Origin of the sequence: Caulobacter sp. RHG1, from assembly GCF_013181195.1 — a bacterium.
GTDB lineage: Bacteria > Pseudomonadota > Alphaproteobacteria > Caulobacterales > Caulobacteraceae > Caulobacter.
Genome location: NZ_SMZP01000003.1, coordinates 170984 through 226850 on the forward strand (window position 1 = coordinate 170984; position 55867 = coordinate 226850).

Annotated in this window: 54 protein-coding genes and 1 tRNA gene (2 of these 55 cut by a window edge); 26 read left to right on the forward strand and 29 right to left on the reverse strand. The window is 67.2% G+C overall.

Annotated features, from left to right (window positions below):
* The 3 genes from E1H18_RS08475 to E1H18_RS08485 form a co-directional block, all read right to left on the reverse strand.
* On the reverse strand, window positions 1-15 hold the start of the coding sequence (locus tag E1H18_RS08475; RefSeq protein WP_172266178.1) for a helix-turn-helix domain-containing protein. It extends 1026 nt beyond the left edge of the window; 15 of the gene's 1041 nt are visible here — the first part of the coding sequence; it begins with the start codon at window positions 13-15; the stop codon falls past the left edge of the window.
* Window positions 16-353: 338 nt separating this feature from the next.
* Entirely contained in the window at window positions 354-1397 is a 1044-nt protein-coding gene (locus E1H18_RS08480; protein WP_172266181.1) for a fatty acid desaturase, read from the reverse strand.
* A 112-nt stretch (window positions 1398-1509) separates the two neighbouring features.
* Window positions 1510-2178 carry an OmpA family protein gene (locus E1H18_RS08485; RefSeq protein WP_172266184.1) on the reverse strand — a complete coding sequence of 223 codons (669 nt, stop codon included), beginning with the start codon at window positions 2176-2178 and terminating at the stop codon, window positions 1510-1512.
* 277 nt (window positions 2179-2455) lie between these two features.
* On the opposite strand from E1H18_RS08485, the gene E1H18_RS08490 reads away from it, so the two are divergent.
* Window positions 2456-3391: an isopenicillin N synthase family oxygenase gene (locus E1H18_RS08490; RefSeq protein ID WP_172266187.1), complete on the forward strand. Its 936-nt coding sequence runs from the start codon at window positions 2456-2458 to the stop codon at window positions 3389-3391.
* Window positions 3392-3464: 73 nt separating this feature from the next.
* Here the strand turns inward: E1H18_RS08490 and E1H18_RS08495 are convergent, their stop codons facing one another.
* Entirely contained in the window at window positions 3465-5345 is a 1881-nt protein-coding gene (locus E1H18_RS08495) for a TadE/TadG family type IV pilus assembly protein (protein ID WP_241735960.1), read from the reverse strand.
* Window positions 5346-5438: 93 nt separating this feature from the next.
* On the opposite strand from E1H18_RS08495, the gene trmD reads away from it, so the two are divergent.
* A complete protein-coding gene (gene trmD / locus E1H18_RS08500; RefSeq protein ID WP_172266190.1) occupies window positions 5439-6176 on the forward strand; it encodes a tRNA (guanosine(37)-N1)-methyltransferase TrmD in 738 nt (245 codons plus the stop codon).
* Window positions 6177-6178: 2 nt separating this feature from the next.
* Complete coding sequence (rplS, locus tag E1H18_RS08505; protein WP_194247940.1) at window positions 6179-6583, forward strand: 50S ribosomal protein L19; 405 nt, start codon at window positions 6179-6181, stop codon at window positions 6581-6583.
* Window positions 6584-6664: 81 nt separating this feature from the next.
* Here rplS and E1H18_RS27105 read toward each other — a convergent pair whose 3' ends face one another.
* Window positions 6665-6790 (reverse strand): hypothetical protein, encoded by a 126-nt coding sequence (locus E1H18_RS27105; protein WP_255500921.1) that lies wholly within the window; start codon window positions 6788-6790, stop codon window positions 6665-6667.
* A gap of 92 nt (window positions 6791-6882) precedes the next feature.
* On the opposite strand from E1H18_RS27105, the gene E1H18_RS08510 reads away from it, so the two are divergent.
* A complete protein-coding gene (locus E1H18_RS08510) occupies window positions 6883-7848 on the forward strand; it encodes a LysR substrate-binding domain-containing protein (RefSeq protein WP_172266193.1) in 966 nt (321 codons plus the stop codon).
* Between the two features lie 192 nt (window positions 7849-8040).
* Here E1H18_RS08510 and E1H18_RS08515 read toward each other — a convergent pair whose 3' ends face one another.
* Complete coding sequence (locus tag E1H18_RS08515; protein WP_172266196.1) at window positions 8041-9603, reverse strand: MFS transporter; 1563 nt, start codon at window positions 9601-9603, stop codon at window positions 8041-8043.
* Between the two features lie 124 nt (window positions 9604-9727).
* On the opposite strand from E1H18_RS08515, the gene leuC reads away from it, so the two are divergent.
* The 7 genes from leuC to E1H18_RS08550 all read left to right on the forward strand — a co-directional run bounded on the left by leuC (window position 9728) and on the right by E1H18_RS08550 (window position 17810).
* Window positions 9728-11161 (forward strand): 3-isopropylmalate dehydratase large subunit, encoded by a 1434-nt coding sequence (gene leuC, locus E1H18_RS08520; RefSeq protein ID WP_172267630.1) that lies wholly within the window; start codon window positions 9728-9730, stop codon window positions 11159-11161.
* Complete coding sequence (locus E1H18_RS08525) at window positions 11158-12072, forward strand: hypothetical protein (RefSeq protein WP_172266199.1); 915 nt, start codon at window positions 11158-11160, stop codon at window positions 12070-12072. Before leuC ends, E1H18_RS08525 begins: the two co-directional genes overlap by 4 nt.
* 11 nt (window positions 12073-12083) lie before the next feature.
* Window positions 12084-12692 carry a 3-isopropylmalate dehydratase small subunit gene (leuD, locus tag E1H18_RS08530; RefSeq protein WP_172266202.1) on the forward strand — a complete coding sequence of 203 codons (609 nt, stop codon included), beginning with the start codon at window positions 12084-12086 and terminating at the stop codon, window positions 12690-12692.
* A gap of 147 nt (window positions 12693-12839) precedes the next feature.
* On the forward strand, window positions 12840-13142 hold the full coding sequence (locus E1H18_RS08535; RefSeq protein WP_172266205.1) for a putative quinol monooxygenase: 303 nt from the start codon (window positions 12840-12842) through the stop codon (window positions 13140-13142).
* A 12-nt stretch (window positions 13143-13154) separates the two neighbouring features.
* Window positions 13155-14207, forward strand: a complete 1053-nt coding sequence (gene leuB / locus E1H18_RS08540) for a 3-isopropylmalate dehydrogenase (protein WP_172266208.1) — start codon at window positions 13155-13157, stop codon at window positions 14205-14207.
* A gap of 121 nt (window positions 14208-14328) precedes the next feature.
* Complete coding sequence (locus E1H18_RS08545; RefSeq protein WP_172266211.1) at window positions 14329-16134, forward strand: methyl-accepting chemotaxis protein; 1806 nt, start codon at window positions 14329-14331, stop codon at window positions 16132-16134.
* A gap of 62 nt (window positions 16135-16196) precedes the next feature.
* On the forward strand, window positions 16197-17810 hold the full coding sequence (locus tag E1H18_RS08550) for a long-chain fatty acid--CoA ligase (protein WP_172266214.1): 1614 nt from the start codon (window positions 16197-16199) through the stop codon (window positions 17808-17810).
* 15 nt (window positions 17811-17825) lie between these two features.
* On the opposite strand, the gene E1H18_RS08555 is transcribed toward E1H18_RS08550, so the two are convergent.
* Window positions 17826-18824 carry an aldo/keto reductase gene (locus E1H18_RS08555; protein WP_172266217.1) on the reverse strand — a complete coding sequence of 333 codons (999 nt, stop codon included), beginning with the start codon at window positions 18822-18824 and terminating at the stop codon, window positions 17826-17828.
* Window positions 18825-18919: 95 nt separating this feature from the next.
* Between E1H18_RS08555 and E1H18_RS08560 the strand changes: the two genes are divergently transcribed.
* Window positions 18920-19816 (forward strand): LysR family transcriptional regulator, encoded by an 897-nt coding sequence (locus E1H18_RS08560; protein WP_172266220.1) that lies wholly within the window; start codon window positions 18920-18922, stop codon window positions 19814-19816.
* A gap of 9 nt (window positions 19817-19825) precedes the next feature.
* Here E1H18_RS08560 and E1H18_RS08565 read toward each other — a convergent pair whose 3' ends face one another.
* A complete protein-coding gene (locus E1H18_RS08565; protein WP_172266223.1) occupies window positions 19826-20263 on the reverse strand; it encodes an acyl-CoA thioesterase in 438 nt (145 codons plus the stop codon).
* A 1-nt stretch (window position 20264) separates the two neighbouring features.
* Window positions 20265-20534 (reverse strand): zinc-finger domain-containing protein, encoded by a 270-nt coding sequence (locus tag E1H18_RS08570; protein WP_172266226.1) that lies wholly within the window; start codon window positions 20532-20534, stop codon window positions 20265-20267.
* 150 nt (window positions 20535-20684) lie between these two features.
* Between E1H18_RS08570 and E1H18_RS08575 the strand changes: the two genes are divergently transcribed.
* The 3 genes from E1H18_RS08575 to E1H18_RS08585 all read left to right on the forward strand — a co-directional run bounded on the left by E1H18_RS08575 (window position 20685) and on the right by E1H18_RS08585 (window position 23199).
* Window positions 20685-21647, forward strand: coding sequence for an ABC transporter ATP-binding protein (locus E1H18_RS08575; protein WP_172266229.1), 963 nt, complete (start codon window positions 20685-20687; stop codon window positions 21645-21647).
* An 85-nt stretch (window positions 21648-21732) separates the two neighbouring features.
* A complete protein-coding gene (locus E1H18_RS08580) occupies window positions 21733-23055 on the forward strand; it encodes an NCS2 family permease (RefSeq protein ID WP_172266232.1) in 1323 nt (440 codons plus the stop codon).
* A gap of 67 nt (window positions 23056-23122) precedes the next feature.
* Window positions 23123-23199, forward strand: a tRNA-Arg gene (locus tag E1H18_RS08585).
* Between the two features lie 57 nt (window positions 23200-23256).
* Here the strand turns inward: E1H18_RS08585 and E1H18_RS08590 are convergent.
* Window positions 23257-24426 carry an Sb-PDE family phosphodiesterase gene (locus E1H18_RS08590; protein ID WP_172266235.1) on the reverse strand — a complete coding sequence of 390 codons (1170 nt, stop codon included), beginning with the start codon at window positions 24424-24426 and terminating at the stop codon, window positions 23257-23259.
* A 170-nt stretch (window positions 24427-24596) separates the two neighbouring features.
* On the opposite strand from E1H18_RS08590, the gene E1H18_RS08595 reads away from it, so the two are divergent.
* The 3 genes from E1H18_RS08595 (at window position 24597) to E1H18_RS08605 (ending at window position 29250) form a co-directional block, all read left to right on the forward strand.
* A complete protein-coding gene (locus E1H18_RS08595; protein ID WP_370526461.1) occupies window positions 24597-25775 on the forward strand; it encodes a TetR family transcriptional regulator in 1179 nt (392 codons plus the stop codon).
* 127 nt (window positions 25776-25902) lie between these two features.
* The gene (locus E1H18_RS08600; RefSeq protein ID WP_172266238.1) at window positions 25903-28167 is read left to right on the forward strand and encodes a TonB-dependent receptor; all 2265 of its coding nucleotides are present in this window, start codon (window positions 25903-25905) and stop codon (window positions 28165-28167) included.
* Between the two features lie 9 nt (window positions 28168-28176).
* Window positions 28177-29250 carry a tyrosine-protein phosphatase gene (locus E1H18_RS08605; protein WP_172266241.1) on the forward strand — a complete coding sequence of 358 codons (1074 nt, stop codon included), beginning with the start codon at window positions 28177-28179 and terminating at the stop codon, window positions 29248-29250.
* Between the two features lie 79 nt (window positions 29251-29329).
* Here E1H18_RS08605 and E1H18_RS08610 read toward each other — a convergent pair whose 3' ends face one another.
* The gene (locus E1H18_RS08610; RefSeq protein ID WP_172266244.1) at window positions 29330-29932 is read right to left on the reverse strand and encodes a polysaccharide biosynthesis/export family protein; all 603 of its coding nucleotides are present in this window, start codon (window positions 29930-29932) and stop codon (window positions 29330-29332) included.
* Window positions 29933-30018: 86 nt separating this feature from the next.
* Window positions 30019-30807 (reverse strand): metallophosphoesterase family protein, encoded by a 789-nt coding sequence (locus tag E1H18_RS08615; RefSeq protein ID WP_172266247.1) that lies wholly within the window; start codon window positions 30805-30807, stop codon window positions 30019-30021.
* Between the two features lie 259 nt (window positions 30808-31066).
* Between E1H18_RS08615 and E1H18_RS08620 the strand changes: the two genes are divergently transcribed.
* Complete coding sequence (locus E1H18_RS08620) at window positions 31067-31888, forward strand: transglutaminase-like cysteine peptidase (RefSeq protein WP_172266250.1); 822 nt, start codon at window positions 31067-31069, stop codon at window positions 31886-31888.
* 167 nt (window positions 31889-32055) lie between these two features.
* Here the strand turns inward: E1H18_RS08620 and E1H18_RS08625 are convergent, their stop codons facing one another.
* The gene (locus E1H18_RS08625; RefSeq protein WP_172266253.1) at window positions 32056-32208 is read right to left on the reverse strand and encodes a hypothetical protein; all 153 of its coding nucleotides are present in this window, start codon (window positions 32206-32208) and stop codon (window positions 32056-32058) included.
* A 197-nt stretch (window positions 32209-32405) separates the two neighbouring features.
* Between E1H18_RS08625 and E1H18_RS08630 the strand changes: the two genes are divergently transcribed.
* Complete coding sequence (locus E1H18_RS08630; protein WP_370526462.1) at window positions 32406-33059, forward strand: sugar transferase; 654 nt, start codon at window positions 32406-32408, stop codon at window positions 33057-33059.
* On the opposite strand, the gene E1H18_RS08635 is transcribed toward E1H18_RS08630, so the two are convergent.
* The 11 genes from E1H18_RS08635 to dnaN all read right to left on the reverse strand — a co-directional run bounded on the left by E1H18_RS08635 (window position 33053) and on the right by dnaN (window position 48357).
* Complete coding sequence (locus E1H18_RS08635) at window positions 33053-34879, reverse strand: O-antigen ligase (RefSeq protein WP_241735961.1); 1827 nt, start codon at window positions 34877-34879, stop codon at window positions 33053-33055. The genes E1H18_RS08630 and E1H18_RS08635 overlap by 7 nt on opposite strands.
* Before the next feature lie 97 nt (window positions 34880-34976).
* The gene (locus E1H18_RS08640) at window positions 34977-37196 is read right to left on the reverse strand and encodes a polysaccharide biosynthesis tyrosine autokinase (RefSeq protein WP_172266262.1); all 2220 of its coding nucleotides are present in this window, start codon (window positions 37194-37196) and stop codon (window positions 34977-34979) included.
* 45 nt (window positions 37197-37241) lie between these two features.
* Entirely contained in the window at window positions 37242-38513 is a 1272-nt protein-coding gene (locus E1H18_RS08645; RefSeq protein ID WP_172266265.1) for an outer membrane beta-barrel protein, read from the reverse strand.
* A 74-nt stretch (window positions 38514-38587) separates the two neighbouring features.
* Window positions 38588-39175, reverse strand: coding sequence for a hypothetical protein (locus tag E1H18_RS08650; protein WP_172266268.1), 588 nt, complete (start codon window positions 39173-39175; stop codon window positions 38588-38590).
* Between the two features lie 360 nt (window positions 39176-39535).
* Window positions 39536-40672 carry a cache domain-containing protein gene (locus tag E1H18_RS08655; RefSeq protein ID WP_172266271.1) on the reverse strand — a complete coding sequence of 379 codons (1137 nt, stop codon included), beginning with the start codon at window positions 40670-40672 and terminating at the stop codon, window positions 39536-39538.
* Window positions 40673-40798: 126 nt separating this feature from the next.
* Complete coding sequence (gyrB, locus tag E1H18_RS08660; protein ID WP_172266274.1) at window positions 40799-43261, reverse strand: DNA topoisomerase (ATP-hydrolyzing) subunit B; 2463 nt, start codon at window positions 43259-43261, stop codon at window positions 40799-40801.
* Window positions 43258-44421, reverse strand: coding sequence for a DNA replication/repair protein RecF (gene recF / locus E1H18_RS08665; RefSeq protein WP_172266277.1), 1164 nt, complete (start codon window positions 44419-44421; stop codon window positions 43258-43260). The genes gyrB and recF overlap by 4 nt, the downstream gene beginning before the upstream one ends.
* A gap of 46 nt (window positions 44422-44467) precedes the next feature.
* Entirely contained in the window at window positions 44468-44839 is a 372-nt protein-coding gene (locus E1H18_RS08670; protein WP_172266279.1) for a VOC family protein, read from the reverse strand.
* A gap of 63 nt (window positions 44840-44902) precedes the next feature.
* A complete protein-coding gene (locus E1H18_RS08675) occupies window positions 44903-45190 on the reverse strand; it encodes a helix-turn-helix transcriptional regulator (protein WP_172266282.1) in 288 nt (95 codons plus the stop codon).
* 36 nt (window positions 45191-45226) lie between these two features.
* Entirely contained in the window at window positions 45227-47167 is a 1941-nt protein-coding gene (locus E1H18_RS08680; protein WP_172266285.1) for a S9 family peptidase, read from the reverse strand.
* Between the two features lie 71 nt (window positions 47168-47238).
* On the reverse strand, window positions 47239-48357 hold the full coding sequence (dnaN, locus tag E1H18_RS08685) for a DNA polymerase III subunit beta (RefSeq protein ID WP_172266288.1): 1119 nt from the start codon (window positions 48355-48357) through the stop codon (window positions 47239-47241).
* Window positions 48358-48526: 169 nt separating this feature from the next.
* Between dnaN and E1H18_RS08690 the strand changes: the two genes are divergently transcribed.
* Window positions 48527-48787 (forward strand): DUF2061 domain-containing protein, encoded by a 261-nt coding sequence (locus E1H18_RS08690; RefSeq protein WP_172266291.1) that lies wholly within the window; start codon window positions 48527-48529, stop codon window positions 48785-48787.
* Here the strand turns inward: E1H18_RS08690 and grpE are convergent.
* Together grpE and hrcA are read right to left on the reverse strand one after the other, a co-directional pair.
* The gene (grpE, locus tag E1H18_RS08695) at window positions 48727-49356 is read right to left on the reverse strand and encodes a nucleotide exchange factor GrpE (protein ID WP_172266294.1); all 630 of its coding nucleotides are present in this window, start codon (window positions 49354-49356) and stop codon (window positions 48727-48729) included. The two genes, E1H18_RS08690 and grpE, sit on opposite strands and share 61 nt — an antisense overlap.
* 12 nt (window positions 49357-49368) lie before the next feature.
* Complete coding sequence (hrcA, locus tag E1H18_RS08700; RefSeq protein ID WP_172266297.1) at window positions 49369-50445, reverse strand: heat-inducible transcriptional repressor HrcA; 1077 nt, start codon at window positions 50443-50445, stop codon at window positions 49369-49371.
* 128 nt (window positions 50446-50573) lie between these two features.
* On the opposite strand from hrcA, the gene rph reads away from it, so the two are divergent.
* The 3 genes from rph (at window position 50574) to E1H18_RS08715 (ending at window position 53172) form a co-directional block, all read left to right on the forward strand.
* Window positions 50574-51290 carry a ribonuclease PH gene (gene rph / locus E1H18_RS08705; RefSeq protein ID WP_172266300.1) on the forward strand — a complete coding sequence of 239 codons (717 nt, stop codon included), beginning with the start codon at window positions 50574-50576 and terminating at the stop codon, window positions 51288-51290.
* Between the two features lie 69 nt (window positions 51291-51359).
* A complete protein-coding gene (locus tag E1H18_RS08710) occupies window positions 51360-52337 on the forward strand; it encodes a trypsin-like peptidase domain-containing protein (protein ID WP_172266303.1) in 978 nt (325 codons plus the stop codon).
* Between the two features lies 1 nt (window position 52338).
* Window positions 52339-53172 (forward strand): TIGR02281 family clan AA aspartic protease, encoded by an 834-nt coding sequence (locus E1H18_RS08715; protein WP_172266306.1) that lies wholly within the window; start codon window positions 52339-52341, stop codon window positions 53170-53172.
* Here the strand turns inward: E1H18_RS08715 and E1H18_RS08720 are convergent, their stop codons facing one another.
* The 3 genes from E1H18_RS08720 to E1H18_RS08730 form a co-directional block, all read right to left on the reverse strand.
* Window positions 53173-53415 carry a helix-turn-helix transcriptional regulator gene (locus E1H18_RS08720; protein ID WP_172266309.1) on the reverse strand — a complete coding sequence of 81 codons (243 nt, stop codon included), beginning with the start codon at window positions 53413-53415 and terminating at the stop codon, window positions 53173-53175. It lies immediately after the preceding gene.
* Window positions 53416-53433: 18 nt separating this feature from the next.
* Window positions 53434-53967: a DUF2975 domain-containing protein gene (locus E1H18_RS08725; protein ID WP_172266328.1), complete on the reverse strand. Its 534-nt coding sequence runs from the start codon at window positions 53965-53967 to the stop codon at window positions 53434-53436.
* A gap of 84 nt (window positions 53968-54051) precedes the next feature.
* Window positions 54052-54168, reverse strand: a complete 117-nt coding sequence (locus E1H18_RS08730; RefSeq protein ID WP_172266331.1) for a hypothetical protein — start codon at window positions 54166-54168, stop codon at window positions 54052-54054.
* A gap of 236 nt (window positions 54169-54404) precedes the next feature.
* Here E1H18_RS08730 and rdgB point away from each other — a divergent pair, with 236 nt between their 5' ends.
* Complete coding sequence (rdgB, locus tag E1H18_RS08735; protein WP_172266334.1) at window positions 54405-55007, forward strand: RdgB/HAM1 family non-canonical purine NTP pyrophosphatase; 603 nt, start codon at window positions 54405-54407, stop codon at window positions 55005-55007.
* Window positions 55000-55867: the 5' portion of a radical SAM family heme chaperone HemW gene (hemW, locus tag E1H18_RS08740; protein ID WP_172266337.1), read on the forward strand. 275 nt of this gene lie beyond the right edge of the window; the window shows 868 of its 1143 coding nt (coding positions 1-868); its start codon is at window positions 55000-55002; the stop codon falls past the right edge of the window. The genes rdgB and hemW overlap by 8 nt, the downstream gene beginning before the upstream one ends.

The following is a 55867-nucleotide window of genomic DNA, read 5'->3' on the forward strand; positions in this document are numbered from 1 at the left end:
GTCTGACGACGGCATCAGGATGAACTCGGACCAACGATACGCGAAAGACCAGCCAGACCCTCAAAGGCCGGTGACGTCAATGTCTTGTGATGGTGCGCGCGCGGCGTCTCAGATTCATGACCGGGCGTCTCAAACCCGGCTCAACCCGTTGCTCCGCCTACGGTCGGGCCGTACGCGAACGGGCAGGCGACGAGGTCGACGCGTCATTCCCTTTGCGACGACCAAGCGCCCCGCAGTGAGATCCGCCCGTCCTCGGTGGGGGTTAAATCGGGACGGAGTCGGACCACCGCGCGAAACGACCGCAACTGCCTACGGCGCGGACGCCACCACGTCCGCGTCGTTCTCTTTTGAGATCAGAGAACAGCTTGAGGCTTGCGGCCGGCGCGGCGGAACAGTCCCGCCAGGGCCTCGAACAGCCCCTTCTGCGACGCATGATGGTACAGAGAGTCCGGGCCCAGAGCCTCGGCCAGGCGCGCGTGAGCCTTGCCCAGGTTGTGATAGGGCAGGCGCGGAAGCAGGTGGTGCAGGGCGTGGTAGCGCAGGCCGACCGGGGCCCACAGTTCCGAGGCCAGGTTGGGCGGCGGCACGTTGACCGAGTCGAGGAACTGCTCTTCCAGGGTCATCTTGTCACCCTCGTTGTCCCACAGGTGGGCGGCCAGGGTGCGAGCCTGGTTGACGAAGGTGGCCAGGGCGAAGATCGCGAAGCCGATCAGGAAGACCCGCACCGGCAGCACGCCAGCAAACAGCGCGCCCAGCATCGTCCACGACCACAGCCAGCAGGCGATGTCCTGGACCAGCCAGGCCGTACGGACCTTGTTCATGTCCTCGCGAACGAAGGCGGGATTGATGATCATGGCCGACAGCCGCGTCTTCACGTAGCGGCGCAGCGACGGAATCAGGAACGACAGCGGCGTCAGGATCGCCGAACGGATCAGAGCGCCCAGCGGCGCCAGCAGGGCGACGAACAGGAAGCCGGCCAGCGACAGCGGCGTGAAGCGCGACAGCGGCATGTATTCCGGGTCCAGCGCCGTGCCGTAACGGTCCTTGACGTGGTGGACGTTGTGCACGCCCTCGTACATCAGCGACGGCGTCATCAGCGGCACGCCGACCAGCACGTTCCAGGCGATGCGGAAGCCCGGAACCTCGTCGTCGCGCATGTGGGTCAGTTCGTGGATGAAGACCAGCGCGCGATACAGCGCCAGGATGCTGACCACGCCGGCGATCAGGCCGATCGCCAGGCTGGAGGTCGTGGCCGCCACGGCCAGGCCGCCCCAGGCCAGGACCGACGAGACTGCCAGGTCCGTCCAGTAGATGGCCGGGTTCGGCCGCATCAGGTCGCCTGACACGGCAAAGGCCTGCTTGGTCAGACTGACGCCTTCGCTCGCCAACTTGTTCACTTCGACCTCACGCCGCGCCGCCCGCACCTTAGGGATGACGAATTGGCGACGGCGCGAGGGAAAAGCAACCGTTTGGATCAAGGGCGCGACGATTCCGCGCCCCCAAGAGCCCTTAGGTGAGCGGACGCAGGATGATCTCGACCCGGCGGTTCTGGGCGCGACCGGCGGCGGTGGCGTTGTCGGCGATCGGCTGGCGGATGCCCATGCCGGCCACGAAGACGCGGTCCTGCAGCACGCGGCCAGGACCGGTGAGATAGCCCGCCACCGAGCCCGCGCGACGCTCCGACAGGGCCTGGTTGTAGTCGGCGGCGCCGCTGCTGTCGGCGTGGCCGACGACGTCGATCGTGGTCTGCGGATAGGCGTTCAGAGTGCGCGCCACGTCGTCCAGAACGCGGGTGAACTGCGGCTGCACGTCGGAGCGGTCGACGCCGAACGTCACGTCGCTGGGCATGACCAGCACGATCTGGTCGCCGTTGCGGCGGATCATGACGCCCGAGGTTTCCAGGCTGCGACGCAGGTCGGCCTGCTGGCGGTCCATGTAATTGCCGACGGCGCCGCCCGCGAGCGCGCCGATGCCTGCGCCGATCAGCGCGTTCTTGCGGCCTTGCTCGCCCTTGTTGGTGTTGGTCAGATAGCCCAGCAGCGCGCCGCCCGCCGCGCCGGCCAGCACGCCCGTGCCCGTGTTGTTGCGGACCGGCATGCCGGTATAGGGATCGGTCGTAGAGCAGGCGGCCATGGCCCCCGCGCCGATCAGAACCGCGGTCAAAGCAATCTTGCGCATTCTCGCACCCCTGGACTGTTTGCTGTAAATCAAGGTCAATCGGGCAAACGCCCGACCTATGGTCAAGTTCCAGAACCACGCCCGCACGGTGACGAACAGCCTTCGTTTCGCCAAGCGCCCGGTGTAGTAAGAGGGAACTTACCTATTCAAACGTAGAGCCCTTCCGCTCTGATCGGAACGATCAAGCGGATAAAAAGGGCTCTAAAATCAAACATCTGGAGCATTTTCCGATCCAAGAGGATCGGAAAATGCTCTGGCAGATCCAAGGCCCGCCGACGTGTCCAATTCCGCCATCGATCCGGTCTCCTTCTCACTCTACGCCAAGGACTTCCCGCGCTTCGCCCAGGAGCTGGGCGCCTCGTTCGAACGCTACGGCTTCGCGGTGCTGTCGGACTATGACCTGGATCAGGCCCGCATCGACGCGGCCGTGGATTCCGCCAAGGCCTTCTTTGCTCTGCCGGAGGACACCAAGAAGCAGTACGCCGGGATCAAGGGCGGCGCGCGCGGCTACATCCCGTTCGGGGTCGAGACCGCCAAGGGCGCCACCCACCATGACCTGAAGGAATTCTGGCACATGGGCCGCGACCTGCCGCCCGGCCACCGCTTCCGCGCCACCATGGCCGACAATGTCTGGCCGGCCGAGATTCCGGCCTTCAAGCATAATGTCAGCTGGTTCTACAACGCGCTCGACACCATGGGCGGCAAGGTGCTGGAGGCGATCGCCACCTACCTGAAGCTGGACCGCGACTTCTTCAAGCCGACCGTCGAGAACGGCAACTCGGTGCTGCGCCTGCTGCACTATCCCCCGATCCCCCTGGACGCCACCGGCGTGCGCGCCGGGGCTCACGGCGACATCAACACCATCACCCTGTTGATGGGCGCTGAAGAAGGCGGGCTGGAGCTGCAGGACCGCAACGGCGAGTGGCTGCCGATCAACCCGCCTCCGGGCTGCATCGTCATCAACATCGGCGACATGCTGGAGCGCCTGACCAACCACGTCCTGCCCTCGACCATCCACCGCGTGCAGAACCCGCCGCCCGAGCGTCGCCACATCCCGCGCTACTCGACGCCGTTCTTCCTGCACTTCGCGTCGGACTACGAGATCAAGACGCTGCCCAACTGCGTCACGCCCGAGAACCCGGACCGCTATCCGGAGTCGATCACGGCCGACGAATTCCTCCAGCAGCGCCTGCGCGAGATCAAGCTGGCCTAGGGCCCAGCCTGATCGGGAAACAAAAAAGGGCGACGGCTTCCCGGCCGCCGCCCTTTTCATTTGCAGCCTGCCCCTATTTGGCGATGCGCAGGGCCGAGATCTCCTGAGCGATCGACTTGAAGGCCGTCTTCAGCTCCGAGCCGGTGGCCGGGAAGAAGGAGTACTCGTCCTTGCTGGCGCAGTACTTCAGCATGCTGATGGCGTTGCTGTCGTCCACGTCGAACCCCACCGTGTAGACCCGCAGATCGTACTTGGCGTCCTTCATCTCCTTGCACAGCGCGCGGGCCTGGGCGAAGGGGTCCCCATTGCTGGCGTTGCAGTTGATGTGGTCGCTGTTGGAGCCGCTGCCGCTGCCGGCGTTCTTGGCGATGACGCCATTGCAGTAGGGCGTATTGAACGCGCCGTCGGTCATCAGCACCACGACCTTCATCAGGTCCTTGGTCTTGTAGGCCGCAGGCTTCTGCACGGCGTTGGGCCACAGATAGCTGAAGTTCGGCGACACCATGTACCAGCCCCAGGCCAGACCGATCTGGCCGGCCGTCGAGCCGCCGATGGTCAGCGAGTTGATCTTGGACTTCAGCGCCGTACGGTCCGTCGACAGCGGCATGATCGTGGCCGACGGACAGGGGTTGCCGGTGGCGAGATAGGCGCGGCCGACCAGCGCGCTGCTAGGCGCCGCATCGGTATAGGCCTCGTCGCCGATGCGTTCGCTTACGCAGTTGCTCAAAGGCAAGGTTCGACTACCGCCCGAGGCGTTAGTGAAGGCGTAATTGGCGCAGCCGGGATTGGAGCTGGTGTCGCAGGTCGCCGTGCCGCCGGAGCTGTAGGTCGAGGTCCCGAAGCCAAGATATCCGGAGTCGAACGTCGTCGACGTCAGCTGGATGATCGGCCGAGTCGCGCCGTTCAGCTGGGTCATGCCTTGCATGCCGGCATAGGCGATCAGGTCACCGCTCGTGAACCCATGCGCGCCACTGGTGGTGAGGACGACATCGCAGGTCGACGCCACGCACTCCGTCACCGTCGCGCTGTTGGCGGTATAGTTGCTGTAGTTCTTGGAGTTCACGCCGCTGAGCGTGAACTTCGTGGTCGAGGTCACCGCCGCCACGGTGTAGACGCCGTTGGAGATGTCGGTCATCCCCTTGACCCCGTTGATGTAGATGGGATCGCCAGCCATCAGCCCATGGGCTGCTGACGTCGTAACCTCGGCCAGGTTGGCCTTGGAGATCGCCGAGATTGTACGGGCCGAGCCGGCCGCCCACACCGCGCCGGTGATCGTCCGCACGGGGACGGCCCCCCGCACGGCGTCGGCATAGGTGTCGACATTGACGCTGTTCGAATAGGGAACGATGGCGACCTTGGAATAGAACGGCGTCTGGACGTCCTTGACGATGATGTCCACGAGGTCCGAGGCGCCGGTCTTCAGGTCGGTGATCCGGGAGCCATCCATCGAGCCGGTGATATCGAGCACCACGGCGACCTCGAGATCCTTCGACGAACGCACCACGTCGGCCGTGGCGTTCACCGTGAAGTCCTTGTTGGTCCATAGGTTGGCGATGACCGGCTTCAGGGTCGTGCTGACCGAACCCAGGATGTGGTTGTCGGCCCCGGCCTTGAAGGTGGAGTCGCTGCCGGTCAGGCCCAGGTTCAGGCCGGCGATCTCGGCCACGAAGGCCGCATCGCCCACCTTGTCGAGATCGGCGTCGGTGGTCGCGGTCGAGCGCGCCGCCATCAGGGTGGCCGCATCCAGGGCGTCCTGCATCTGTCGCCGCTGCAGACTGATCCGGCCGAGGTCGACCAAGGCGAAGACCATCACGGCCAGCGGGATGGCCATGAGGGCGAACTGCACCGCGATCGCGCCGCGCTGATCGCCCCGCAGGCGGTCCAGGAAGTCGCCGAGGCGACGGATGAGGCGGGTCGGGGTCGACATGGCGGCAGTCCGGACGAGGATTTTCATGCAAACCTTGCCGCAAGAGGGGTGAACAAGCCGAAAACGCTGTTGCACGAAGCCCCCTTCGACTCTGGGCGCGCCTGCGGCTAAAGAGCGCTGATGCCGTTCACCGCCACCGTCCTGACCATGTTCCCAGACGCCTTTCCCGGCCCGCTCGGCGTGTCGATGATCGGCACCGCCTGGAAGGAACAGGACCTGTGGCGCTTGGAAACGCTGGACATTCGGGCCTTTTCCAAGGATAAGCGCGGCTTCCTCGACGACACCCCTGCGGGTGGCGGCGCGGGAGCCGTGCTCAAAGCGGACGTCATCGCCTCTGCGCTGGATAGCCTGGAGGCCGATGGGCGGCCGCTTTTGTACATGAGCGCCCGGGGCAGGCCCCTGACCCAGGCGCGCGTAAGAGAGTGGTCCAAGGCGCCCGGCATCGTGGTGCTGTGCGGCCGCTTCGAGGGGGTGGATCAGCGGGTGCTCGACGCCCGCGGGTTCGAGGAGATTTCGGTCGGAGACGCGGTTCTCGCCGGTGGCGAGGCGGCGGCGATGGTCGTGATCGAGGCGTGCGTTCGATTGGCCCCGGGTGTGCTGGGGAATATCGAGAGCACGCTGGAAGAAAGCTTCGAGGACGGCCTCCTGGAGCATCCGCAGTACACGCGACCGCGGACATTCGAAGGACAGGATATCCCCGAGGTGCTGCTGTCGGGCGATCACAAGAAGATCGACCAGTGGCGGCGCAGTATGCGTGAAGAGACGACCCGCGAGCGGCGCCCGGATCTCTGGGAAGCCCACCTCGCCAATCAACAGGCAAAAGGCGACCCGAAAACGGGTAAGCCCAAGGAGAAATGATCATGGCGATCAACATCATCGCTCAGCTCGAGCAAGAAGAATCGGCCCGTCTGCTGGCCGTCCGCGCGATCCCGGACTTCCGTCCCGGCGACACCCTGCGCGTCAACGTGAAGATCAAGGAAGGCGAGCGCGAGCGCGTTCAGGCCTACGAAGGCGTCTGCATCGCCCGCGCCGGCACGGGCGTCCACGAGAGCTTCACGGTCCGCAAGATCTCGTTCGGCGAAGGCGTGGAACGTCTGTTCCCGCTGCTCTCGCCGAGCATCGAAAGCATCGAAGTCAAGCGTCGCGGCGTCGTCCGTCGCGCCAAGCTGTACTACCTGCGCGACCGTCGCGGTAAGTCGGCCCGCATCGCCGAGCGCTCGGGCGCTCCGAAGGCCGCTGCTCAGGCGACCTCGTCGGAAGGCTAAGCTCTTCGAGCTGCGAAATGAACGAGGCCCCGGCGGAAACGCCGGGGCCTTTTTCTTTGGCTGGTTGCGTGAAGAGCAAGGCTAGCGCAGCACCAGATAGCGTCGACCGGGCTTGGCCGGCGCGCGCAAGAGCGCCCAAAGCTGCTGCAGCGCCAGCACCCAGCCAAAGCTAACGTCCTTATGGGTCTTGAGCGCTTCGTCCATCATCGCCGTCTTTCCTGGCTGGCAAGCCCCAGGAAATCGGCGTTACGCGGCGCGGTGACAAACTGAGCCTCCTTGGCTATGCATAAACATTACTTATGTCCGACATCCTTGCCCGCCTGCCGCTCAGCGCCATTCGCGTGTTCGAGGCGGCTGCTCGTCTAAAGAGCTTCACCCGCGCGGCCGACGCGTTGGGCGTAACCCAGGCCGCGGTCAGTTTTCAGGTGAAGGCCCTGGAGCAGCGTCTGGGCCAGCCGCTGTTCAACCGCCTGCCGCGCGAAGTGACCCTGACCCCGGCCGGCGAGCGCCTGTCCCGCGCAGCGACCGAAGCGATGTCCCTGTTGCGCGCGGCGGTTTCCAACCTCGTCGAGACCGAGGAGGGCGTGCTGTCGATCACCACGGTCCAGAGCCTGGGCGGCCAATGGCTGGCGCCGCGCCTTGGCGGTTTCCAGATCGCCCATCCGCGCCTGGCCGTGCGGCTGGAGGCCTCCAGCCGCGTCATCGACCTAGCCCGCGAGGGGATCGACATGGCCCTGCGCGGCGGCCACGGGAACTGGCCCGGCATGACCGCGCATTTCCTGATCCCCGCCGTGCAGACGCCGCTGGTCTCGCCCGAGTTCCTGGCCCGGATCGGCGGCCTCTCGAAGCCCGAGGACCTGCTGGAGGTCTCGCGCATCGGCATCGCCCGCGAATGGGACGAGTGGTTCCAGGCCGCCGGCGTCACCGCCAGGCCGCAACAGACGCCGCCGCAGCTGGCCTCCGACGCCCAGGCGCTGGAAGTAGCCAGCGCCCTGGCCAGTCACGGCGCGGCGCTGGGGTCGCCGATCTTCTTCGCGCGCGAGCTGGCTGAGGGGCGGCTGGTCATGCCGTTCGACGTGGTGGCCCGTTACACCGGCGGCTATTGGCTGGCCTATCCCAGCGACCGGGCGCGGGTGCGCAAGATCGCCGCCTTCCGCGACTGGGCGCTGGCCCAGGCCGCCGCCGACCCGCTGATCGCCCATTACGCCGCCGTCGCGCCGCTGGAGGCGCCGACCGCGTCGCCGCTGACCAGGACCCAGGGCTGACCGTCAGTCTGCGTGCGAATGCACAATCATTGACAAAACCACGTTCCGTGAGATGGTGGCTTCACCCCCGGCCCCGGCCGGGCTTCCAGACCGTCTTCTTTCTAGCGGACGGCCCTCTTCGGGCGGAGCCATCGGCCCCCGAAGGCAAAGACGATGCTAGGGCGCGCCAAGAACAGGCGCGCCCTATGTCGTTCAGGACGCCTTCCGCGCGCGCCGCTTGCCGCCGCGCCGGGTCTTCTCGGCGTCGCGCTCGGCCTGGCTCTCGCGGGCCCGGCCCAGACGGCGCTGGACGCGGGCGTCGCGCAGCAGGGCAGCTGGGACATCGGAAAGGAACTTCAGCCCCGCGATCGGCGACAGGTTGCGCACGTCGCGACGAGCCTGGGCGATGACCTCGCCGACCATGGCCTTGCTGTCGACCTCGCCGGCCTCGGTGACCAGCGACAGCCGGTGCAGGGCATAGAGGCCCAGCACGAAGGCGATCAGGAAGTAGAAGTCCCAGTTCGACACCCGCAGCGGCATCAGGGTCAGCACGTCGCCAGGACTGGTCCAGCGCAGCAGGATCTCCAGGCGGCGGGCGGCGAAGAAGTCGGCGAACACCCCGCCCAGCACCGGGGCCAGACCGGCGGCGGCCGAGCTGATCAGGGCGTTGGCGGCGATATAGGCGGTGGCCGAGCCCCGTGGCGACAGCTTCATGGCGATATTGCCCGACGACAGGGTCACACCCGCCGTCGCCAAACCCATCAAGGCGTGCAGCCCGACGAGATAAGCCATGACCCAGACCTTCTCCTGGATCTGCGAGGCGCCGACCATGGCGGCGATGCACAGGATGAACAGCGGCGCGGCCACGGCCAGCACCGACTTGTTGGCGAAACGGTCCGACAGCAGGCCCCAACTGCGCAGGGCCAACACGTTCGTCGCCTGGCTGACCACGCCCAGGATGACGACGAAGGTGATGTCCAGGCCCAGCTGCCTGACGAAGAACACCGTGAAGAACGGCGTCGCCAGGTTCACGGCGAACTGCCAGCTGGCCAGAAACATGATCAGCCGCCGGAAATTCTGGTCCTTCAGCGGCGCCTTCAGCAGTGGCAGCAGCTTCACCCGCTCGGCCGGGGCGGGCATGCGCGGCTCGGGCGTCAGGGCCAGCTCCCGGCAGCTGAGCAGACCCATCACGAAGCCGAACAGATACAGCCCGCCGAACGCCAGCGGCCGCCAGGTCGAGCCCTCCGGCGCGCGGTCCAGGGCGAAGGCGGCGGCCAGGCTGGCGATCAGGGCGACGACCGTGGCGTTGATCGTGCGTCGGGCGAAGACCTGGCCCAGCCGCGTCTCGGGCGCCAGATCACGCACCCAGGCGTTCCAGGCGCAGCCGCCGAACGTGGCGACGCCGCAATAGAAGACCTGCAGGACCACCAGCATCGCCAGGGTCGCGCCGCCCTTGCTGGGCGCGACGGCCAGCACCGCCATGCCGGCCAGGGCGCAGCGGCTGACCAGACTGGCCAGGATGGCGATCCGCTTGCGGGTGCGCAGGTGCTCGACCAGCAGCACGCCCGGCGCCTGCAGCAGCTGGGTCCAGAAGGTGATCGCAGCCAGCAGCCCGATCGTGGTGTTGGAGGCGCCCAGATGCAGGGCGAAGGCGGTGAGGATCACCCCGCTGGTCACGGCCGTGCAGGCGTTGGAGAAGCCGGCCTCGACGACAAGATGCCGCAGGCCGCGCTCGCGGTCCTCGTCCGTCAGTTGCGGCGTCGGGGCAAAAAACATGCGCAACACCAGCTTCAGGGCGCCCGCCAGGGGCAGGATCGAGCGCCACAGGGCGGCCGAACACAGGATTTTGGGCGCTTCCTCGCTTTACGCGCCTCTCGCGAAGGCCTAGATGCGGGGCGCTATGACCCGCTCAGCCAAGACCCTCTACGACAAGATCTGGGACGCACACGTCGTCAACGAACAGGACGGCGAAGCGATCCTCTATATCGACCTGCACCTCATCCACGAGGTGACGACCCCGCAGGCCTTCGCCGGCCTTCGCGCGGCCGGCCGCAAGGTGCGTCGTCCGGACCGCACGCTCGCCGTGGCGGACCACAATATCCCGACCGAGGGCCAGGCCCTGGGCGTCGATGCCGTGGCCGATGAGGAAGCGCGCCTGCAGCTCAAGACCCTGGCTCGCAACGTCGCCGACAACGGCATCGAATTCTTCCCGATGGGCGACATCCGTAACGGGATCGTTCACGTGGTCGGTCCCGAGCAGGGCCGCACCCAGCCGGGCATGACCATCGTCTGCGGCGACAGCCACACCTCGACCCACGGTGCCTTCGGGGCCCTGGCCCACGGCATCGGCACGTCCGAGGTCGAGCACGTGCTGGCCACCCAGACCCTGCGCCAGAAGAAGGCCAGGAACATGCTGGTCCGCGTCGACGGCCAGCTAGGCCCGGGCGTGACGGGCAAGGACATCGCCCTGGCCGTGATCGGCGAGATCGGCACCGCCGGCGGCACCGGCTACGTCATCGAGTTCGCCGGCCAGGCCGTGCGCGAGCTGTCGATGGAGGGCCGCATGACCCTCTGCAACCTGACCATCGAGGGCGGCGCCAAGGCCGGCCTGGTGGCCCCGGACGAGAAGACCTTCGACTACATCCTGGGCAAGCCCGCAGCCCCCAAGGGCGCAGCCTGGGACATGGCCGTCAGCCACTGGAAGACCTTCTTCACCGACGACGACGCCGTCTTCGACCGCACCATCGTCATCGACGGCGCGGCCCTGGTCCCGATGGTCACCTGGGGCACCTCGCCGGAAGACGTCGTGCCGGTGACGGGCAACGTGCCGGACCCGGAAAGCTTCGCCACCCCCGACAAGCGCGCGGCCGCCCACCGGGCGCTGGACTATATGGGCCTGACCGCCGGCCAGCCGATCTCGGACGCCAAGATCGACCGCGTCTTCATCGGCTCGTGCACCAACAGCCGCATCGAGGACATGCGCGCCGCCGCCGCCGTGGTGCAGGAGGCCTTCCTGCACGGCCGCATGGTGGCTCCGCACGTCAAGGCCATGGTCGTGCCAGGCTCGGGCCTGGTCAAGGAACAGGCCGAGTCCGAAGGCCTGGACGCCATCTTCAAGGCCTCGGGCTTCGACTGGCGCGAACCGGGCTGCTCGATGTGCCTGGCCATGAACCCCGACAAGCTGGCCCCCCAGGAGCGCTGCGCCTCGACCAGCAACCGCAACTTCGAGGGCCGCCAGGGCCGCGCCGGCCGCACGCATCTGGTCTCGCCCGCCATGGCGGCCGCGGCGGCGATCGCCGGTCACCTGGTGGACGTGCGGACCCTGCTGTCGTGACCCTGCTGGTCGCCCTGGCCTTGGCGGCGGAGGCCTACTCCGCCCCTCTGGCCCTGCCCAAGGTGGCCAAGGTCGAGATGCGGGTCGAGCGGTCGCGCGAAGACATCCGGGCCGGCAAGACCACCAAGGGCCAGTCGACGGCCGTCTACGACAAGACCATCGAAACGACCGCCGACGGCCATCGGGTCACCTTCAAGCCGGTCTCGGTCACCCAGCCGGACATGGGCTCGCCAACCGATCAGGCCAAGCTGGCGGCGGCGATCGAGCAGGTCAGCCAACAGACTTTTGTCTACACGGCCGACGCCAATCTGCGCCCCGTGGCGGTGGAGGACTGGCCCCAGGTCGTGACCACCATCCGCTCGGCCCTGACCAAGATCGTCGGCGACAAGCCCGAAGGCGCCCAGGCCATCGAGATGGTCACGGCCATGTTCTCGCGCATGACGCCCGAACAGGCCGCCGGCGTCATCCTGCGCGAGGATGGCTTCCTGTCCATGCCGGTCAATCTGCAGTTGGCCGCCGGCCAGTCCAAGACCTGGCAGGAGAACCTGCCCAACCCGATGGGCGGGCCGCCGATCATCGCCGACGGCAAGATCGTCGTGGAGACGATCGACGCGGCGCGCGGCGTGGCCGCGCTGCGCTGGACCCAGGCTCTGGACCCGGCGTCGACCCGCGCCAGCATGACGATCGCGCTCAAGGCCATGGCCGCCCAGCTGGGCAAGACCGACGCGGCCCCGACGATCGAAAAGCTGAAGCTGGAACGCACCAGCAGCTGCCTCTACGAGATCACGCTGAAGACAGGCCTGCCGACCAAGGCCGACTGCAGCTCGCTGATCGCCGGCTCTGACCCGACGTCGGGCCAGACCGCCACCCGCACCGAACGCTGGGTCCTGACCCAGACCCTGAAAAACTGAAGGAGGGCGCCATGAAAGCCTTCACCCGCCTCGACGGCCGCGCCGCTCCGCTGGAGCTGGCCAATATCGACACCGATCAGATCATCCCCAAGCAGTTCCTCAAGACCGTGGAGCGCGAAGGGCTGGCCAAGGGCCTGTTCTACGACTTCCGTTTCGACGCCGACGGCAATCCGATCGACGACTTCGTGCTGAACCGGCCGGAGTACAAGGGCGCGTCCGTGCTGGTCGCCGGCGACAACTTCGGCTGCGGCTCCTCGCGCGAGCACGCCCCGTGGGCGCTGATGGACTTCGGGATCATGTGCGTGATCTCGACCAGCTTCGCCGACATCTTCTTCAACAACTGCTTCAACAACGGCCTGCTGCCGGTGATCGTGAAGCCCGAAGAGCTGGCCGCCCTGATGGACGAGGCCAAGGGCGGCAACCACATGGTCAGCGTCGACCTCGCCACCCAGACCGTGGTCTCGCCGTCGGGCAAGACCTTCACCTTCGAGATCGATCCCGTTCGCAAGGAGAAGATGCTCAAGGGCCTGGACGCCATCGGCGAGACCCTTCAGCACGGCGGCGACATCGACGTCTTTGAAAGCAAGCGCGCCATCAGCCAGCCGTGGATGGAAGCCTGAGCGCAGTGCGTCCTTCGAGGCTCGGCCCAAAGAACAAGAATGGGCCTCGCACTCCAGGATGAGGAATGTTGTAGAACGCTCCTCATCCTGAGGCGCCCGCGGAGCGGGCCTCGAAGGACGCACCGCGCCGCCACCGAGAGGCCCCAGATGACCCTGATCCTCGCCGGCACGATCCGCATCGCGCCCGAACGCCTTGCCGACCTGCGCCCGCACCTGCGCGCCCAGGTCGAGGGGACCCGCGCCGAGCCGGGCTGTCTGGATTACGCCCTGACCGAGGATCCGCTCGATCCCGGCCTGATCCGGGTCTACGAGCACTTCGAGAGCGAGGCGGCGCTGGAGCGCCACCGCGCCACGCCGCACATGGCCGCCTGGCGCGCCGCCTGCGCCGAGCTGGGCGTTCATGGCCGCGACCTGCAGTCCTTCGACATTTCTGATTATCGCAAGATCTAGAGAGAGCCTTCCATGTCCACCCTGCTCCTCCTGCCCGGCGACGGCATCGGTCCTGAAGTCTGCGCCCAGGTGCGCCGCGTGGCCGCCGCCCTCACCCCCGACCTGACGATCGAGGAAGCGCCCTACGGCGGCTCCAGCTATGACGCTCACGGTACGCCGCTGCTGGACGAGGTCCGCGACCAGGCCATCGCTAGCGACGCGGTGCTGATGGGCGCCGTCGGCGGCCCGCAGTGGGCCAACGCCCCGCGCCACCTGCGCCCGGAAGCGGGCCTGCTGAACCTGCGCAAGGCGATGAACGTCTATGCCAACCTGCGCCCGGCCTATTGTTTCGAAGCCCTGGCCGGCGCCTCCAGCCTGAAGCCGGAACTGGTCTCGGGCCTGGACATCATGTTCGTGCGCGAACTGGTCGGCGGCGTCTATTTCGGCCAGCCGCGCGGTATCGAGGACCTGGCCGACGGCCAGAAGCGCGGCTTCGACACCCAGACCTACACCACCAGCGAGATCGAGCGCGCTGGGCGCGTGGCCTTCGAGCTGGCCCGCGGCCGCAAGAACAAGGTCCACTCGGCCGAGAAGTCGAACGTGATGGAGTCAGGTCTTCTATGGAAGCAGGTGATCACCGACCTGCATGCGCGTGAGTATCCGGATGTCGAGCTCGAGCACATCCTGGCCGACAACTGCGCCATGCAGCTGGTCCGCGCGCCCAAGCAGTTCGACGTCATCGTCACCGACAACCTGTTCGGCGACATCCTGTCGGATGCGGCGGCCATGCTGACCGGCTCGCTGGGCATGCTGCCCTCGGCCGCCATCGGCGATCCTGAGAAGCCGGGCCTGTACGAGCCGATCCACGGCTCGGCCCCCGACATCGCCGGCAAGGGTCTGGCCAATCCGCTGGCCGCCATCCTGTCGTTCGAAATGGCCCTGCGCTGGTCGCTGAAGCAACCCGAAGCCGCCGACGCCCTGCTGGCCGCCGTGAAGAAGGCTCTGGACGACGGCGCCCGCACCCGCGACCTGGGCGGAAACCTTGGCACCGCCGAAATGGGCGACGCCGTTATCTCAAACCTCTAAACCCGTATCGAGTACAACGTTGTTAACATAACGTTGTTCGATTGCAACTTCACAATGAGTTCTTAAAAGTTATCCCCGAATTCCTCAGTTCATCTCACATGGCTGTGCAGGATTCGGGGATATGCGTTTTCAGGACCTCAAAATACCAGTGAAGCTGGGGATCGCCTTTTGTGCGCTCATCCTGGCCTCGGCGATCTCGTCGGGCCTCGTGTTCACCAGCCTGCAGAAGATCGACAAGGCTTCGGCCAGCGCCCAGCACACCCTGACCCTGTCCGCCCAGGGCGAGCAGATCATGACCCTGGTCCTGGAGCAGCAGAACGCCCTGCGCGGTTACGTGACCATGGGCGACCCGAAGTTCGCCACGACCTACCAGGAGTCCAAGGCCGAGTTCGACGCCGCGCTCGACGCCTTCGAGAAGAAGACCATCCTCGCCGAGCAGCGTGAACGCATCCAGACGCTGCGCGCGGCCATGGGCGAATGGCGCCAGACGATCGGCGAACCGGTCATGGCCCTGATGGCCAATCCGGAGACCGGTCGCGCCCAGGCGATCGAGCTGACCGGCCGCAAGAGCCTGTCGAAGATCCGCGCCGCCCAGAAGGACCTGATCGAGGCCGCTCGCGCTCGCGTCGCTCAGCGCCAGCAGGAGCGCGAGGACGCCCAGGCCATGGCCAACTGGTCGCTGATGATCGGCGGGGCCGTGTCCCTGGTGATCGCCGCCCTGATGGGCGGACTGCTGTCGCGCACGATCGGCGCGCCGGTCGCCGCCATGACCAAGGCCATGGGCCGTCTGGCCGCCGGCGACAACAATGTCGACGTCCCGGCCATGGGGCGCAAGGACGAGGTCGGCGAGATGGCCGACGCCGTCGCCCACTTCAAGACCGCCGCCATCGAGAAGCTGCGCGTCGAGACCGAAGCCGCCGCCCAGCGCGCCCGCGCCGAAGCCGAACGCGATCAGCACGAACGCGAGAAGGCCGCCGAGGCCGCCGCCGACGCCTTCGCCATGGACAGCCTGGCCCAGGCTCTGGACCACCTGGCCTCGGGCGACCTGACCCACCGCATCACCGCCCCGTTGGCGCCCAAGACCGAGCGCCTGAAGCGCGACTTCAACGCCGCCGCCGACCGTCTGCGCGACGTGCTGCGCGGCATCAACGGCGCCACCGGCGGCATCCACGCCGGCTCGGAAGAGATCGCCCAGGCCTCGGACGACCTGTCGCGCCGCACCGAACAACAGGCCGCCAGCCTGGAAGAGACCGCCGCCGCCCTGGACGAGATCACCGCCACCGTGCGCAAGACCGCCTCGGGCGCCATTGAGGCTTCGCAGGTCGTCGCCCAGGCGCGCGCCGGCGCCGAGCGCTCGGGTCAGATCGTCCAGCAGGCCGTCTCGGCCATGAATGAGATCGAGTCGTCCTCGACCCAGGTCAGCCAGATCATCGGCGTCATCGACGAGATCGCCTTCCAGACCAACCTGCTGGCGCTGAACGCCGGCGTCGAGGCTGCTCGCGCCGGTGAAGCCGGTCGCGGCTTCGCCGTCGTCGCTCAGGAAGTCCGGGCCCTGGCCCAGCGCTCGGCCGAGGCCGCCAAGGAGATCAAGACCCTGATCTCGACCTCGTCGCAGCAGGTCGAGGCCGGCGTCAGCCTGGTGGCCCAGACCGGCCAGGCCCTGCGCGCCATCGTCGACCAGGTCGCCTCGATCGACAGCCTGGTCAAGGAGATCGCCGCCTCGGCCCAGGAACAGTCGACCGGCCTGCATCAGGTCAATGTCGCCGTGAACCAGATGGACCAGGTCGTCCAGCAGAACGCCGCCATGGTCGAGGAAGCCACCGCCGCCACCCACTCGCTGAAAGGCGAGGCCGGCGAGCTGGCCGGACTGGTCGGCCGCTTCCGCACCGAGGAAAGCCGCCCCGGCGTCGCCTCGCGCGCCGCGTAACGCCTTCCACTGACGCCCCTTCCCGATCTAGGCTCCTCCCAACGATAAAAAGGGAGGAGCCGATGATCCCGGGGCTCATGCAGACCACGCCGCTGCTGATCAGCGGCATCCTGACCTATGCCGCCCAGGCCCACGGATCGCGTGAGGTCGTCTCAAAGCGGATCGACGAGCCTCTCTGGCGCTCGGACTATGCAGGCCTGGCCCGCCACGCCGCCCAGGCCGCCCACGCCTTGCGTCGACTTGGCGTCGAGCCCGGCGACCGGGTCACCTCCCTGGCCTGGAACACTCACCGGCATCTGGAGCTGTTCTACGCCGCGCCCGGCATCGGGGCCGTGCTGCACACGGCCAATCCGCGCCTCTCGGATGAGCAGATCGTCTACACGATCAATCATGCCGAAAGCTCGGTGCTGTTCTTCGAGCGCAATTTCGCGGCCCTGGTCGAACGGCTGGCCCCGCAACTGACCACGGTGAAGACCTTCGTCATGCTGTCGGACGCCGAGCGCACGCAAGGCGACGCCTTCAGTTACGAGACCCTGATCGCCGGCGAGCCGGAGACGGTCGACTGGCCGCTCCTCGACGAGAACGCCGGGGCCTTCCTCTGCTACACTTCGGGCACGACGGGCGACCCCAAGGGCGTACTCTATTCGCACCGCGCCGTGGTGCTGCACGCCATGGCGGGCGGCCTCAACAGCGCCTTTGGCTTCACGGCCTTCGACGTGGCCATGCCCTGCTCAAGCCTCTACCACGCCACCGCCTGGGGCGTGCCGTTCAGCGCCCCGCTGTGCGGCGCCAAACTGGTGCTGCCGGCTGACAAGATGGACGGCGCCAGCCTGCACGAGCTTATCGAGACCGAGGGCGTCACCTTCACCGGCGGCGTGCCGACCATCTGGACGATGTACCTGGACTGGCTGGAGAAGACTGGCCGTACGCCCGAGACGCTGAAGCGGGTCGTGATAGGCGGCAGCGCCGTGCCGCGCGCCATGGCCGAGGCGTTCAAGCGCCGCCACGGCGTCCAGGTGCTGCAGATCTGGGGCATGACCGAGACCTGCCCGATCGGCGTCGTCGCCACCCCCACGCCCGCCCTCGCCGCCTTGGGCGAAGAGGCCATGGACGAAGCGATCTGGACCCGCCAGGGCCGGCTGCAGTTCGGCATCGAACTGCGTATCGAGACCGAGGACGGCCAGGAGGCGCCCTGGGACGGCGAGACCTCCGGCGCCCTGCTGGTCCGCGGCCCCTGGGTGGTGCGGCGCTATTTCCGCAAGGACGAGGACGCCGCTCGCGCCGACGGCTGGTTCGACACCGGCGACATCGCCACGCTCGACGCCAACGGCTTCATGCGCATCACCGACCGCCAGAAGGACGTCATCAAGTCGGGCGGCGAGTGGATCAGCTCGATCGACCTGGAAAACGTCGCCGCGGGCTGCCCGGGCGTGAAGGTCGCCGCCGTGGTCGGGGTGCCGCATCCCAAGTGGGAGGAACGCCCCCTGCTGGTCATCGAAGCCCATGACGGCGCCGACGTCAGCAAGGCCGCCGTGCTCGACTACCTGGCGCCCCGCATCGTCAAATGGTGGACGCCCGACGACGTGGTCTTCGCCACCGTGCCGCTGACCGCCACGGGCAAGATCGACAAGAAGGTCCTGCGCGAGGCCTGGCGGGAGCACTTGAGCGGCCTCTAGCGCTCCCGCCGCCCGTCAGCGCTCGCTGTCCAGATGCGCCATCATCGCCTGGGCGTAGCGCGTGCCGGCCACGGCGTCTTGCGGCACGGCGGCCTCGATGGCGGCCAGGTCTTCCGCCGTCAGATCGACGGTCGGCGCCCCCAGGGCCTCGGTCAGGCGATCCCGGCGGCGGGCGCCGATCAGCGGCACGATGTCGTCGCCGCGCGAAGCGACCCAGGCGATGGCGGCCTGGGCCGTCGTCACACCCTTGGCTTCGGCGACGTCGCGCAGGGCCTCGACCAGCTTGAGGTTGGCGTCGAGGTTCTCGCCCTGGAACCTTGGGCTGAAAGCGCGGAAGTCACGGCCCACGCCTTCCGAGCGCTGTTTGCTCCAGTGGCCGCTGATCAAGCCGCGCGACAGCACGCCATAGGCGGTCATGCCGATGCCCAGCTCGCGCAGGGTCGGCAGGATCTCGGCCTCGACGCCGCGCGAGACCAGCGAGTATTCGATCTGCAGGTCGACGATCGGCGCGATCTTGGCGGCGCGACGGATGGTGTCGGCGCCCACTTCCGACAGGCCGATGTGGCGGACATAGCCAGCCTGGACCATCTCGGCGATGGCGCCGATGGTGTCCTCGATCGGCACGTCCGGGTCCAGGCGGGCCGGGCGATAGATGTCGATGTGGTCGACGCCCAGGCGCTTGAGGCTATAGGCCAGGAAGTTCTTGATGGCGCTGGGTCGCCCGTCATAGCCGAGGAAGCCGCCGGCCGGATCGCGCAGGGCGCCGGTCTTGACGCTGATGACCAGCTGGTCGCGTTTGTGGCGCTTCAGCGCCTCGCCGATCAGCATCTCGTTGTGGCCCATGCCGTAGAAATCGCCGGTGTCGATCAGGGTGATCCCCGCCTCGACCGCGGCGTCGAAGGCCGCCAGGCTCTCGGCACGGTCGCTGGGGCCGTACATGTCCGACATGCCCATGCAGCCCAGGCCGAAGGCCGAAACGACGGGTCCGGTCTTGCCCAGTTGATGCGTCTTCATTGGATGTCTCCGTCTCTGGTGCGAAGGGTTATGCGCCCAGGCGCATCGTGCGATAATCCGAGGAAGTTCGCACGACCCGTTTGGATATCCGCACAATGCAGCAGGCCGACTTCGCCGATCTCGACGCCTTCACGGCCGTGGCCCGGGCGCGGGGCTTTCGGGCCGCCGCCGCCCTGCGCAGCGTCTCAGCCTCGTCGCTGAGCGAGGCGGTGCGCCGGCTGGAGACTCGGCTGGGTGTGCGACTGCTGAACCGCACCACGCGCAGCGTCACCCCCACCGAGGCCGGCCAGAAGCTGTTGGACCGGCTCTCCCCCGCCCTGGCCGACGTCGCTCTGGCTCTGGACGAGGTCAACGCCTTCCGCGACAGCCCGACGGGGACTCTGCGGCTCAACGTGCCCGGCATCGTGGCCAAGGCGATCCTGCCGCGCATCCTGCCCCGGTTCCTGGAGCAGCATCCGGGGGTCAGCGTCGAGGTCACAGCCGACGACGCCTTCATCGACGTGCTGGCGGCCGGCTTCGACGCGGGGGTGCGCTACGACGAGAGCCTGGAGAAGGACATGATCGCCGTGCCGCTGGCAGGACCTCAACGGTTCGTGCTGGTCGGCTCGCCAGCCTATTTCGCGACGCACGGCCGGCCCGCTCACCCCCGCGAGGTGCTGGACCACGCCTGCATCCGCCACCGCTTCGCGCACGGCTCGTCGTATCCCTGGGAGTTCGAAAAGGACGGCGAAGCGGTGCGGATCAATCCGCCCGGCCGCCTGACCTCGACTCATATTGACCTGGAGCTGGCGGCCTGCGAGGCGGGCGTGGGCCTGATGGCCACCTTCGAGGACTTCGTCGCGCCGTCGCTGGCGGCGGGCCGGCTGGAGACCGTGCTGGACGACTGGTTGCCGCCGTTCACTGGGCCGTATCTCTACTATGCCAGTCGCCGCCACATGCCCGCGCCGCTGCGGGCGTTCGTGGACTTCGTGAAGGCCGAGCGCCTGGCCTGAAGGACCGGCCTAGAAGACCGGGAGCGGCCGCGGCTTGCGGTCTTCGCCGATGGCCACGAAGGTGAAGACGCCTTCGGTGACCTTGTGAGCCTGCTCGGCGTCGCGGCGGCGGCGCCAGGCCTCGACCTGGACCTTCAGCGACGTGCGGCCGGTGTGGATCACACGCGCGAACAGGCTGACCTCGTCGCCGACGAACACCGGGCTGATGAAGGTCATGCCGTCGACGGCGATCGTCGCGCAGCGGCCGGCGGCGCGGTGGAAGGCGATCGAGGCCGCGGCCAAGTCCATCTGCGAGAGCAGCCAGCCGCCGAAGATGTCGCCTTCGGGGTTGGTGTCGGACGGCATGGCGATGGCGCGCAGCACCGGCGCCTCGTGCGGCCACTCGGCCTTTTCCCACGCCTTGGCGAGGGTCTCGGCCCGCTGGGCCGTCGGAACCGTGTCGCTCAAGCTAGTGACCGCCAGCGCCTTCGTAGACGCCCGGCGCCAGGATCTCGTTCTCGTCGCCCTCGGCCGTGGCGGCCACGAAACGGCGGTCGCAGTACGAGCAGTCGACGAAGCCCGCCGCGCCCATCTCCAGCCACACGCGCGGATGGCCCAGCGCGCCGCCGACGCCGTCGCAGGCGATGCGGTGCGAGCGGACCGAGATCGTTTCCGGCGCGGGGCCGGCGATCGCGGCGATATCCATCGCCGTCGGGGCGGTGGCGGGGGTCTTGGCCATCTTGGGAAGTCCTTGATTTCGGAACGCGGCCTTGGCGCGGGCGCGAACGAGGCATACCTATGCGACGCCGAAAGGCGCCGTCAATCAAAGGGGCGCCCAATAGGCCGTTTCCGCGCCGTCATGTCGCCGTTTGCCCATCTTGGAATGCCCATGGACCTGCCCGCCTACGCCATCGAAGCCGAAGGCCTGTACAAGACCTATGCCGGGACCAAGACCTCGCCGGAGAAGCGGGCGCTGAACGGCATCGACCTGAAGATCCCGCGCGGCTCGATCTTCGGCCTGCTGGGTCCCAACGGCGCGGGCAAGTCGACGTTCATCAACATCCTGGCCGGGCTGGTGCGCAAGAGCTCGGGAACGGTGAAGATCTGGGACCGCGACATCGACCTGCGGCCGCGCGACGCGCGCGCCGCCATCGGCGTAGTGCCGCAGGAACTGGCCGCCGACGTCTTCTTCACCCCGCGCGAGTCGCTGGAGGTGCAGGCCGGCTTCTACGGCGTGCCCAAGAACGAGCGCCGCACCGACGAGCTGCTGAACGCCCTGGGCCTGGGCGACAAGGCCAACGCCTATGTCCGTCAGCTGTCGGGCGGCATGAAGCGCCGCCTGATGGTCGCCAAAGCCATGGTCCACCAGCCTCCGGTGCTGATCCTCGACGAGCCCACCGCCGGCGTCGATGTCGAGCTGCGCCGCCAGCTCTGGCAGTACGTCACGGGCCTGAACGAGCTGGGCGTCACCATCGTCCTAACCACCCACTATCTGGAAGAAGCCCAGGAGCTGTGCGACCAGATCGCCATCGTCAACCGGGGTGAAGTGGTCGCTTGCGAGCCCACCGCGACCCTGCTGAAGCGGATGGACAGCCGCAACGTCGTGGTCACGCCGGAAGACCCCGTCACGACCGCCCCGGCCCTGGCCGGCTTCGACACCAAGCTGCGCAACGGCGGAGCGTTCCAGGTCAGCTATCGCACGGGTCAGTCCAGCGTCGAGCAGGTGCTGGCCGCCGTGCGCGCCAGCGGCGTCCACATCAAGGATATCGCCACCGAGGATCCGGACCTGGAAGACGTCTTCCTGGCCCTGACCTATGGCGACCCGAACGCGGCCGACCCGACCAAAGACTGACGTTCTTTACTTGCTTCCGGAGAGGCCCGCCGCCAACACTCCCGCTTCGCAAAACCTTGGTGGTTTGGGGACGGGGGTCGCGGCGATGGGTTTCCTGGAAAAGCAGTTCGGCCTGGCGGCCCAGGGCACGACGGTGCGCACCGAGGTGCTGGCCGGCTTCACCACCTTCCTGACCATGGCCTATATCGTGATCGTCAACCCGACGATCCTGGGCCAGGCCGGCATGCCCGTGGCCGCCGTGGCCGCGGCCACCTGCCTGGCGGCCGGCCTCGGCAGCATCCTGATGGGGCTGATCGCCAACTACCCGATCGCCCTGGCCCCCGGCATGGGGCTGAACGCCTATTTCACCTACACCGTCGTGATCGGCATGGGCCTGCCCTGGCAGACGGCGCTGGGCTGCGTGTTCCTGTCGGGCATCGCCTTCCTCATCCTGACCGTGGCGGGCATCCGGCAGCTGATCGTCGGCGCCATTCCCCGCCCGCTGTTCTCGGCCATTGCGGCAGGCATCGGCCTCTTCATCGCCTTCATCGGCTTCAAGGAAGCCGGCATCATCGTGCCCAACCCCGCCACTACCGTGGCTCTGGGCGACCTGACCAAGCCGACGGCGGCCCTGGCCATCCTGGGTTTCGTGGTCATGGCGGGCCTGATGGTCTGGCGGGTAAAAGGCGCGATCCTGATCGGCATCCTGGTCGCCGCCGTCGCCGCCTGGGCCCTGGGCCTGGCCAAGTTCACGCCCGGCGACTACGGCTTGGCCGCCCTCTCCGCCACCGCCTTCAAGCTGGACGTTCCCGCCGCCCTGCACCTGAACGGGGCGATGGGGATGGCCTTGGCCGAGGTGGTCTTCGTCTTCCTGTTCGTCGACCTGTTCGACAATGTCGGCACCCTGGTCGCGGTGACCAAGAAGGCCGGCCTCGTCCAGCCCGACGGCACGATCCCGCGCCTGAACCGCATCCTGACCGCCGACAGCATCGCCACCATCGGCGGCTCGCTGGCCGGCACCTCGACCGTGGTCAGCTATATCGAGAGCGCCTCGGGCGTCGCCGCCGGCGGCCGCACCGGCCTGACCGCCATCGTCGTGGGCCTCCTCTTCCTGGCCACCCTGTTCTTCGCGCCCTGGGTCCAGGCCATCCCGGCCGCCGCCACCGCCCCGGCCTTGATCATCGTCGGCTCGATGATGCTGGGCGCCCTGACCGACATCGACTGGGACGATCCCGGCGTGGCCATCCCGGCCTTCCTGACCGTCATCGCCATCCCGTTGACCTTCTCGATCGCCAACGGCCTGGCCTTCGGCATCACCGCCTATGCGGGCCTGGCCCTGCTGCGCGGCCAAGCCAAACCCAAGGACTGGCTGCTCTTCGTCCTGGCTGGCCTGTTCGTGATCCGCTTCGTCTATATGAGCGCCGGCTAGGCGCTCGAAGCCGTTTGCGCCCGCGCCGCCTTTCGGCTAAGAGGCGCTTCCGCTCTCAAGGCGGCATGCACCCGTAGCTCAGCTGGATAGAGTGTCGCCCTCCGAAGGCGAAGGTCACAGGTTCGAATCCTGTCGGGTGCGCCATTCTCGGAAAATCATCACTGAAACCGTCCGGATCTTCCGAGATCCTGGCCTGACGCCTCAACGCAAGGTCAGCGCCAGGTTGGTGCGCGGGTCGATGAAGGCGTTCAGCACCTCTGCTCGCGGCGCGAACCCGGCCATGTCGGCGATGTTGACGAACTGGACCGTCAGCTTGCCGTGCGCTGGAACGGTGACGACCCGCGGCGAGGTCAGCGGCGCGGCGGAGGTGAAGCGCAGCTGCAGCGGCATGAAGGCGTCGTTGGCCAGCTCGATCTCGACGATGTCCTTGGCCAGGAAGCTCTCGGCCCGCTTGCGGCTGGCGATGCGCAGGGCCCCGCCCACGATCTCCGACAGCTCGCGCTCACGGCCGTAGAGACTCTGGCGGAAGATCGCCGCCGTGCGCTTCCGAGCCAGGGCCTCGCGGATGGCCGGCAGCGAACCATCCTTGGCCAGGACCAGGGTGGCGGTGCGGTGCTGGCCCTCCGGGATCTGCGAGTCGACGTCGATGGCGGTATGGACGTCCGAGGCCCCGATCACCGCCAGACCGTTCTTCAGCGCCACGTCGAAGGCGGCGGCCGAGTACTGCAGGCTGTTGGCGATCTCCATGGCGTCCAACAGGCCCTCGCTCAGCAGGGCGCCATGGCCGGCCGGCATCTGGTCGGCGGCGACGCCCTCCAGGCCCGGGAACACCCAGGCGTGGTTCCAGATGATGAAGGCGCCCTGGGCGCGGGCCGCCTTCAACGCTGCGCGCGGATCGCCCTTCATGGTCTCGTCGACCGGCAGGGCGTTGGCGTTCGCCAAGAACAGGGCGTTGAAGTGGCCCCAGGGCAGGTCGCGGGTGATCTCGGTCCCGGGGATGGGCTGGGTGCGCGAACCGATCCGCTTGGCCTCCTCGGCTGCGATCGCGAACGGACGGTTGTGGTCGTCGACGCGGATGTCGGCATTGTAGCGCTGATAGTCGAGGTGGTCGGTCACCGCATAGGCGGCCAGATGGTCCTGCTCGGCCTCCCACAGGCGGAAGGTCGGCCAGACCACCCCGTCGCTGAACGAGGTGTGGGTGTGGGTGTCGATGGCCAGCACCTGTTCGCCCTTGGCCGTAGCCGGGAAGTCGATGCGACGGGCGCCGTCGGCGCGGGTCCAGGTCCGCTCGGGCGCGGTCTGAGCCGCACCCGACTGAGCGGACAGAAGTGCGGCGACCGCGACGGCGGCGGCGAGAGACGCTTTCAGCATGCAGGGGGCCTTTCGCAAGCGGAGCGAGGAAGTCGAGGCGACCCTCTAGCGGCGAAGCATGACGGCAACACGACAGTTGTACGGATTTCATTCGCCGTTTTTAGGGTGGAAATTCATCCTGTACATACTAATGTCCGGCGACTGCCTATTCGCTAGCCCATGGACTTTCCGTGCCTGATCGTCTCGACCTGCGGCCCGTTCTCCATGCGGCCATGACCCTGGTGGCGGCCGATGGCCTCAGGGGCCTGAGCCTGCGGCCGCTGGCCGAACAGCTGGGCCAGACGGTCTCGGCCCTGACCCATCGCTTCGGCCTGAAGGACGAGCTGCTGAACGCCCTGATCGAGGCGGCGATCGCTCAGGACGGCGCGTTCCTGGATCGCTGGCTGGCGCGGATCCAGGCCCTGGAGGTCCGTGACGGCGCGACCATGGCCGAGATCGCCGACGCGGTTCTATGCGATCTGGCCGGCCCCGAGGCCCTGCGCACGCGGTTCTATTGCGAGCTGCTGCAAGGCGTGGTGTCGCGGCCGGAGCTGGCCCCGGCGGTGGCGGCCTGGTCGGCGCGTCGCCTGGACTTCTGGCGCGCGGCGACCGCCAGTCTCGGCCGGGCCGAACTGGACGAGGTGCTGCACGCCTTCAGCATCGGCGACGCGACCTACAGCCTCGCGCTCCATGACGTGGCGGCCTATCGCTGGCTGCGCCGGCTGAACCTGCGCCGACTGTGCTGTGGCCTGATCGCGCGCGATAATACCCAGGACCTTCGGCAGCATCAGGTGTTTCGCGAGGCCCTGGGCGAACTGCTGGAGGATCCCGGCCGGCCGACCCCGCCGCCGTTGACCGAATGGCAGGCCAAGGCCGCGCCGCACATCTCGGCGCTGATCATCGCCGAGGGCGCCGACGCAGTGACCCATCGGGCGATCGCCGCGCGCGCGGGCCTCGCCAACTCGACCCTGGCCTATCACTTTCCGCGCCAGGAGGACCTGCTGCGGGCCGGGGCCGCCGACATGGTCGCGCGCTCACGCCAGGCCACCGCCGCGCCCGCGCGCGAATCCGACTTCCAGCTGACGGCGATCCAGAGCGCCCGCGCCACCTTCGCCCTGGCGCTGATCGCCGCTCGCCTGCCCGGACTGAAGGCCGTAGCGGCCGACCTGCGCGGGCGGCGCGGCGAGAACTATGTCGGCGTGCTGGAGCGCGAGATGGGCGAGCGCGTGTTCGATGTCGTGGCCACCCAGGCCCTGTCGCTGACCGGCATGGGACGGATGATGCTGGACGCCGTCATGGACCCGGCCGTCAGCGACGCCGGCTTCAAGCTCAGCGAGCGCATGCGCGCCGCAGCCCTGGCCGAACGCTGACGAAATTTTCGTACAATCGTACTTTTTAGCCGTTTATACGGATTATTTTTCCGTACACTCGTAACGCAATCGTCGCAAACCACTGATACTGGCTCCGCCCGAGTTCACAACTTCGGGGATTTGGACCATGTCCACGCTTCATCGCCTTCGCGCCGCCCTGCTCGCCGGCGCCGCCCTCAGCGGCCTCTCGTTCGTACAGGCGTACGCCGCCGACGCGCCGCCGGCGCCGACAACCCAGCTGGACGCCATCGTCGTCACCGCCCAGCGCCGCGTCGAGCGCCTGCAGGACGTGCCGGTGTCGATCAATTCGGTCAGCGCCCAGGCGCTGGAGCAGTCCAACTTCCGCTCGGTGACCGATCTGCAGTATCTGGTTCCGGGCGTGCAGTTCGACCCGACCAACGGTTCAGCCTTCCAGATTCGCGGCGTCGGCAGCACCTCGTGGGACTTCTCGAACGAGAAGTCGGTCAGCCTGGTCGTCGACGACGTCGTCATGGACGCCCAGCGCGACAACGGCCTGACCGGCCTGGCCGACATCCAGCAGATCGACGTGCTGATGGGCCCGCAAGGCACGCTGTTCGGCAAGAACGCCACCTCGGGCGTCATCGCCGTGACCACGGCCAAGCCGGTGCTGGGTCAGTTCTCGGCCAAGGGCGACGCCAGCTACGGCGAGCGCGAGGACCGGGCGACCAACCTGGTCGTCAACATCCCACTGGGCGACAAGGTCGCGCTGCGGGTGTCGGGGTTCAGCCAGGGTCAGGACGGCCCCGGCCGCTACACCGTGCTGAACCAGTCGCTGAACGCCTTCAAGGAGCACGGCTATCGCGCCAAGCTGCTGCTGGCGCCCAACGATCGCGTCGAGCTGGTCTACCTGACCGACTACCAGCGCCACTGGGACAACAACAACCGCACCACGGTCTCGGGCGGCTCGGCCTTCTTCACCGCCCTGCAGATCGCCAATGGCGTCACGCCCAGCCTGAAGAACGACGACAACGCCGACGACAAGATGGGCAGCGCCAAGAACACCAGCTGGGGCCACACGCTGCGGGGCCAGGTCCAGGTCGGCCAAGACACCCTGACCTCGATCACCGCCTATCGCGACACCCGCTTCATCGGCGACGGGCCGGGCAACTTCGCGCCAAGCGACCAGTGGGCCTTCAACCCCTTCAATCAGGGCACGCTGAAGACCTGGAAGTTCAGCCAGGAACTGCGCTGGGCCTCGCCGACTGGCGGTTTCGTGGAGTATCTGGCCGGTCTGTTCTACAACCGGCTGGATCAGGACTCGACGCAGATCCAGTGGGTGACGTTCGGCGCGCCGCTGGTCTCGCCGACTGGCGTGAAGCTGACCAACCTGTCCACCACCACCGGCGTCGTGGGCAATCCCGGGAACGCCACGCGCTTCCGCACCACCAATGTCAGCGCCGCCGCCTTCGGCCAGCTGAAGGTCAACCTGACCGAACAGCTCAGCCTGTCGGCCGGCGCGCGCTACACCCGTGACGAGAACAGCCAGTCGCTGGGTTTCTTCTGGAAGGACCCCGTGCCCGTGACGGGCGTGGCCATGACCTTCACGCCCACCGGCAGAGCGCCGCTGCAGTCCTACGGCAAGATCAAGGGCGAGAACCTCTCGTATCGTCTGGCCGCCCAGTACAAGCTGAACGACGACGCCTTGGCCTATGTCAGCTACGCCACGGGCTATAAGCCGGGCGGCGTGGCCTTCGTCGGCAACAACTACTCGCCCTATGCCGACGAGACGGTGAAGAACATCGAGGCCGGCTTCAAGTCCGAGCTGTTCCAGCGCCGCGTGCGCCTGAACGTGGCGGTCTTCCAGTCGAAGTTCACCGACTTCCAGACCTCGCTGCTGACCTTCGTGCCGGGTAATCCGGTACCCGTGATCGCCACCGGCAACGCCGGCGGCCTGCGCACCCGCGGCGTGGAGAGCACCTTCGCTTGGCGCGCCGCCCAAGGCCTGACCCTGCACGGCGGCCTCTCCTATGTCGACGCCACCTTCACCGACTACATCTACAACCCCACCACCGACTACAGCGGCACCTCGCTGGCCAATGCGCCCAAATGGCAGGGCTCGCTCGGCGCCAACTACGACCGCGAGGTCGGGACGGTGCGCCTGCGCGCCAGCCTGGACTACGCCTATCGCACCCGCGTTTGGTCGCAGATCGGTGAACGTCCCAACACCGAAATCCCGGGCTTCGGCATCGCCAACGGCCGGGTCAGCGTCTCGCCGTTGGGCAGCAGCTTCGAGGTCGGCCTCTACGGGCGCAACCTGCTGGACAAGTACTTCTCCACCGCCTTCGAGCAGTACAGCACCATGAGCCTGACCCATCGCATCTCGCGCGATGCGCACCGCACGGTCGGGGTCTTCGCCAAGTACGCGTTCTAGGGCTGGGCCGTGGATCGTCGCCTCTTTCTCACAGCGGCCGGGGCTTTCGCCCTGGCCGCGGCCGACCGGGTCGCCACGCCGCTGGACGCCAAGGTCGTCCGCACCCGCCCCGACGCCATCCGCCTGGACTGGAGCGGAGCCGGCGCGGTCTCGGTGCTGGCCTCCGCCGATCCGGCGGCGCACAAGGCGGCGATGCGGCCTCTGGCGAGCGCCAGCGGCGGCTCGGCCGTCCTGGCGGCGCCGATCGCCCCACGACCCTACTTCCTGGTCGTCGCTGCAAACGGCCGCCAGATCCGCGTCGCCGAGCGCCTGCTGCCTCTGGAAGGCGGTCGCAACTTCCGCGACCTGGGCGGCTGGCGCGCCGCCGACGGCCGGCAGGTGAGGTGGGGAAAGATCTATCGCTCCGGCGCGATGAGCGGCCTGACCCTGGCAGATCTGGCCTATCTGCGCAGGCTGGGCCTCACCGCGATCTGCGATCTGCGCAGTCCGCCCGAGCGCGAGACCGAGCCCAACCCCTTCCTCAAGGTCCCAGGCCCGACGGTTATCGCCAAGGGCTACGACATGGCCGCGGCAGGCGACGGCCTGACGAAGATGACCACGCGAGAGCAGGCCATACAGGGCTTCGCCGAGGCCTATGTCGGCCTGCTGGAGCCGCTGGCGCCGCACTATGCCGACCTGCTTGCCCGGCTTGTCGCCGATAGGGGCCCACTGGCCTTCAACTGCAGCGCTGGCAAGGACCGTACCGGATTGGCCTCAGCCTTGATCCTGTCGGTGCTGGGCGTTCCGCGCGAGACCGTGATCGCCGACTACGCCTTGAGCCAGGCCTACGCCCCGCCCTCCCGCTATCTCGAGCAGATGGCGCGCGGCGAGGTCCTGGCCGGCTTCTCACGCCAGCAGTCCCTGGCGCTGGCCAAGCTGCCTGCAGAGGTGCTGGAGGTCATTCTCGGCTCGGAGCCGGAGGTCATGCGGCGCGCCCTGGCGCTGATCGATGCACGGTTCGGGAGCCCGATCGCCTTGGCCAAGTCACGCCTTGGCCTGGCGGACAGTCAGATCGCCGGCCTGCGCCGCACCTACCTCTACTGAGTTCCCTAAGCGCCCCAACGACAAAGGCCCGGCGGATCGCTCCGCCGGGCCTTTTCCGTACTTGCCGCCTGGCCTGCGGCTAGAAGAAGCGCTCGCCGATACGGATGGTGTCGCCCGGGGCGACCACGATCGAGGGCGTCAGCTCGCCCTTCACTTCCGAGGTCTCGCCGTTGTGCTTGATCCAGACGGTGCGCTTGTCGGCGCGGTAGGTGAAGCCGCCGGCGGTGGCCACGGCGTTCAGGACCGTCAGGCCCGAGGTGTAGGGATAGGTGCCGGGCTTTTCGACTTCACCCAGGATGTAGAAAGGACGGAAGGTCAGGACCTCGGCGCTGACGCGCGGATCCTTCAGATAGCCGTCGCTGAGGGCCTTCTGCACGGCCGACTGGAACTGACCCAGGGTCATGCCGCCAGCCCGGATCTCGCCGATCAGCGGCAGGGACATCACGCCGCTGCCCGAGATGAAGAACTCGCCCGACAGCGAGGGCTCGCCATAGACCGTCACCCGCACCTTGTCGGCCGGGCCGAGCAGGTAGTCAGCCGGCTGCGCCGCGGCGCTGACCGGCGTATTGCCGATCGCCGCCTGTTGAGCGCGCGCGGGATTTGCGACGGCGACGCCGAGCATGACGCACGCAGCTAGCAGCATCATCGCAAAGGCGCGCGAAAGTTTCGAAACACCGATCATGGCGAAGCTTCTCATCCTGACAGGAACCAGACCCGGAAGTTGAATTGCCACATCGCACGTGACCGCGAGATGAACAAGGCAAAGCCTTAGGCGGCGCGCGCTTTACTGAACTGAATGATCTTGGGCTCACCGCCGTCAAGTCTAACGGCGGTCAGGACGCCGGTCGCATAGGCGCCGGTGTCGACGTTGATGCGCTGGCGCCCGATGAACACCTCTTCGGTCGGCGTATGGCCGTGAACCACCGTGGCCTTCAGCCCGTGCGGATTGTCGAGGAACTCGTTGCGGATCCACAGCAGATCGGCGGCGACCTGGCGCTCCAGCGGCTGGCCGGGCTTCACCCCCGCATGGACGAAGACGTAGTCACCGTAGACGACCATCAGCTCCAGCTGCCGCAGGAAAGTCTCGTGGGCCGGCGGGAAGGCGGCGCGGAAGGCTTGGCGCGTCTGCTCCCACACTTCGGGCTCGGCGCGTCCCACGGGCCGCTGCACGCCATAGGAGGCCATGGTTTCGCCGCCGCCGTATTCCACCCACGACGGGCCAGCCATCGGATCGTCCAGGAAGTGCAGCAAGGTCTCTTCGTGATTGCCCATCAGGGCGCGGAACTCGAAGTGGCCATCCTGGGACTGGCCACGCAAGGCGATCAGGCGGTCGATGACCGCCGAGGACTGGGCGCCGCGATCGACATAGTCGCCCAGCATGATCAGCACCGGCTTGTCCTGACGCCCCAAGGCCTGGAAGTCGTCGGTCATCCGCGCAATCAGGCCGTCCAGCAGGTCCAGCCGGCCATGGACATCGCCGACAGCGTAAACCACGCGCCCCTCGGTGGAGGCCGCCTTGCGAGTCTGTTGCTTGGGACGGAACAGGGACTTGAACATCACGCTCGCCAGGATGGCGACGTCGCGCCGGGACCAGTTCCTCGATTTTGCCTGAGATGACGACGTAGTTCAACGTCGCTCTTGAGTATTAACCTTTAATTTAGCACGATCATTCTTGGCAAATTTACCAAGTAAATTAGGCCGTCATTTGAGTTAATTCCAGAATTACCATTCCACAATACTTGAATTAAACCATCTAAATTCAGCTCAAATTGGCAGCGCGAATGAATACTGACCCCACGAACACAGCGGGGTCGTCATGTTCCAGACGCGCAAGATTGTTATCGGAGTCATCAGCGCCGCCGCGATGATGATCGGCGCCAGCGCCCAGGCGGGCAGCATGCCGTTTCAGCCGCGCGGCGAGGGTGTGGGCGCTCCGGCGGGCTTCGCCGACCTGTGCCGCCGCGACGTGCAGACCTGCGGCCTGCCGACCGGCCAACTGGCCTTGATGGGCATTTCCGCGCCGGCCAGCCTGACGCCGACCTCGTCGATTGGCTCGACCGCCCAGCAGCGGTTCGACGCCGCCATGGCGGGCGTCGTGCAGGATGAAGACGATCAACGCTTCATCGCCGTCGAAAAGGTCGAGGCGTTCACCTTTGCCGACATCGAGGATTTCGTGCCGGCGGGCCAGCTGCGTCCGATGGCCGCGCCCGTCCTCGAAGTTGCGCCCACGACCAGCCAATGGGCCGCCCGCGCCGAGCGTGAACAGCTGAAGCTGCTGAACCTCGTCAATCAGTCGGTCAATCGCGAGGTCAAGAAGGCCAGCGACATGGACCTCTATGGCATGCCCGAATACTGGTCGCTGCCGCGCGTCATCGACGGCAAGAAGTACGGCGACTGCGAAGACTATGCGCTGGAGAAGCGCCGCCAGCTGATCGCTGCCGGCGTGCCGGAAAGCGCCCTGTCGCTGGCCGTCGCCGTTACCGCCCGCGGCGAAAGCCACGCCGTGCTGATGATCTCGCTGAAGACCGGCGACTGGGTGCTGGACAATCTGACTCCCTGGGCCACGCCGTGGGAAGACCTGAACTACCGCTGGGTTCAGCGCCAGGTTCCCGGCACCGCCCTGTGGACGACCGCCTGATCCCGTCGAGACGATCCTTCAGAACACAAAAGGCCCCGGACAGATGTCCGGGGCCTTTTTCGTGTCTGGCCGCCGCGTTGTGGCCCATCTCGAGCCCATACGTTTACGGCCCGCTCCTGGCTGGGAGCGGGCCGTAAAGGCGTCAGCTTTTTGGGACGATCGCGTTCTTAGAGGAGGTGCGAGACCGTCAAGGCCAGAGCCGCCCAGAGACCGGCGGACACGACCGCGCCCAGGCCCAGGCCCAGCAGCGGCGCCATGCGCTTGCCGCGCGACGGTGCGGCGGCGTCAACAGAGACGAAGGTCATTTCGGCGTCGATCATCGATCTCACTCCTGATGAGACTGATGTATCGCGACGCCGCTAATCGCTGATGAAATAACAGAGTCTATTTCCTATTAAGGATATCCAGGGTTGTTCTCGCTTTTTCCGCGCGACGCTTTCGAATGTTTGGAGTAGCGTTTTCTCCGTCGGAACTGGGAAACAGCATCCGGCAGGTGGGGAAATTCGAGGGTCATCTGGTGGACGGGGGATCGTATCCCGGGCTGCTCGCGCCCGATGTCAGAGCGCCGCTTCCCAAGGTCGCGCTGGACTTGCGAAAGCGCGCGCTCGACATCGCCGCCTCGGCCCTTCTGCTCGCCTTGTTCGCGCCACTGCTGCTGCTGGCGGCGCTGCTGATCAAGCTGGAGTCGCCGGGCCCGGCCCTCTTCCGTCAAATGCGCGGCGGCCTGGGCGGCGGGCGCTTCCAGATCCTGAAGCTGCGGACCATGCACTGCCGCGAGGACGGCCCGGAGTTGACCCAGGCTCGGCGCGGCGACGCACGGGTGACGCGGATCGGCCGGCTTCTGCGCGCCACCAGCATCGATGAGCTGCCGCAACTGCTGAACGTGCTGCGCGGCGACATGTCGATGATCGGACCCCGACCGCACGCCGCCGCCCACGACGACTATTACGGCGCGCAGATTCCCGAGTACTACGCGCGCTATCAGACGCGACCGGGGTTGACGGGCTGGGCCCAGGTCAAGGGGCTGCGCGGCGGCACCCAGACGGTCGAGGCCATGCGCCGGCGGGTCGAGGCCGATATCGACTACATCCAGACCTGGTCGATTCTGAAGGACGCCAAGATCGTTCTCCTGACCATTCCCAGCCTGTTGGTGGCGGAGAACGCCTATTGAGCTGGCGCCAGGGCCGCCTTGGCGGCGCGTTCGCCCACGATCAGGAAGGCCAGGCCGATGCGGCCCGAGCGGTTCTGGATACTGTTGGCCAAGGCGGTAAGACGGCGCTCGCCATTGGGACGGCCGTACTCGACACGCGCCTGGTACATCACCTGATCGCGTCCGGCCTGGCTGAGCGACGGCCAGTTCTCATAGGCCAGTCGAGTGCGGGCCACGAACAGGCTGGTCTGTAGCGGCGCCACCGACAGCGAATGCTCCAGAGCCAAACTGGCGGCGTCGACGTCGCCACGCTGGAACTCAACTGCGGCCAGCCGTAGCCAGGCGCCGCCGTTACCGGGACGCAAGGCTGTCTCGCGCTTGCTGAGACCCAGCAGATGATCCAGCGCCTTACGGTCGGCGGTCTTGCTGGCCAAACCCGCTTCGATTCGGGTGGCCAGGACCTCGCCCGAGGCGGTCGGCAGGGCCGACAGATCGCCGCCGAAGCGCGACGCCGCCAGCGGCGCGGCGAACAGGGCGGCAACCACCAGCACCGCGCCAGCAAAGGCCGGCATCCCCCAGCTCGCGGGCTTGTTCGCCCGACGCGACGGCGCCACGGCGGTCATAGCGCCCAGGCCCAGGGCGAACAGCGCCTGCAGCGCCGGCACCTGGACGGCGAAGTCCGAAAGACCATGCAGCAGCACCACCAGCGCCGCGGCGATGGTCGCGCGGGCCATGGCCCCGGCCGTGCCCGGCTTGACGCCCTCGACCGCCACCCGCCAAAGGGCGGTCAACAGCCAGGCCGCCATGAACAGGGCGCCGACGATACCGCCCTCCTCCAGCCACTGCAGATAGAGGTTGTGGGTGGCGCGGACGTCGAACAACACCCGCAGGTTCTCGGTCGTGACGATCATCTGGTTGACGACCGGGAACGAGCCCAGGCCAAAGCCGAACCAGGGCGAAGCCTGGAAGGCCTGCCAGTGAGCCCCGAAGATCTGCTGGCGCACTGCGACATCGTTCTCGAGATTCTCGAGGCGAGCGGCGGTCAGCTCGGCGCTGCGCATCGCCACGCCGATCACCACCAACAGGGCGGCCGCGCCGCCGACGATGGCGATGGCGCGGATCTTTCTCCCTTGGGCCAACACCTGCCAGGTCAGCAGGACGGCCAGACCGACCACGGTCGAGAACACGCCCGCCCGCGAAGCGGTCAGGGCCAGGGCGACGGCGAAGACGGCCGCCACGCCCAGGCTGAGACTGGCGTCCAGGCCCAGCCGCTCCAAGCGGAACGAGCCGCCGGCGCGCTGCAGGGCCTGGGAGAAGAACATCACCGAGAACACGACGCCGACGCCCATCAGGGTGGCGGCGCTATTGGGGCTAAGCAGGGTGGCGACCAGCCGCGCCTTGGGCCGGAAACTGACGTGATTGATGATGGCCAAGGCGGCGAAGACGCCCAAGGCCAGCACCAGCCACCAGACCAGGGCCCGTCGCCGGGTCTCCGAAGCGCCGATGATGCGGGCCGCCAGGAACAGGCAACCCAGGCCTAACAGGCGCACGACATTGAGGATCAGGGTCGAACGATCAACGGTGATCGCGCCTGCCCCTTCGCCGAGATACGCCCAGACGGGATGCGCGCCGCCCGGCCCGAACGGGGTCAGAGACCAGCAGGTGGCGATGATCAGGGCTGCGAACATCAGGCCGGGCCAGGGCGCAAGCAATGCGTTCGGGATCTTGCGGGCCCAGGCGCAGCTGGCCAGCAGGCCGACCAGGAAGAGGGCGTGAAGGGCGGCGAACACCGAGGCGACCGCCACGTCGCTGGCCCCGAACGCGGCGACTTCAGCGACCATCAACGCAACGAGGGCGCCGATCGCGGCGCCCTCAGAAGCTTGTAGTTTTCGACTTCTGGATGCTCCGGGCGACGGCGCGCCCTCGCCCGTTCGCGTCCTAGTCCGCATAGTACTTTCGATAGTTGGCGTAGTAATAATAGGAGTCGCCGTAGCCGTAGCGGGACTGGGCCTTCAGATCCATCTGCGTCAGGGCCACGCCGGCGATGAACGCCTGAGTGCCTTGCAGTAGAGCCAAGGCCGACTGCACGGCCTTGATCGGCGTCTTCTTCCAGCGAACCAGCATCACCACGGCGTCGGCATGCGGCGCCAGGATCCGCGTGTCGGCGATGGCCAGCAGCGGGGCGGTGTCCAGCAGCACGATCTCGTAGCGACTACGCAGCTCCTGCAGCAGGCGGTGCATGGCCGCCGACCCCAGAACGTCCCGCGGCGTATAGGCCGACTTGGCCAACGGCAGGATCTGGCAGCCGCTTTCGTCGGTGATCAGCGCCTGATCCAGGGTGGCGACGCCGTTCAGGACTTCCAGCAGACCAACCTGGGCCGGCTCCTTGAGGAACTGACTGATGGCGCTCTGACGCAGATCGCAGTCGACCACGATGACCTTGGCGCCCGAAGTCGCCAGGGTGCGGGCCAGCGAGAAGGTGGTGGTGGTCTTGCCTTCGCCCGGCAGCGACGAGGTCACGGCGATGACCTTCACCGTCTGGCCGACCTTGGAGAACAGGATCGACGCACGCAGCTTGCGCAGGCTTTCCGCGAAGCTGGAGAGCGGCTTGGCCAGCAGATAGTCCGGCGGCGTCAGGCCCTTCAGGGTCTTGGCGTCGTCGACCGTGGTGCCGAGGCTCGGCACCGCGCCCAGATAGGGCAGGCCCAGACGGCGCTCGACTTCGTCCTCGGTGAACAGGCCCGCCATCAGGATCTCGGCCAGCACGATCGCCGCCACGCCCGCGCCCAGCGCCAGAACCAGACCCAGGGCCAGGTTCAGCGACGGCTTGGGATAGCTGGGATTGGTCGGGATCTTGGCCGGCGACACCACGCGGGCGTCGGCCTGTTCGATGCCGTCCTGGGCCGTGGTCTGCTTGAAGCGGGCCAACAGGCTTTCGTACAGCGTCTTGACCGACTCCGCCTTGCGCTCCAGTTCGGCCAGGCCGATCGCGGCGCGGTTGTTGCCGGCCAGCGTGCCCTTCGACTGCGAAACGCTGCCGGCGACGGAGCCGGTGCGCTGGCGGGCGACTTGGGCCTGAGCTTCCAGGTTAGAGATGATCCGGCGGATTTCGGCCTGGATCTGCACGTCGATGTCGGCCAGCTCGCGCTTGGCCTTCAGCAGGTCAGGGTGGCGGTCGCCGTAGCGGCCACCCAGATCGGCGACCTGGGCGCTCTTCTCCGAACGCTGCTTGCGCAGTTGCTGGACGACCGGCGAATTCAGCGACTCGCCGACATCTTCACCCGTGCTGCCGCGCGCCAGCTGCTGACGAGCGATCGAAAGGCGGGCGTCGGTCTCGGCCTGCGACGCGCGGCTGAGGGCCAGTTGCTGGTTGAGGCCGGAAATCTCCTGCTCGGTCAGGGTCGCGCCCTGAGCGCTGAGCAGGTTGTTGGCGATCTTGTATTGTTGAACCGCAGCGTCAGCCTGCTGGACCTGGCCCCGAAGCTCGGCGACGCGCGTGTCCAGCCATTCGTTGGCCTTGGCCGTGGCGTCGAACTTCGCTTCCAGCTGTTCGGTCAGGTACAGATTGGCGAAGGCGTTGGCCAGATCGGCCGCGCGCTTCGGGTCGGTGTGGGTGTACTCGATCGAGATCAGGTAGGTCAGACCCGCGCGGCGGACCTTGAGGCCGCTCAGTACGTTGTCGACGATCTGTTCGCTCTGGCGCTGAAGCTCGATCGGATCCTTGGTGGCCGTCGGCGCAGCCGCTTTCTTCAGCGACGAGAGCCACGCGGCCGCGCCCTTGGCGTTGGGCAGGTAGGGATTGAAGTACGGATCGTCTTCGAGCTTCAGATCCTTGACGACGCGCCCAGCCAGAGAGCGCGACTTGAGCACCTCGACCTCGGTGTCGACGACGGACGAATCCGCCGGCAGGCCCGAGAGCACCGCGCTCATGTCGGTGACCTGTTCCTTGCGGACATCCAGCATCACCTGGGCCATCGCGGTGAACTTGGGCGTCTGCTGCAGGGTGAACAACACCACCGCCGCGAACACCACCACGGCCACGGCCGCGAACAGTCGGAAGCGCCGCCTGAACGTCGCGATCGCGATGTTCAGGTCAAAAGATAACGCTCCGGTGTCTTTCACCGGAGCGTTCGAAGTTTCAAAGCCAGAGCCGTCCATAGGTACTCTCAGTATTCGGCAAACCTTGCCGTTTCGTGGACGTGCTTAGAACTGCAGGGCGACCGAAGCGGTGATCTTGTTCACCGAGAACGAGGCGCCACGCTGGACAGGGTTACCCTGCGATTCTTGCTTCAGATAGTTGTAGGTCAGGAACAGACCCACGCGACGGTTCACCAGATAGGTGGCGGTCGCCGAGACGTTGGTCCGCTTGTCGTCGCGGTCGATCTGCTCATAGGCGTCCTTGCCGTAGCTGGCGTTGGCCGACAGCAGGACGTTGCGCAGCAGCTCGTGATCGATCGAGGCGCCGATATTGTTCGAGATGAAGCCCGGCGAGAGCGGCGCAACCGATTCTTCGATCGTCCGCGAACCATTCAGACCAATCGTGGTCAGCTGGGTCGGGAACCACTCGAGGCGGCCAACGGCGTTGAAGCCGTCGATGGCCTTGAAGGCGGCCTGATCATAGGACTGCTTCATGTAGCCGACCTGCAGGTCGCCGCGCATGACTTCCGACAGGTCGAAGTTGGCGCCGACGCCGACGACATAGCCGTCCGAGCTGCGATCGAACGCCGGAGCGTTGGTGTCGTACGACTTCTTGTTGCCGGTCGCGATGGCGTAGAGCGCCGTATCGGGGCTCAGCGCGTACTCGGCCTTACCGCCGTACGAGAACTCGTTGCGATCCCGGTTGTTCTGATTGAACAGCGGGCTGCCTTGGTCTTCGTAGTTGAAGTCCTTGTCGTCCAGGCGACCGGTGAGGCGCAGACGGTTGAATTCCTTCACCAGAGCCACGCTGCCGGTGACCAGGTTGTACTGCACGGGCTTGGGCGTCGCGCCGGCCGGCGAACCGGCGGTGATCGACGTCCGCGGTTCGATCAGCTGTTGAGCCTGGATCGAGCCGGTGATGTTCGAGCCGCGCGCGATGTCGACGCGACCGTTGGCGGCCAGCGTGAACTCTTCGGCGTCTTCCGAACCGTTGTCCGAGTAGCGGATCACGTTACCGCCGGCGAAGAAGCCCAGAGCGTGGCGCGACCAGTCCGAACGCACAGCCAATTCCGGCTTCACGCGCCAGATGGTGTCGTCGGTTTCACCCGACGCCACGGCGTAGATGTTGTCGTTGTGCTCGAGATCCACGGTCACGCGCGGATAGACAGTGAAGCCGCCGGTCTTTTGGCCGGTCGCCTCGTAATCGGGGCGCGGGCGCTGACGGACGCTGACGTTCTTGTCGCGCTTGAAGTTCGAGCCGAGATCCTGCGCCTGGGCGATTTGCGGCGCAGTGAAGGCGATGCAGGCCGCGATGGCCGAGCACGTTAGGAGTCGCATTGAAGTATCCCCACCAGGAAGAGACGGCCGGCGCGCGTCGTGACGCTCCGGTCCGCCTCGAGACTGTTAGCTAATTAGTTGCCGCAGTAAGCGGCGACCACGCCGGCGCACGGATCGTAAGGCGCGGGCGCGACCGTCGTCGTACCGCCGCCAGCGCCAGCGCCAGCTTCACCGCCGGCCGGGGCCGTCGAGGCGGCGCCTTGCAGGCTGACCAGCACGCTGGGCGCGCCGGCGTCGGTGGTCGAAGCCGTCTGGGTGACAGTGGCCGCTTGGCCGGTGGCGGCCAGCTGCGCCTGCACGGCCGGAGCCTGAGCCACTTGCTGGGCCATTTCCGGAGCCACCTGGGCGGTGACCTGGATGGCCACGCCGGCGCTGACCGTGCCAGCGGCGACCGCTTGCACCAGTGCGGCGGCGATGACTTCCGACGAGGCGCCGGTGCCGGCCAGGGCGCCAGCGATGGCGGCCTGGATGGCGGCGGCCTTCGCCTGGGCGCTCAGGCGGGCGAAGCCCGGCTGGGCGGCGGCCGAACGAGCGGCGGTCTGGATCGTGGTCTGCAGCGACGCTGCGGTCGCGACGGTTTGAGCCAGAACGTGGCCAGCGCTCATCGGCGCGAGCGCGACGGCCAGGCTGACGGCGATAGCGCGGATGTGACGAGAAGCCATGACTGCTCCCTCCAATTGAACGACGTCCCTTTAGGACAACGTAAACGAATGCTCTAGCCCGGTTTACGCTTTTTCGTAGATTTCTGAGCTGAACCGTACCCAGAAGAACACACTAGCCTGCGGCAACCGCCCGCTAGAGCACGTAAACAGAGTTAATAGACTAGGATTGTGACGCGGGGGCCGCCGTGCCTGGAAAACTGGAACTTTTAATCGGCGGCTCAGTTAGCCCTAAAAAACCACGGTGAACGCGTTATGGCAACGGCGTTCGCTCAGATTCTATAGTAAATGCCGCAAATCCGATCGCTTTCGCCCAACACGCGATCACTCAGTTCGAATTAACCGCAACAGATCTGGTTAAGATCAGGCCGCAGATACGGCCAAAGCCTGAACTTCCCGGCGCTGGACAAGACAACCGTACCAACCCAGCCCGCCATAGGTCTCGTAACCGGGCGTTAGAGCATAGCCCACAGTCACATCGCCGTCGGCGTAACTACCCATCGGCCCCGCCGAAGTATCCAGGGGGAAAATCTCGCTCAGAACGCCTCGATGATCTGAAGCGGCCAGGACCCGGCCTTTTTGATCCAGCAGCATCACGCGCGAGCGTTCGCGCTCCTCACTGGTGAGGCGGACGCCGTCCACCACGGCCTGGGCTTGGGGACGCCAGTCGAAGTGCACGCCCAGCACGCCCAACACCCGGCCCTTGGCCTGGCCGCCTTCGCGAATGGCCGTGGCGTAGGTCGCGACCGGCGCGCCGCCCAGCAGGCGATTGGTCTCGATATCGCAGGCCACGAAGTCATCGCCCGTCTGAGTGCGCAGGCCATCCTGGAACCAGCGCGCGTCGGCGACCGACTGGCCCACGACACCGGCGTAGCGGTCCGGCCGGCCATTGGCGACCACGCGCCCCCGCGCGTCGCAGATCCACAGGTCCAGATAGACAGTATAGGCATCCAGAATGACGCCCAGCCGCTCGCTGGCGTAGCCGCGAGCGCCGCCGTCTGCATCCCCCAGACAGGCGACCACCGCGGAGTCCGTCGCCCACCAGCGAACGTCGCAGGTGCGCTCATAGAGGTTGCGGTCGACGATCTCGATGGCGTTCAGGGCCAGGTCCGCCAGGCGCTGGCCGCGCATATGGCCGAGAATCGCCCCGCCGATCGCCGACAGTTCGTCGAGGTCTGCGCGAACCTGGCTTTCCAGCGCGCCAGCCACGACGTCGATCTCGGTCGAGATCTTCTTGAATTCCTCGGCGACGATGGCGAAGCCCTTGCCGGCCTCCCCCGCACGCGCGGCGACGATCAGGGCGTTGATCGCCAGCATCTTGGCGGCGCGATTGACCCGCGCGATCTCGCCGATCTTCGCGCCCGCCACGCTGGAGAGGCGCTCGGAAAGATCCAGTATGCGTTCCGGACGAAGACTGGCGTCCTGTTCCATTGAAGGCGCGCCCCCACGCGAACTTTCGGGCGAATCGGCCCGATCGACGCAAGATGACGCCCTCGTCATCACCGCGCGATGACACCGAGAGCCACACCGAAAACGCGAACACGTTTAGCAAACGAAAAACGCCGGACGCCCGCAAAACGGGCGCCCGGCGCTCAGGAAACAATCGTTTGTAGGGCCTTACTACACCTAGACGTCGACCTCGGCGTCCAGAGCGTTCTCCTGGATGAACTCGCGGCGGGGCTCGACCAGGTCGCCCATCAGACGGCTGAACATGTCGTCGGCGTCGTCGGCGTGGTTGACCCGCACCTGCAACAGGGTGCGGGCCTCGACGTCCAGCGTCGTTTCCCACAGCTGGTCGGGGTTCATCTCGCCCAGACCCTTGTAGCGCTGGATGGTCAGGCCCTTGCGGCCGGCGTCCAGCACCGCATTGACCAGGTCGAGCGGACCACGGACGGTCGTCGACTTGTCCTTACGGCGGAACACGGCTCTCCCCGAGAAGATCTCGGCCAGCTTGACGGCGCGTTCGGCCAGGCGGCGGGCGTCGGCGGCGTGGAGCAGCACGTCGTCCAGCACCACGCGCTCGGACACGCCGCGACGCACGCGGCTGAACACGAAGCCCGTATCGGCGCGCTCGCCCGACCAGGGACCATCGCCCTCTTCGGCGTAGAGATCCAGGCGCGTGGCGGCGGCCGCGGCGTCAGGGGTCTCACCCAGCAGGCCAGCCAGGGCCGCCTGCTCGATGGCCGAGGCCGGGGCGCGCGCCGCCAGGCGGTCGATATTGCCCTTGGCCGAACGGCAGCTCTGCACCAGGGCCAGCAGGTCCTGGCCGGTCATGCGCTCGCCCGAGGCCAGGTCCAGCTCGGCCCCGTCGACGCCTTCGTCGACCAGGAACGCGTCCATCTCGCTGTCGTCCTTCAGATAGCGAGAGGACTTGCCCTTGGCGGCTTTGTAGAGCGGCGGCTGAGCGATGTAGATGTAGCCGCGCTCGATCAGCTGCGGCATCTGCCGGTAGAAGAAGGTCAGCAACAGGGTGCGGATGTGGGCGCCGTCGACGTCGGCGTCGGTCATCAGCACGATCTTGTGGTAGCGCACCTTGTCCGGATTAAAGTCGTCTCGGCCGATGCCAGCGCCCAGGGCCGTGATCAGCGTGCCGATCTGGTCGGACGACAGCATCTTGTCGAAGCGCGCCCGCTCGACGTTCAGGATCTTGCCGCGCAGGGGCAGGACAGCCTGATTGTCGCGATTGCGGGCCTGCTTGGCCGAGCCGCCGGCCGAGTCACCCTCGACGATGAAGATTTCGGACTTGGCCGGATCGCGCTCGGAGCAGTCGGCCAGCTTGCCGGGCAGCGAGGTGATGTCGAGCGCGCTCTTGCGGCGGGTCAGCTCGCGCGCCTTGCGGGCGGCTTCGCGGGCCGCGGCGGCCTCGGCGATCTTGCTGACGATCTGCTTGGCCTCGTTCGGATGCTCTTCGAACCAGGTCGCCAGGCCTTCCGAGACGAGATTCTCCACGGCGGGACGCACTTCGGACGAGACCAGCTTGTCCTTGGTCTGCGAGCTGAACTTGGGGTCGGGCACCTTGACCGAGAGCACGCAGGTCAGGCCTTCGCGGGCGTCTTCGCCGCCCAGATTGACCTTTTCCTTCTTCATGATGCCGGAGCTCTCGGCATAGCCGGTGATGATCCGGGTCAGGGCCGCGCGGAAGGCCGACAAGTGCGTGCCGCCATCCCGCTGCGGGATGTTGTTGGTGAAGCACAGCATCTGCTCGTGGTAGCTGTCGTTCCACCACATCGCCAGGTCGATCTCGACCTTGTCCTTGACGCCGCGCACCGCGATCGGGGCCTTCAGCAGCGGGGTCTTGGCCTTGTCCAGGTGGCGGACGAACGCCTCGATGCCGCCCTCGTAGAACAGCTTTTCTTCCCACGGCTCGGCGTCGCGCAGATCGCGGAAATAGATCGTCACGCCCGAGTTCAGGAACGCCAGCTCGCGCAGGCGGTGCTCCAGGGTCTTCCGGTCGAATTCGATGAACGCGAAGGTGTCGCGCGACGGGAAGAAGGTCACTTCCGTGCCCGACAGCGTCTCGCCAGCCTTGGGCCCATCCTCGCGCACCGGCGAGTCGCCCGTGACCGCCAGCGAGGTCACCGCATCGCCGCGCTCGAAGCGCATCTGGTGGACCTTGCCATTGCGGTGGATCAGCAGCTCCAGCCAGTCCGACAGCGCGTTGACGACCGAGACGCCGACGCCGTGCAGGCCGCCCGAGACCTTGTAGCTGTTCTGGTCGAACTTACCGCCGGCGTGCAGCTGGGTCATGATGACCTCGGCCGCCGAGACGCCTTCGCCCTCGTGCATGTCGACGGGGATGCCGCGGCCGTCGTCGGTGACCGTCACCGAGCCGTCGGCGTTCAGGATCACCTGGACCTTGGTGGCGTGACCGGCCAGGGCCTCGTCGATGGCGTTGTCGACCACCTCGTAGACCATGTGGTGCAGACCCGAACCGTCGTCGGTGTCGCCGATGTACATGCCCGGGCGCTTGCGGACGGCGTCGAGGCCCTTCAGCACCTTGATCGAGTCCGCGCCGTACTGGGCGGCGGCTTCCTCGGTGGTCATTTCCGGGGCCAGTTCGGGAACTTGGTCTTCGGTGTTCTCGGTCATTCGTCTTCCAGAGTAGTCAGGCCGGCGTCGCACACGCGAACGCCTAGCGCCCGACCCTTGAGATGGTCGAACAGCGACTCGTCCGTGCCGGTGAGGAAGGCCTGGAGCTTGAGCGCCGTCAGTTCGTCGGCCAGCGCGGCTCGACGAGTCAGGTCGAGATGCGCGGCGACTTCGTCCAGTAGTATTACAGGATTCGGCGCAGATTCCGCACGCGAAAGTCGCGCCGCTTGGGCCAGAACGAGGTTCAGAATCAGGGCTTTCTGCTCTCCGGTCGAGCATTCCGCCGCCGGACGGTCCTTCTCGACGTGGAAGATGGCCAGATCGCCGCGATGCGGACCGGTCAGAGCCCGCCCGGCAGCCCCGTCACGGGCCCGCGCAACGGTGAGCGCAGCGGCTAAGCGTTCCTCGATCTCGGCGAACGGGACCCCTTCCAAAGCAAGCTTTTCCCACTCCCCGGTCAGAGCCAGGCGCGCTTGCGGGAACGGCCGATCGCCGCGACCGTCGATCTCGGCCTGCAAGGCTTGCAGCGTGCGGGCGCGGGCCTGGGACATCAGGGCGCCGGCTTCGGCGAGCCGGGCTTCCAGGGCATTGAGCCAGGTCGCGTCTGGCGCGGCCCCGACATCGGCCGCATCGGTCAGCAGGCGCATGCGCTCGCGCTGGGCCTTGTCATAGGCGTTGGCGTTGGCGGCGTGGGCCGGCTCGCCGGCGAAGACCAGGCGGTCGAAGAACCGGCGACGCTCGGAGGCCGCCTCCAAGAACAGGCGGTCCTGGGCCGGCGTCAGCCAGATTGGCCGGACATGGTCGGCCAGGCGGCCCGGCGGAACGGTCTCGCCCTCGAGGCGGACGGTGCGGCGCGAGGCTCCGCCCTGCTCCACGCCGGTGCCGATGCGGATCGGCGCGTCCTCACCGTTCTCGACCTCGGCGGCGACAGCCCACGCCCGGCCGACGGCCTCGCCCGGCAGGCGGCGGCCGACCTCGGCCATGCTGGAGCCGCGCAGGCCCTTGCCCGGGGTCAGCAGGCTGATCGCTTCGAGAAGATTGGTCTTGCCCGCGCCATTGGCGCCGAACAGGTAGACGCTGCGCCCCCCGGTTTCGAGGCGCGCGCGCTCGTAGGAGCGGAAGTCCGTCAGGGTCAGGGAAAGCAGTGCGGCCGACGCCATGGCGCGTTCTTAAGCGGTGTCGCCGGCCGAAGCTACAGACCGAAGGTCACCCCATCTTGTAGCCGCAGAGCTTGTTGCCATCGAGGTCGCGGAAATAGGCGAAATAGACCTTGGGCATCCGCGCGCCCGGCGCGCCTTCGTCCGAACCGCCCAACTCCAGGGCCTTGGCGTGGAAGGCGTCGACCTCCTCGACGGTGTCGAACGCAAAGCCGCCCATCATGCCGTTGCCGACGCAGGCCGGATTGCCGTCATAGGGACCCAGCACCCCGAACATGAAGCCGTCACCGCGATAGAGGCGGCCGCCCGAGGGGTGCTCGTACAGCGGCTTCATGCCGATCGAACCCAGCAGGCCGTCATAGAAGGCCTTGGCCTTCTCCAGGTCGTTCGAACCGACCGTCACGTAGTTGATCTTGGCCAAGGCCACCTCCCGTTTTTTTACGAAACGGACCTTAGCGGCCTTATGACGATTGGCAATAAGGCTCTAGCGCTGCAGCAAGCCGCGATAACCGTAGACCCAGGCGCCGACGTCCGCGAAGCGGTCGGTGACGATCGTGCAGGTCCGCACGCGGCCCGACTTGGCGGTGACGATCCATCCGGATCGCTCCAGAACCCGCAGGTGCTTCATGAACGACGGCAGGGCCATGGCGAACGGCGCAGCCAGTTCGCCGACGCTGGCCGGCCCCTCAGCCAGCCGGCTCAGAATGGCGCGGCGGGTCGGATCGGCCAGCGCTTGGAAGGTTTCGTCCAGGAATTCAGCGCTCTCAGCCATGCAGCTAAGTATGCCGAAAGCCAAGCTCCACGTCGACTACTTCGCTTCCGGCAGCCCCAGGACCTTCTGCAGGAACTGGGTCTCGACCTCGCGGCGGCGGTCGTTGTTGATCTTCTTGGCGAAGCCGTGGCCTTCGTCCTTGAACTGCACGTACCAGGTCTCGACGCCCTTCTCGCGCAGCTTGGCCACCACCTGGTCCGATTCCGACTTGGGCACGCGCGGATCGTTCCAGCCCTGCATGACCAGCATCGGCTTGGTGATCTTGCCGACATTGTTCATCGGCGAGATCGTCTCGAAGGCCTTCAGCATCTTCGGGTCGCGCTCGTCGCCATATTCGGCGCGGCGCAGATCGCGGCGATAGGCCTCGGTGTTCTGCAGGAACGAGACGAAGTTGCTGATGCCGTAGCGCTCGACGCCTCCGGCCAGGCGATCGGAATAGTGAGTCATGACGGCAAGCGACATGTAGCCGCCATAGGACTGGCCGTAGACCACGACACGGGCCGGATCGAGATCCGGCTGGGTCTTGATCCAGTCCAGAACTGCGCCGATGTCCTTGACCGAGTCCTCGCGCTTCTCGGCGTTGTCGAGGTTCAGGTAGGTCTTGCCGTAGCCCGAAGAGCCGCGGACGTTGGTGACGATCACCGCCGCGCCCAGCTCCCCGACGAAGTGCTGGTGGATCGGGCTGAACGTCGGCCGCGACTGGCCTTCCGGCCCGCCGTGGATGTCGATGATCACCGGCGCCCGCTGGCCAGCGGCGAGCTTGGGCTTGTAGAGGAAGGCGGGGATCGAGCGCTTGTCGAACGACGGGAAGCGGATCAGATCAGGTGTCGCCAGGACCTTGGCGTCCAGGCCGCCCAGCTCCGACGCGGTCCAGCGTTCCAGCTTGGCGTCGGTGACGCCCCAGCTCCACGCGTCGCTCGCCGAGGTCGGGGTCGCCAGCGAGAAACCCAGCTTCGAGGCGTCCGACGAGAACGCCAGGCCCGAGACCACGCCGGCCGGCAGCTCGGGCTGCGGCAGGGCGCGACGAGTGCGGAAGTCCCGCACGACCAGCTTCGAGTAGCCGTCTTCGTTGACAACATAGGCCAGGATGCGCCCGTCGGCGGACAGGGCGAAATCCTCGACATCCCAGGAAAGCTCACCCGAAAGGTTCACCTTCGCACCGCTGACCAGGTCGATCTGCACCAGGCGCTGAAAGTCAGAGCCCTCGTCCGACAGCAGCAGCACCGAACGGCCGTCCGGCGTGAAGCTGCCGCCGCTGTAGGCGATCTTGGCGGCCTTGGCCTTCTGCGGATTGAGCTCGGTCAGCTTGCCGCTGGCCACGTCAAGCAGCCAACGCTTGGATTCCGAAATCGAGAAGTAGCGGCCCAGCAGCACCGTCTTGCCGTCGGCCGACACCGCCAGCGGCGAGACCTGACCCTGACCCTTGTAGATAACCTTCGTCGCGCCCGCGGCGTCGCGCATCAGCACGTCGGAATCGCCCGAACCCTTGGTCGAGCGCGACCAGACGATCACCGAACCGTCCTTGGACCAGGCCGGCGAGCCGTTGCGCGTGCCCGTCTCGGTCAGCTGGACGGTCTTGCCGTCCTCGCCCAGCAGGAACAGCTGAAACCACTCGTCGCCGCCGGTGTCCTTGGAGAACAGGATCTGGCCGCCCGGCAGGGTGTGGGTGGCGCCGACCGGCTCGTCATAGAAGGTGATCTGGCTGCGATCGGCGCCGGGCGAGGCCACGGTGTGCAGCTGGTTGGTGTTGCCGAACCGCGTGGTGATCAGCATGCCGCCGTTGGGGAGCCAATCGTCGAAGTATGCCGAGCGAGCGTTCTGGTAGCGGGCCAGGCCTTCGCGGATCGCTAGCGCAGCGACCGGCACGTTCTCGAGGATCTGATTGCCCATCTCGCGGCGCTCGACCTGTTGCGCGGCGGCGGGAATGGCGACGGCGAGGGCCAGGACAGCGGCCGAGGCGGCAAGCAGCGTCTTCATGGAGCGTATCCCCAACAGCAGAACGGGCGCTCGAAGCGCCCGTTTGTTTCTTTCAAAGCCAAACTGCGGGATCAGACCCGCAGCGGCATCAGCACGTACTTCACGCCCGGGTCGACCGGATCGACCACCAGGGTCGGGCTGGCCGGGTCGGCGAAGCGGAACTCGGCCTGCGGGCCGGCGATCTGGCCGCAGACGTCCAGCAGGTAGCGGGCGTTGAAGCCGATTTCGAAGGGCTCGCCGTCGTAGTCGACCTCGACCTCTTCGACGGCTTGGCCGGCTTCCATGTTGCGGACGGTCAGGGTGATGCGGCCCGGTTCGACGGCCAGCTTCACCGAGCGGCTCTTCTCGGCCGAAATGGTGGCCACGCGGTCGACGGCCTTGGCGAACAGGTCGTTGTCCAGCGTCAGGATCTTGGCGTTGTCGCGCGGGATGACGCGCAGATAGTCGGGGAAGGCGCCGTCGATGACCTTGGAGGTCAGGGCGGCCGCGCCGAATTCGAAGCGGACCTTCTGCGGCGACAGCTGGACGTCGACCGTCTCGCCGGCCGATTCCATCAGGCGGCGAGCCTCGGCGATGGTCTTGCGCGGCACGATCACGCCGGCCAGGCCCGCCGCGCCTTCCGGCGCCGGCATCTCGGCCAGAGCCAGGCGGTGGCCGTCGGTGGCCACGGCGCGCAGCTTGGTCTCGTCGCCCTCGACCACGGTGTGGATATAGAGGCCGTTCAGATAGTAGCGGGTCTCTTCGGTCGAGATCGCGAAGCGGGTCTTGTCGATCAGCCGCATCAGCTCGTTGGTGTCGACCGCGATGCGGCTGGACAGACCATCGCTGCTCATCACCGGGAAGTCGCCGGCCGGCAGCACCGGCAGGTTGAAGCGCGAACGGCCGGCCTGGATAACCAGGCGCGGATCATCGCCGCTGAAGCTCAGCGAGACGTCGGCGCCGTCTGGCAGCTTGCGAACGATCTCGTACAGGGTGTGGGCGGGCGCAGTGATCTGGCCGGGCACGTCGATCTGGGCCAGGCCCTCGTCGATGATCTCCATGTCCAGGTCGGTGGCCGAGAACGACAGCGTGCTGCCTTCGGCCGACAACAGGATGTTCGACAGGATCGGGATGGTGTTGCGGCGCTCGACGACGCTTTGCACGTGACTCAGCGCCTTCAGGAGCGCCGCCCGTTCGATCGTAAGCTTCATAATCCGGTCCGACGCCCTGACCGCCCAGGAGAATCGTCCTGCACGGCCCCGTTGAGAATGGACCGCCGACATTAGCGAAATCGCGCGCGTGGGGAAGGGGGCGGGGCCCCTTGCGCAACGGGAAATCAGCGCCAATATTGAGAATTATTATCAATTAGGAGCGCAAACCATGCGCCTCTACCTCAAGACCGCCACCTACGCGTCCATGCACCTGACCGTGGCGATCGCCGTCGCCTACGCCCTGACCCGCGACTGGCGCATCGCCCTGGCGGTCGGGATCGTCGAACCGATGGTCCAGACGGTGGCCTTCAACATTCACGAGCGGCTGTGGTCGCGCGCCGATCAGAAGGCGCGCGACCGTCAGCAGGATCAGGCTTTCGTGTCGAAAGACCCGCCCGAATTGTCACCGTCCGAAGCCGCGCCGGCATAGGGATTGGCCGCAGCGGCCTGTTCGCCGGGGCCGGTCGAGCCCTTGGCCGCCACGGCGACCATGGCCGGACGGACCAGACGGCCCATCAGCTCGTAGCCGGCCTGCAGCACGGTAATCACGCCGCCGGCGGCGACCTCGGTCGAGGGCTGCTCCATGACCGCCTGATGCAGGTGCGGGTCGAACTTCTCGCCCTGAGGCGGATCGATCTTTTTCAGACCATTGCGTTCGAAGGCGCCTTGCAGCTCCTTCTCGGTCATCTCGACGCCGACGATGAAGTTCTTCACCGACGCGTCGGCCGAGTCCTTCGGGCTATGAGCCGTGGCGCGCGACAGGTTGTCGGCCACGCCCAGCAGGTCTCGGGCGAACTTCTGGATCGCATAGGCCCGGGCGTCATTCATCTCGCGCTCGGCGCGACGCTTGGTGTTCTCGGCCTCGGCGGCGTAGCGTAGCGCCTGTTCCTTCAGGGCGGCGACTTCCAGCTGCAGCGCCGCGATCTCTTGCGAGGCGTCGCCAAAGTCTTCCGCGCCCTCGAAGGCCACGTCTTCAGCCGGCGTTTGCTCGTCGGTCATCTCGTACAGTCCTTATCCATCCATCATCCGCCCGAGCACCCGGGCGGTATAGTCCACCAACGGAATGACACGGGCGTAGTTCAAGCGCGCAGGCCCGATCACGCCGATCGCGCCCAGCACCTTCTGTCGGCCCGTCATATAGGGCGCCGCGATCACCGAGGAACCCGAAAGCGAAAAGAGCCGCGTTTCCGCCCCGATATAGATGCGAACGCCCTCGGCGTCGCGCACGTCGTCGAGCAGGCCGATCAGCTGGCCCTTCTGCTCCAGATCGTCGAACAGCTGACGCACGCGGTCGATGTCTTCGCGGGCCCGGGCGTCGGCCAGCAGATTGGCCTGTCCGCGCACGATCAGCGAACGCGCGTCGCCCTCGCCGCCGCTCCAGGCGGCCAGGCCATCCTCCACGAGGCGCGCGGCGGTCTCGTCCAGCTGGCGGCGGGCCGCGCCCAGCTCGTGGTCCATCTCGCTGCGGGCTTCCGACAGGGTGCGGCCGCGCAGGCGGGCGTTGAGGAAGTTCGACGCCTCCTGCAGAGCCGAGGGCGTCACGCCCGGAGCCTGGCGCATCAGCCGGTTCTCGACCTGGCCGTCCTCGAACACCATGACCGCCAGAACCTGGCCGCCGCCCAGCGGCACGAACTCCACGTGCTTGACCCCGCCCTCGCGGACGGGCGTGACCACGATCCCCGCTCCACCGGCCAGGCCGGAGAGCACGGACGACGCCTCGGCCAGGGCTTCTTCGAACGAGCGCCCGCGCACGGCCAGACGCGCTTCGATGGCCTGCTTGTCGGCCTCGGCCACGTCGCCGACTTCCAGGAGGCCGTCGACGAACATCCGCAGGCCCGCATGGGTCGGCAGTCGTCCGGCGCTGGTGTGGGGCGCGTCCAGCAGGCCCAGCTGCGCCAGGTCCTGCATGGTGTTGCGGATCGAGGCCGGCGACAGCGCCAGGCCGGCCCGCGACAGGGTGCGCGAACCCACCGGCTCGCCCGTCTCCAGGTACGACTCGACGACCCGACGGAAGATGTCGCGGGCGCGGCTGTCCAGCTCGGTGAGGCCCGGCGTGCGGACGATCGGCCCCGGGAAGAGATGCGTCATTCCATAACCATGGGCGGCGTGTCGTTCAGGACCCGGTCGGCGAACAAAAGCGGACGCCCTCTTTCATGTGCGGTCTTCAATAGGATAAGCGGCCACCCAGCGAATTCAAACCATACCGGAGTTTCCCCATGCGTCCGTCTGAACGCGCCCCCGACCAGCTGCGCGCCGTTACGCTGGAAACCGGCGTCAACCGCTATGCCGAAGGCTCGTGCCTGGTCAGCTTCGGCCATACGAAAGTCCTGGTCACCGCCACGGTCGAGGAGAACGTCCCGGGCTGGATGCGCAACAAGGGCGCCGGCTGGGTCACCGCCGAATACGGCATGCTGCCGCGCGCCACCCACACCCGCGGTCGCCGTGAGGCCGCCTCGGGCAAGCAGAGCGGCCGCACCCAGGAGATCCAACGCCTGATCGGCCGCAGCCTTCGCGCCGTCGTCGACATGAAGGCCCTGGGCGAGCGCCAGATCAGCCTCGACTGCGACGTCATCCAGGCCGACGGCGGCACCCGCACCGCCGCCATCACCGGCGCCTGGGTCGCCCTGCGCTTGGCGGTCAACTACCTGCTGGAAGAGGGCGTGCTGAAGACCGACCCGATCCTGGGCCAGGTGGCGGCCGTGTCGTGCGGCGTCTTCAAGGACACCCCGGTCCTCGACCTGGACTACGAGGAAGACTCGAGCGCCGAGGCCGACAGCAACTTCGTTCTGACGGGCGCCGGCGACATCGTCGAGATCCAGGCCACGGGCGAAAAGCGCGGCTTCACCCGCGCCGAGTTCGAGTCGCTGTACAGCCTGGCCGACAAGGGCATCAACGAGCTGTTCGTGCTGCAACGCGCGGCGATCGGGGCTTAAGCCCCCCTTTCGCCCTTGCCCGGACGGGGTATCGGTCCCAGATTCCAAACTCAGAGTTAGGAGTTTGACGTGACGACCCCGTTCGAAGGCCATGAAGTCGAAGCCCGCCTGCGTCCCTCGGCCGAAGCCTATCGCTTCGACCTGGACCAGGCGCTGGCCTCGATGGTCGCTCTGGAGGCGACCGTGCCCGCCGACGCCTATACGGCGTCGATCCTGGGGACCGAGCGCATCGGCAACGGCGTGGTGGTCAGCCCGGGCGGCCTGGTCCTGACCATGGCCTATCTGATCACCGAGGCCGACCAGGTCATCCTGACGCGCAACGACGGCCGACGCGTGCCGGCCCATGTGCTGGGACTGGACAACCAGACCGGCCTGGGCCTGGTTCAGGCGCTGGAGCCGCTGGACCTGCCGGCCATCACCATCGGCAGCGCCCGCGACCTGGACACCGGCGACTCGGTGATCGCCGCCGGCGCCGGCGGCCGCACCCATGCGGTCGCCGCCAAGGTCATGGCCCGCATGCCCTTCGCCGGCTACTGGGAATACCTGCTGGACGACGCCATCATCACCGGCCCCGCGCATCCGCACTGGAGCGGCGCGGCCCTGATCGGCCCCAAGGGCGACCTCGTGGGCCTGGGCTCCCTGACCCTGGAAGGCCGCGACAACGAGGGGCAGGCGCGTCCGATCAACATGTTCGTGCCCGCCGAACTGCTGCCGCCGATCCTGGACGAACTGGCGCGCGGCAAGTCCCCGCACGCGCCCCGCCCCTGGCTGGGGGTCTTCGCCCAGGAGACCGAGAACCACGTCGTCGTGGTCGGCGTCTCGCCCAACGGCCCGGCCGCTCGCGCCGAGCTGAAGGCCGGCGACCTGATCCTGGCCGTCGACGGCATGCCGGTCTCCGACCTCGCCGAATTCTACACCGCCCTGTGGGCGCTGGGCCCAGCGGGCGTCACCGTGCCTCTGAAGGTGCTGCGCGAGGGCGATCTCTTCGAGGTCGAGATCCGTTCGATGGATCGCGCAACCTTGCTGAAGAAACGGCGCTTGAACTGAGATGACGGAAAAGCGCGGTCCCTGGGACCAACCGGACACCCCCGCCCCGGCGCCACGGAATACAGGGCCCCAGCAGCCGACGTTCAAGCGTCCTTCGCCCCCTGGACTGTCGGCGCCGCGTGGCGGCCTCTGGCTGTGGCTGGGCTTTCTGGCCGGGATCGGCGTGCTGGTCTTCGCCTTGAGCCGCGCCTTCCCCGAGGCCCTTCAGAGCGACGACAGCAAGATGTCCCTGCTCTACCGGGTGGGCATCGTGGTGCTGATCTCGTCGGTGCTGATGCGCGGCCTGCAAGGCTCGCTGGGCCAGCACCTGAAGCATGTGGCGATCTGGCTGGGCGTCATCACCGTGCTGGCGCTGGGCTACGCCTATCGCGCCGAGCTGGCCAGCGTGCCGCGCCAGCTGCAGCTGGCCTTCAATGTCGGCTCGCCGGTCCAGACCGAGGAGCGCACCCTCGTGGTTCCGCAAGGCGAAGGCGGCCACTATGTCGTCGACGGCCTGATCAATGGCCAGCGCGTGCGGTTCATGGTCGACACCGGCGCCACCGAGACCGTGCTCAGCCCGGCCGACGCCAAGCGCATCGGCATCCCGGTCGATACGCTGAACTACGGCTACAAGGCTCAGACCGCCAACGGCGTCGGCTATGGCGCGGCCTATGACGCCACGACGATGGAGGTTGGAGCCATCAAGCTGGAAGGCTTCCGGGTGATGGTCAACAAGGCCCCGATGGACGGTTCCCTGCTGGGCATGAGCTTCCTGAACCGCCTGGAAGCCTTCGAATTCCGCAATCGCCAGCTGATCCTCAAATGGCGCGAGGACGGCCAGGGTCGGGCGTATTAGTCAGCCCTCGAGTTCGTCATCATCGTAGCTGGCCGGCGGGCCGCTTTCGTAGCTCAGCAGGTCGCCAGGCTGGCATTGCAGCTCGCGGCACAGGGCGTCGAGGGTCGAGAAGCGGACGGCGCGGGCCTTGCCGGTCTTCAGGATCGAGAGGTTGGCGATCGTCACGCCCACGCGATCGGAGAGCTCCGTCAGCGACATGCGGCGTTCCAGCAGAACGCGGTCGAGGTTCACGCGGACAGGCATGCGGTTTCGCGCTCCGGATCAGATCGTGAGTTCGGCTTCGCGACGAAGGCGGGCGCCCTCGCGGAAGACCTCGGCCAGGACGAACACCACCAGCACCGAGAACCAGGCCGTCAGTGTGAAGCTGTCGTCGATGACCTTGGCCTTGGGGGCCAGCCAGCGGGCCAGGCCCGAAAAGACGTAGCGACCGACTTCCAGGCCAGCCAGCACCAGGCCGATCAGGCGCAGGCGCACCACATTGTCAGGATGGAAGGGGTCGCCGGCGGTCAGCGTCCCAAAGATCCGGCGCAGGCGCTCGACGATCACCATCCAGCCGCCCAGCAGCAGCGCCCAGGCGGCCAGGGCGCCGGCGAACAGCGGACCGTCGCGGCTGACGGCCTCGACCGCGTCGCTGATCGGCAACATCGAGGCCAGCAGTTCGGGATTGAAGCTGAACAGCAGGGCGACCAGCGTGAACAGCGACAGCAAACAGACGAAGATCCACAGCCCGACGTAAATGACGTCCAGGATGATCTTCAGGAAACTCGATACGGAACCAGGCCCTAAGGCGCGCATATGACCGCTTCCCCGACAACGACGCTGAGCAAATGTGCCCCGCGTCGCCGGGGCGGTCAAAAGTCCCGAAAAACCTGGTCCGCCTTAGAGCGTGTGCGCCACGAACGCCACGGCCGACACCGGAACACCCACCAGCAGGGCGGCGGTGATGGCGGTCATGACGACCTTGTCGGCGAGGCGGAACAGGCGGGCGGCGGACATCGTGTTTTCCAGTTTGCGAAGGGGCGTCAGGACCAGACGAACCCGGTCCCTCGCCACGATCAACAAATAGGAGCCGAACGTGGTTCCGCCAATCTCGTTTATCGAGAAACGATATTAAACTCTGGTAATGATGCACGGTCGCCAGGGCACGTGCCTTCAAGGTCACACCACATCGCCCCGCGCCAAATCCGATCGGGCGCGGTAAAGGGAGCCGATCTTTGCTCACGGAGGCCGCCATGGCGTTGAAGCTCGAAGCCGGAACCAAGCTGGTCGCCGCCACGCACAATCCCGGCAAGGTGCCGGAAATCGCCGCCCTGCTGGACGGCCGCTTCGAGATCCTGACCGCCGGCCAGCTGGGCCTGCCCGAGCCGGACGAAACCGAGGCGAGCTTCGTCGGCAACGCCCTGCTGAAGGCCCGCCACGCCGCCGACCTGTCGGGCCATATCGCCTTGGCCGACGACAGCGGCCTGTCGGTGACGGCGCTGGACGGCGCGCCAGGCATCTTCTCGGCCCGCTGGGCCGGCCCGACCAAGGACTTCGCCCTGGCCATGGACAAGGTCGCCGAGCGGATCGAAGCCACGGGCACGGAGAACTATTCCGCCTGGTTCACGTCGGCCCTCGCCGTCGCCTGGCCGAACGGTCCGGCCGTGGTCGTCGAGGGCCGCGTCGACGGGACCTTGGTGTTCCCCGGCCGTGGAACGCGCGGCTTCGGCTACGACCCGATCTTCATGCCGGACGGCCACGACCTGACCTTCGGCGAGATGGAGCCGGCCGCCAAGGATGCCATGAGCCACCGCGCCCGCGCCTTCGCCAAGCTGAAGGCGGCGCTGTTTGACTAAACCGATCGGCGTTTACGTCCACTGGCCCTACTGCGCGCGGATCTGCCCCTATTGCGACTTCAACGTCGTGCGCGACCGGGGCCGGACCGACGAGCAAGCCGCCCTGGCCGACGCCATCGTCGCCGACCTCCAAGCCCAGCGCGCCCTGACCGGCGAGCGCGAACTGCTGTCGATCTTCTTCGGCGGCGGCACGCCTTCGCTGATGGATCCGGCGCAGGTCTCGCGGGTGATCGATACGGCCAAGCGCCTGTGGTCACCCGTCGCCGACCTGGAGATCAGCCTGGAAGCCAATCCGACCGACGCCGAGGCCGGTCGCTTCGCGGCCCTCGCCGACGCCGGCATCCAGCGGCTGTCGCTGGGCGTCCAGGCCCTGGACGACGAATCCCTGAAGGCGCTGGGCCGCAACCACGACGCCGGCGCGGCGCGACGGGCCATCGCGGCGGCGACCAAGGCCTTCCCGCGCCTGTCCATCGACCTGATCTACGCCCGCCCCGGCCAGACCGATACGGCCTGGCGCGCCGAACTGTCCGAAGCCATCGCCCTGGGGCCCGAGCACGTCTCGCCCTATCAGCTGACCATCGAGTACGGCACGGCCTTCGACCGCGCGGTCGGACGCGGGAAGCTGGTGGTCCCCGACGAGGACCTGGCCGCCACCCTGTTCGAGACCACGCAGGCGCTTCTGGAGGCCGCCGGCTTCGACGCCTACGAGGTCTCCAACCACGCCAAGGGCGCGGCCGCCCGCTCGCGGCACAATCTCGTCTACTGGCGCGGGCACGACTATGTCGGCGCCGGCCCGGGCGCGCACGGCCGCCTGAGCCTGCCCGAAGGCCGCGCGGCGACCACCGCCCATCGGGGCGTCA

Bases quoted from the DNA above. Each gene is read 5' to 3' on its own strand.
- grpE (WP_172266294.1), bottom strand. From the start codon at position 49,356: ATGACCGACGAGCAAACGCCGGCTGAAGACGTGGCCTTCGAGGGCGCG.
- E1H18_RS08555 (WP_172266217.1), bottom strand. From the start codon at position 18,824: ATGAAGACGCATCAACTGGGCAAGACCGGACCCGTCGTTTCGGCCTTC.
- E1H18_RS08610 (WP_172266244.1), bottom strand. From the start codon at position 29,932: ATGATCGGTGTTTCGAAACTTTCGCGCGCCTTTGCGATGATGCTGCTA.
- E1H18_RS08495 (WP_241735960.1), bottom strand. From the start codon at position 5,345: ATGAAAATCCTCGTCCGGACTGCCGCCATGTCGACCCCGACCCGCCTC.
- E1H18_RS08550 (WP_172266214.1), top strand. From the start codon at position 16,197: ATGATCCCGGGGCTCATGCAGACCACGCCGCTGCTGATCAGCGGCATC.
- rplS (WP_194247940.1), top strand. From the start codon at position 6,179: ATGGCGATCAACATCATCGCTCAGCTCGAGCAAGAAGAATCGGCCCGT.
- E1H18_RS08620 (WP_172266250.1), top strand. From the start codon at position 31,067: ATGTTCCAGACGCGCAAGATTGTTATCGGAGTCATCAGCGCCGCCGCG.
- E1H18_RS08600 (WP_172266238.1), top strand. From the start codon at position 25,903: ATGTCCACGCTTCATCGCCTTCGCGCCGCCCTGCTCGCCGGCGCCGCC.
- E1H18_RS08570 (WP_172266226.1), bottom strand. From the start codon at position 20,534: ATGGCCAAGACCCCCGCCACCGCCCCGACGGCGATGGATATCGCCGCG.
- E1H18_RS08590 (WP_172266235.1), bottom strand. From the start codon at position 24,426: ATGCTGAAAGCGTCTCTCGCCGCCGCCGTCGCGGTCGCCGCACTTCTG.
- E1H18_RS08715 (WP_172266306.1), top strand. From the start codon at position 52,339: ATGACGGAAAAGCGCGGTCCCTGGGACCAACCGGACACCCCCGCCCCG.
- E1H18_RS08535 (WP_172266205.1), top strand. From the start codon at position 12,840: ATGACCCTGATCCTCGCCGGCACGATCCGCATCGCGCCCGAACGCCTT.
- E1H18_RS08730 (WP_172266331.1), bottom strand. From the start codon at position 54,168: ATGTCCGCCGCCCGCCTGTTCCGCCTCGCCGACAAGGTCGTCATGACC.
- E1H18_RS08560 (WP_172266220.1), top strand. From the start codon at position 18,920: ATGCAGCAGGCCGACTTCGCCGATCTCGACGCCTTCACGGCCGTGGCC.
- E1H18_RS08615 (WP_172266247.1), bottom strand. From the start codon at position 30,807: ATGTTCAAGTCCCTGTTCCGTCCCAAGCAACAGACTCGCAAGGCGGCC.
- gyrB (WP_172266274.1), bottom strand. From the start codon at position 43,261: ATGACCGAGAACACCGAAGACCAAGTTCCCGAACTGGCCCCGGAAATG.
- trmD (WP_172266190.1), top strand. From the start codon at position 5,439: ATGCCGTTCACCGCCACCGTCCTGACCATGTTCCCAGACGCCTTTCCC.
- E1H18_RS08635 (WP_241735961.1), bottom strand. From the start codon at position 34,879: ATGGTCGCTGAAGTCGCCGCGTTCGGGGCCAGCGACGTGGCGGTCGCC.
- E1H18_RS08720 (WP_172266309.1), bottom strand. From the start codon at position 53,415: ATGCCTGTCCGCGTGAACCTCGACCGCGTTCTGCTGGAACGCCGCATG.
- E1H18_RS08625 (WP_172266253.1), bottom strand. From the start codon at position 32,208: ATGATCGACGCCGAAATGACCTTCGTCTCTGTTGACGCCGCCGCACCG.
- dnaN (WP_172266288.1), bottom strand. From the start codon at position 48,357: ATGAAGCTTACGATCGAACGGGCGGCGCTCCTGAAGGCGCTGAGTCAC.
- E1H18_RS08580 (WP_172266232.1), top strand. From the start codon at position 21,733: ATGGGTTTCCTGGAAAAGCAGTTCGGCCTGGCGGCCCAGGGCACGACG.
- E1H18_RS08650 (WP_172266268.1), bottom strand. From the start codon at position 39,175: ATGGCTTCTCGTCACATCCGCGCTATCGCCGTCAGCCTGGCCGTCGCG.
- leuC (WP_172267630.1), top strand. From the start codon at position 9,728: ATGACCCGCTCAGCCAAGACCCTCTACGACAAGATCTGGGACGCACAC.
- E1H18_RS08690 (WP_172266291.1), top strand. From the start codon at position 48,527: ATGCGCCTCTACCTCAAGACCGCCACCTACGCGTCCATGCACCTGACC.
- hrcA (WP_172266297.1), bottom strand. From the start codon at position 50,445: ATGACGCATCTCTTCCCGGGGCCGATCGTCCGCACGCCGGGCCTCACC.
- E1H18_RS08510 (WP_172266193.1), top strand. From the start codon at position 6,883: ATGTCCGACATCCTTGCCCGCCTGCCGCTCAGCGCCATTCGCGTGTTC.
- rph (WP_172266300.1), top strand. From the start codon at position 50,574: ATGCGTCCGTCTGAACGCGCCCCCGACCAGCTGCGCGCCGTTACGCTG.
- E1H18_RS08725 (WP_172266328.1), bottom strand. From the start codon at position 53,967: ATGCGCGCCTTAGGGCCTGGTTCCGTATCGAGTTTCCTGAAGATCATC.
- E1H18_RS08515 (WP_172266196.1), bottom strand. From the start codon at position 9,603: ATGTTTTTTGCCCCGACGCCGCAACTGACGGACGAGGACCGCGAGCGC.
- E1H18_RS08675 (WP_172266282.1), bottom strand. From the start codon at position 45,190: ATGGCTGAGAGCGCTGAATTCCTGGACGAAACCTTCCAAGCGCTGGCC.
- E1H18_RS08545 (WP_172266211.1), top strand. From the start codon at position 14,329: ATGCGTTTTCAGGACCTCAAAATACCAGTGAAGCTGGGGATCGCCTTT.
- E1H18_RS08655 (WP_172266271.1), bottom strand. From the start codon at position 40,672: ATGACGAGGGCGTCATCTTGCGTCGATCGGGCCGATTCGCCCGAAAGT.
- leuB (WP_172266208.1), top strand. From the start codon at position 13,155: ATGTCCACCCTGCTCCTCCTGCCCGGCGACGGCATCGGTCCTGAAGTC.
- E1H18_RS08640 (WP_172266262.1), bottom strand. From the start codon at position 37,196: ATGGACGGCTCTGGCTTTGAAACTTCGAACGCTCCGGTGAAAGACACC.
- recF (WP_172266277.1), bottom strand. From the start codon at position 44,421: ATGGCGTCGGCCGCACTGCTTTCCCTGACCCTGACGGACTTCCGCTCC.
- E1H18_RS27105 (WP_255500921.1), bottom strand. From the start codon at position 6,790: ATGATGGACGAAGCGCTCAAGACCCATAAGGACGTTAGCTTTGGCTGG.
- E1H18_RS08680 (WP_172266285.1), bottom strand. From the start codon at position 47,167: ATGAAGACGCTGCTTGCCGCCTCGGCCGCTGTCCTGGCCCTCGCCGTC.
- rdgB (WP_172266334.1), top strand. From the start codon at position 54,405: ATGGCGTTGAAGCTCGAAGCCGGAACCAAGCTGGTCGCCGCCACGCAC.
- E1H18_RS08485 (WP_172266184.1), bottom strand. From the start codon at position 2,178: ATGCGCAAGATTGCTTTGACCGCGGTTCTGATCGGCGCGGGGGCCATG.
- leuD (WP_172266202.1), top strand. From the start codon at position 12,084: ATGAAAGCCTTCACCCGCCTCGACGGCCGCGCCGCTCCGCTGGAGCTG.
- E1H18_RS08575 (WP_172266229.1), top strand. From the start codon at position 20,685: ATGGACCTGCCCGCCTACGCCATCGAAGCCGAAGGCCTGTACAAGACC.
- E1H18_RS08645 (WP_172266265.1), bottom strand. From the start codon at position 38,513: ATGCGACTCCTAACGTGCTCGGCCATCGCGGCCTGCATCGCCTTCACT.